Origin of the sequence: Streptomyces sp. NPDC058665 (genome assembly GCF_042714995.1) — a bacterium.
Taxonomy (GTDB): Bacteria; Actinomycetota; Actinomycetes; order Streptomycetales; family Streptomycetaceae; genus Streptomyces.
Map to the genome: position 1 here is coordinate 1 of NZ_JBHXRX010000006.1, position 51,932 is coordinate 51,932.

Genomic DNA, 51,932 nt, shown 5'->3' on the forward strand with positions numbered 1-51,932 from the left:
GCCCCCCGGGGGGCGGGGGGGGTGCGGGGGGGGGGGCGGGGGGTAGGGCCCGGGGGCGGGGGGCGGGGGGGGGCGGGGCGCCCGGGCGCCCGCCCCCGACGGCCGTTCACGGTCGGGTTCGTTATGAAGCGGGTCCCCGCGTCCCCTTACGTACCGGGCGGGTCCGCTCTAGTCTGATCACGCTCGATGGTTACTCACCAGTTAAACAACAAGCCAGTCGCGCAGACATTGCGGGGCCCGGAGGACGTCGTGAGCGACACAAAGACCTTGATCGAGAATCGGCCGCCGTCAGTGGCGACTCTCTTCATTGAGCGCGTGGCGGCCACGCCCGACGCGGAGGCGTACCGCTATCCGGTCCCTCCCGCCACCGGTCAGGGCCCCGACGACTGGAATTCCCTGAGCTGGGGCCAGGCGGCCGTGCGGGTGTACGCGATGGCCGCCGGTCTGATCTCGCTGGGCGTACGGCCCGAGGAGCGTGTCGCGCTCGCCGCCGCCACCCGGGTCGAGTGGATCCTCGCCGACCTCGGTGTGATGTGCGCGGGCGCCGCGACCACGACCGTCTACCCCTCGACGAACGCCGAGGAGTGCGCGTACATCCTCGGCGACTCCGGGAGCCGCGTCCTCATCGCGGAGGACGGCGAGCAGCTCGCCAAGGCGCGCGAGCGCCGGGCCGAGCTCCCGAATCTCGCCCATGTCGTGGTGATCGAGGCGGCGGACGCGAAGCCCGCCGACGGCGACCCGGACGGCTGGGTGCTCTCCCTCGCCGACCTGGAGGAGCTCGGGACGAAGCATCTTCGGGAGCACCCCCAGGCCGTCAAGGAGCGGGTCGGGGAGATCAGGGCCGACCAGCTCGCCACCCTCATCTACACCTCGGGCACCACAGGCCGCCCCAAGGGCGTACGGCTGCCGCACGACAACTGGTCGTACATGGCGAAGGCCACCGCGGGCACCGGGCTCATGAACAAGGACGACATCCAGTACCTGTGGCTGCCGCTGGCGCACGTCTTCGGCAAGGTGCTGACCTCCGGCCAGATCGAGGTCGGTCATGTCACCGCTGTCGACGGCCGCGTCGACAAGATCATCGAGAATCTGCCGGTGGTGCGCCCGACCTACATGGCGGCGGTGCCCCGCATCTTCGAGAAGGTCTACAACGGGGTCGCGGCCAAGGCGCGCGCCGGCGGCGGCGCGAAGTACAAGATCTTCCAGTGGGCCGCGGAGGTCTCGCGCGAGTACGCCAAGGTCAGCCAGGACAACTTCCGGCACACCGGCACCGCTTCGGCGCCCTTCGGTCTGCGCGCCAAGCACTCCGTCGCCGACAGGCTCGTCTACGCCAAGCTCCGCGAGGCGTTCGGTGGCCGGCTGCGCGCCGCGATCTCCGGATCAGCCGCCCTCGCTCCCGACATCGGCTTCTTCTTCTCCGGCGCCGGAATCCACATCCTGGAGGGTTACGGCCTCACCGAGTCCAGCGCCGCCAGCTTCGTCAACCCGGGCGAGGCCTACCGCACGGGCACCGTCGGCAAGCCGCTGCCCGGCTGCGAGGTCCGTATCGCCGACGACGGCGAGATCATGCTGCGCGGTCCCGGCATCATGGACGGCTACCACGGGCTGCCCGAGAAGACCGTCGAAGTCCTCGAATCCGACGGCTGGTTCCACACCGGCGACATCGGTGAGCTGTCGGTCGACGGCTACCTGCGGATCACCGACCGCAAGAAGGACCTGATCAAGACATCGGGGGGCAAGTACATCGCACCGGCCGAGGTCGAGGGCCAGTTCAAGGCGGTGTGCCCGTACGTCTCGAACATCCTGGTGCACGGCGCCGACCGGAACTTCTGCACCGCGCTCATCTCGCTGGACGAACCGGCCCTGCTCGGCTGGGCGGCTGAGAACGGTATGGAGGGCGTCCCGTACGCCGACGTCGTCGCCTCACCGAAGACGCGCGAGCTCATCGAGGGCTATGTGAAGGAGCTCAACGAGGGCCTTCAGCGCTGGCAGACGATCAGGAAGTTCCGGCTGCTGCCGCGCGACCTGGACATCGAGCACGGCGAGCTCACCCCGAGTCTGAAGCTCAAGCGGCCGGTCGTGGAGCGGGAGTACAAGTACCTGCTGGACGAGATGTACGAGGGCGCGCGGGAGGCGTAGAGGCGCATACGCGTCGTACATGAGTGCGCGGGCGGGGGCCGGCGGCCGGGATCTACGGCTGAAGGCTCCGTCCGCGGCGTAATTCCCGCAGTATGTTGTCGAGCCCGGCCACATGGTCGCGCAGCGCGGCCAGTTCGCCGGGGCCGCCGTCGTGACCGACCGGGCCCTCGTCGCCGAGCATCGACCCGATCGCGGCGAGCCGGTGGCCCATCTCCGCGAGCCGTGCGTGGTCCTGGGCCTGGAGGGCTTCCAACTGGCGGTTCTTGCGGTGCAGTTCGAGGAAGACCGTCACCTTGGCGCGCAGTACCCAGGGGTCGAACGGCTTCGGGATGAAGTCCGCAGCCCCGGTCGCGTAGCCGCGGAACGTGAATCCGCTGTCGGTGTCGCTCCCGGTCAGGAAGATGATCGGGACGTCCTTCGCCTGGTCCAGCCGCTTGATGCCGGCGGCGGTGTCGAAGCCGTCCATGCCCGGCATCCGTACGTCCAGCAGGACCAGCGCGAACCGCTCGCGACGCAGGGCCCGCATCGCCTCCTCGCCCGAACGGGCGCGTACCAGTGGGACGTTGAGGGATGTCAGAACGGCTTCGAGTGCGAGAAGATTCTCCTCCATGTCGTCGACGAGGAGGATCCCCGCGCGGTCCGCGACAGGGGTGTCAGTGACTGGCTCGGTGGGTATCAGGGTGCTCATCGTAGGTGGCGTCCGAATAGGTAATGGCCGGGATTGGGGGATCCTGATGCGTAGTGTGTCGGGGGTACGGCGGCCGGGAAGTGGCCTCTGAGCTCTGTCCTTCGCTCATTTCTTCGCCCGCTTCTTCGCCCGTTTCGATGACTCGACGCGTATGGGCACGCTCAGTCTGTCACTCTGTCGGGGTCGTAAGCGGCGCATCGAAAGAAAGAACCAGGAGCCGCACGTGGTGCCTATAGGGGACCGTCGGGACCCGAAAGATCCGGAAGTGCCGCCTCCGAATCGGAGTCGGGCGTTCCGTAACGACGAGCGACGCACGGCACGCACCAGCCTGCCGGGCAACCCGCTCGCACCGTCCGCCGCGCGCCGGTTCGTGCGCGCGGCGCTCGCCGAGTGGACGAGCCTCGGGCTGCTCACCGCCTGCGCCCTCTGCCAGGGCGACGCGCAGTGCCCACCGGGTGAGCACGGCTCCGACGTGCTGGCCGACGACGCGGTGCTGATCGTCGACGAACTGGTCACCAACGCCGTCGTGCACGCGGGCACCAATATCGAACTGCTCTGCCGTCTGGAAGCGCCGGGGGAGCCGGGGGCCGAGCCACCCGACGCGGCGCCCGGTCCTGACGGCGCGCCCGTCCCGCCGCCCGAGCCGGACGCGGACGCCGAGCCGGAGTCCGCCGCCCTCGTCATCGAGGTGTCCGACCACCACCCCGCCCGCTCCGTACGCAGCGACGCGCACGGCCCGGCGGGCGGCGGCGCCCCCGACTACGGCCGGGGCCTCCAGCTCATCGCCGCCCTCGCGGAACGCTGGGGCATCACGTACCGCACCGGCCTCAAGACCGTCTGGGCCCGGCTCCCGCTCGACGGGGCGGCCACCGGGGCCGCATCCGGCACCGGCACGGCCGCCGGAACCGACGGAGTCGTCGGCGAACCCGCCCTGCGCCGCGGGCTGCGCGCCGCCGAGATCCTGGCCGCCGCACCGCACGGTATGCCGCGCGAGGACCCCGACTGGATCAGCCGGGGCGCCCTCTCCTTCCTCGCCGAAGCCTCCGACCTGCTCGCGGGCCAGCTCGACGAGGACCTGGTCGCCGCGCTCGCCGGCCAACTGCTCGTGCCCCGGCTCGCCGACTGGTGCGCGATCTGGCTCGACGGCGAGGGCGAAGGGCACGGCAGAGCGGGCACACCGCGGCTCGCCCGCGTCTGGCACGCCGACGAGTCCCGCATCGAGTCGCTGCGCGCCCTCCTGGAGAAGGAGCCGCCGCGGCTGCTCGACCCGCAGCGCGGAGAGGACGGCGAGGGCGGCGGCACCGGCGGGCGTAACGTTCCTGTGCCCGTTCCCTGGCCCGGCTCGGGCCAGACCGGCGCGCACGACGGCGCGGCCGTCGCGTGTCGGCTCGTCGCCAACGGCCGCCCCCTCGGCACCCTCGTCCTCGGGCGGCGTCGGCTCGCCCGGATGCCCGACGAAGTGATCGCGCTCATCGAGGACTTCGCCCGCCGCGTCGCCCTCGCGATCGGCGCCGCACGCCGCTACACCCGGCAGGCCACCATCAGCCGCGTCCTGCAACGAAGCCTGCTGCCCAGCCAGGTCGCCCGGATTCCCGGCGTCGAGAGCCACCTCGTGTACGAGCCCGCCGACGACGGCGTGGTCGGCGGCGACTTCTACGACGTCTTCCCCGCCCCGCCCGGCGGACGCTGGTGCTTCATGCTCGGCGACGTCCAGGGCAGCGGCCCCGAGGCGGCCGTCGTCACCGGTCTCGCCCGGCCCTGGCTGCGGCTCCTAGCCCGCGAGGGATACGGCGTCGGTGAGGTCCTCGACCGGCTCAACCGGCTCCTGCTCGACGACGCGATGGAAGCCGCCGAAGCCGCCGCGCTGATGGTCGCCGTCGCGGGCGGGCAGGACCTTACGGGCGGCGACGGAGCCCTCCCCGGGCTCAGCGATCTCGGCCCGCTCAGTGACATGGGCGACATCCGTGATATCGGCGACATCGAGCAGAGCGCCGGGGACGGCGGGCGCGGCGGCGGGCTCGCCGACGGCGGCCAGTCGCGTTTCCTCTCCCTCCTCTACGGCGAACTCGCGCCGCTCCCCGGCACCGGCGGCGGTGCCCGCTGCACCCTCGCGAGCGCCGGCCACCCGCTGCCGCTGCTGCTGAAGCCCGACGGGACGGTGAGCGTGGCGGCGGAGCCGCAACTGCTCCTCGGGGTCGACGAGAACGTCGCGTACGAGAGCCTCAGCTTCGACCTGGAGTCGGGGGACACGCTCCTGTGCGTCACCGACGGCGTCACCGAGCGCCGCTCGGGGCGGCTGCTCCTGGACGACGACGACGGTCTCGCCGTGATCCTGGCGGGCTGCACGGGGCTGAACGCGCAGGGTGTCGCCGAACGGATTCGACGTGCCGTGCACGACTTCGACCCGAGTCCGCCGTCGGACGATCTGGCGATGCTGGTGCTGCGCGCGGAGTAGTCCCCGCGTCCGGCGGGGACACCGCCGCGGTGCGGGACACTGGGGGCATGCCTTCCGCTCTGCCCGACGGTGACCCCATGCCCGAGTCCGGCGCGCTGCCCGCGCACGCCCTGGAGGGTGCGGCGGACCGGCCGCTCGGCTTCTATCTGCACGTGCCGTACTGCGCCACCCGCTGCGGCTACTGCGACTTCAACACCTACACCGCGACGGAGCTGCGCGGCTCGGGCGGCGTCCTGGCGTCCCGCGACAACTACGCCGACACCCTGACCGACGAGATCCGGCTCGCCCGCAAGGTCCTCGGCGACGACTCCCGGCCCGTCCGCACCGTCTTCGTCGGCGGCGGTACGCCCACGCTGCTCGCCGCGTCCGACCTCGTACGGATGCTGGGCGCCGTACGCGACGAGTTCGGCCTCGCGGACGACGCCGAGGTCACCACCGAGGCGAACCCGGAGTCCGTCGACCCCGCGTACCTCGCGGAGCTGCGCGAGGGCGGCTTCAACCGGATCTCCTTCGGTATGCAGAGCGCGAAGCCGCACGTGCTCCAGGTCCTCGACCGCACGCACACCCCCGGCCGGCCCGAGGCGTGCGTCGCGGAGGCCCACGCGGCCGGGTTCGACCATGTGAACCTCGACCTGATCTACGGCACGCCCGGGGAGACCGACGACGACTGGCGCGAGTCGCTGGCGGCGGCGGTGGGGGCGGGGCCCGACCATGTGTCGGCGTACGCGCTCATCGTCGAGGAGGGCACGGGGCTCGCCCGCCGGATCCGCCGGGGCGAGATCCCCATGACCGACGACGACGAGCACGCGGACCGGTACCTGATCGCGGACGAGACGCTGGCGGCGGCCGGGTTCTCCTGGTACGAGGTCTCCAACTGGGCCACCACGCCGGCCGGGCGCTGCCTGCACAACGAGCTGTACTGGCGCGGGGCGGACTGGTGGGGCGCGGGTCCCGGCGCCCACAGCCACGTGGGCGGGGTCCGGTGGTGGAACGTGAAGCACCCGGGGGCGTACGCGGCGGCGCTGGCGGAGGGGCGGTCGCCGGGGGCGGGCCGGGAACTCCTCACGGCGGAGGACCGGCGCGTGGAGCGCATCCTGCTGGAGCTGCGGCTGTCGGAGGGCGTGGAGCTGTCCCTGCTGCGGCCTGCGGGGCTGGCGGCTGCGGGGCGGGCGCTGGGCGAGGGGCTGCTGTCGGCGGGGCCGTACGGGGAGGGACGGGCGGTGCTGACGCTGCGGGGGCGGTTGCTGGCGGACGCGGTGGTGCGGGATCTGGTGGATTGAGGGGTGTGCCGTCCGGCGGTTCGCGGGGTTGTCGGGTTGCGGTTGTCGGCTGACGGGCGGGGGTCGGGGCCTCCGGAGGGGTATGTCCGGACGGCGTGATTTACGGCGCGTGCCCCGTTCGTTGGACCCGATGTGCCCTTGTTGTTCACGCGACACAAATCAGCCTGAGTGTCCGAACACACCCCTCCTGCACCCCCGCCCCCCCTCGGGCCGTCGCGTGGCGCTGTTCAACCGGCCCGCACCGCCGACCCCGCCGGAGGCGGCCCCCGACCCGTAACCGCTACTCGCGTGGTGGGTCCGTCACGAAGTCGATCAGCTCCTCCACCCGGGCCAGCAGCGCCGGTTCCAGGTCGCGGTAGGAGCGGACCGAGGACAGGATTCGCTGCCACGCCGCACCGGTGTTTTCCGGCCAGCCCAGGGACCGGCACACTCCCGTCTTCCAGTCCTGGCCGCGCGGAATCGTCGGCCAGGCCGCGATGCCCACCGAGGACGGCTTCACCGCCTCCCAGACGTCGATGTACGGGTGCCCCACGACCAGTACGTCGTCCCCGGTGACCTGCTCCGCCAGGCGGGACTCCTTGGAGCCGGGCACCAGGTGGTCCACCAGGACGCCGAGCCGCGCGTCAGGTGCCGGGGCGAACTCCGCGACGATCGCCGGGAGGTCGTCGATGCCCTCCAGATACTCCACGACCACGCCCTCTATACGGAGGTCGTCGCCCCAGACCCGCTCGACCAGTTCCGCGTCGTGCCTCCCCTCCACGTAGATACGCCCGGCACGGGCCACCCGCGCCCGCGCGCCGGGGACGGCGACCGAGCCGGAGGCCGTGCGGGTGGGCCGGGCCGGGGCGCCGGCGGTGGGCCGGACCAGGGTGACGGTCCGGCCTTCGAGCAGGAACCCGCGCGCCACCAGCGGGAACACCCGGTGCTTGCCGAAGCGGTCCTCCAGGGTGACCGTCGGCCCCTCCGCCGTCTTCTCGCAGCGGATCACCGCGCCGCAGAAGCCCGTCGACACCTCCTCGACCACCAGATCCGGCTCGGCGGGCACCTCCGGCACCGGCTTCGAGCGCTTCCAGGGCGGGGTCAGATCGGGGCTGTAGCTGCGCATCCCCAGACGATATCCGGGCTCACGCCGTGCCGAAACGTGCGGCGAGCGCGCCCCGCTGGGCCCGTACGAACGCCGCGTCGACGGCCGCGCCGTGGCCGGGAACGTACACCGCGTCCTCGCCGCCCAGCGCCAGCAGCCGGTCGATGGCGGCAGGCCAGCGGGAGGGGATCGCGTCGTCGCCCGCCTGGGGTTCGCCCGACTCCTCGACCAGGTCGCCGCAGAAGACGATCTCCCGGTCGCCCGGGACGAGCAGGGCCAGATCGTGCCCGGAGTGCCCGGGGCCGACATTGGCGAGAAGTACCTGTCGCCCGCCGAGATCGAGGGTCCACTCGCCCGATACGGGATGGTCCGGCACCACCAGTACGTCCACCGCCGTCGCGGCTTCGGAGGCGGGTACGCCGTGCCGTACGGCCGTGGCGCGCAGGCCCTCCCGGTCGCGGAGGAGCACCTCGCCCAGGCCGACCGCCCCGTAGACCTCCGCCCCCGAGAAGGCCGCCGTGCCCAGGACGTGGTCGAAGTGGGGGTGACTGAGCGCGATATGGGTGACGCGCCTGCCGCACAGCGCCTGCGCCTGCGCGCGGATCTCCGCGCCCTCACGGAGCGTCGAGCCCGTGTCGTACAGAAGGACGGCTTCCGCGCCCACGACAAGCCCGACCGTCGCATCCCAGCCAGGCAGCCGCCGTCTGCCGACCCCCGGAGCCAGTCGTTCCCAGCCGTGCTCTTCCCAACGGACGTCCATACGGCGACGCTATCGGTGGGGCCAGGGCGTGTCTTTTGGATCAGGCCGGATCAGGGAGCGGGGGCTGGTGCGTGCGGTCGCAAGGCGGAGGAGGGAGACATGGCGGAGCCATGGCGACCGACGACAACGCGGCGGGCGTGCGTGCCAGGGACCGCGAGCCCGGCAAGATCCAAAAGACACGCCCTGGCGGTGCCGCGCGGTAGCGTGACCGGTCGGCCTTGCTAGGGGCGTACCTCACGGCCGTACACTGGCCCGGGGAATGCTGGCACTCCCGCGCATCGAGTGCCAAGCCGGATCCGAGGAACCAGAGCTGGAGGTGTGCGCGATGCTGAGCGAACGCAGGCTTGAGGTGCTGCGCGCCATCGTCCAGGACTATGTCGGCACCGAGGAGCCCGTCGGCTCCAAGGCGCTCACCGAGCGGCACAAGCTCGGTGTCTCCCCGGCCACCGTCCGTAACGACATGGCGGTGCTGGAGGACGAGGGCTTCATCGCCCAGCCCCACACCAGCGCGGGGCGTATTCCGACGGACAAGGGCTACCGGCTCTTCGTCGACCGGCTGGCGGGCGTCAAGCCGCTGTCGGCGCCGGAGCGCAGGGCCATCCAGAACTTTCTCGACAGCGCCGTCGATCTGGACGACGTGGTGGGCCGCACGGTGCGGCTGCTCGCGCAGCTGACCCGGCAGGTCGCGGTCGTGCAGTACCCCTCGCTGACCCGCTCGACGGTGCGGCATGTGGAACTGCTCTCGCTGGCCCCCGCGCGACTGATGCTGGTTCTGATCACCGACACCGGCCGGGTCGAACAGCGCATGATCGACTGTCCGGTGCCGTTCGGCGACACGTCGCTGGCGGACCTGCGGGCCCGGCTCAACGCCCGGGTGGTGGGACGCCGGTTCTCCGACGTGCCGCTGCTGGTGCAGGAGCTGCCCGACTCCTTCGACCTGGAGGACCGGGGCACGGTGTCCACGGTCCTCGCGACGCTTCTGGAGACGCTGGTCGAGGAGACCGAGGAGCGGCTGATGATCGGCGGCACCGCCAATCTGACGCGCTTCGGGCACGACTTCCCTCTGACAATCCGGCCTGTGCTGGAGGCACTTGAGGAGCAGGTCGTGCTCCTCAGGCTCCTCGGCGAGGCCGAGGACTCAGGCATGACCGTACGAATCGGGCACGAGAACGCCCATGAGGGCCTCAACTCCACGTCCGTCGTCGCGGTCGGCTACGGTTCGGGCGACGAGGCAGTCGCCAAACTCGGCGTGGTCGGACCGACCCGCATGGACTACCCCGGAACGATGGGAGCGGTACGCGCAGTGGCACGTTACGTCGGACAGATCCTGGCGGAGTCGTAAGTGGCCACGGACTACTACGCCGTACTCGGCGTACGCCGCGACGCATCACAGGACGAGATCAAGAAGGCATTCCGCAGGCTCGCCCGCGAGCTGCACCCGGATGTCAATCCCGATCCGAAGACGCAGGAGCGGTTCAAGGAGATCAACGCCGCGTACGAGGTGTTGTCGGACCCGCAGAAGAAGCAGGTCTACGACCTCGGCGGCGACCCGCTCTCGCAGGCGGGCGCCGGCGCCGGTGGCTTCGGGGCTGGTGGCTTCGGCAACTTCTCGGACATCATGGACGCGTTCTTCGGGACGTCGCAGCAGCGTGGGCCGAGGTCGCGGACGCGGCGCGGCCAGGACGCGATGATCCGGCTGGAGATCGACCTCAACGAGGCCGCCTTCGGCACGACGAAGGACATCCAGGTCGACACGGCGGTCGTCTGTACGACCTGCTCGGGCGAGGGCGCCGCACCCGGCACCTCCGCGCAGACCTGTGACATGTGCCGCGGTCGCGGCGAGGTCTCACAGGTCACGCGGTCCTTCCTGGGCCAGGTCATGACCTCGCGGCCGTGCCCGCAGTGCCAGGGCTTCGGTACGGTCGTGCCGACCCCCTGCCCCGAGTGCGCGGGCGACGGCCGTATCCGCTCGCGCCGCACGCTCACGGTCAAGATCCCCGCGGGCGTCGACAACGGCACCCGTATCCAGCTCTCGGGTGAGGGCGAGGTCGGACCGGGTGGCGGTCCGGCGGGCGATCTGTACGTCGAGATCCATGAACTGCCGCACGCGGTGTTCCAGCGCCGCGGCGACGATCTGCACTGCACGGTCACCATCCCGATGACCGCGGCGTCCCTGGGCACCCAGTGCCCGCTGGAGACGCTGGACGGGGTCGAGGACATCGACGTACGGCCGGGCACCCAGTCGGGCCAGTCGATCCCGCTCCACGGCCGTGGCATCACGCATCTGCGGGGCGGTGGCCGGGGCGATCTGATCGTCCATGTCGAGGTCATGACCCCGGCGAAACTCGACCCGGAGCAGGAGCGGTTGCTGCGGGAGCTGGCGAAGCTCAGGGGCGAGGAACGGCCCACCGGCCAGTTCCAACCGGGACAGCAGGGCCTCTTCTCCCGGCTGAAGGACGCGTTCAACGGTCGTTAGACCGTCCCCCGGGCCGTCGGAGGGCCTGCTCAGGGCCCCTCCGGCGGCCGAGGACCAACCGGCACCAGGGCTCCACGGCCGACATGGCACCATGCGTGCATGTCCTCCGTGTTGACCGATCTCTGCCGGTATCCGATCGTGCAGGCGCCCATGGCCGGCGGCGCGTCCGGCCCGCAGCTGGTCGCGGCCGTCGGGAACGCCGGCGGACTCGGATTCCTCGCCGCCGGTTACAAGACCGCCGACGGGATGTACGAAGAGGTCAAGCAGCTCCGGGGGCTCGGCTCGGCCCCGTTCGGGATCAATCTGTTCATGCCGCAGCCGCACCACGACGACCACGCGGCCGTGGAGCTCTACCGCGAACAGCTGGCCGGTGAGGCGACCTGGTACGAGACCCCGCTCGGCGACCCCGACGCGGGCGGCGACGACGGGTACGAGGCCAAGCTCGCGATACTGCTCGACGATCCCGTCCCCGTCGTGTCGTTCACCTTCGGCTGCCCCACGCCCACCACCCTCGACGCGTTCACCCGCGTCGGCACCCTCACCGTCGTCACGGTGACCACGCCCGAGGAGGCCCAGACCGCCCAGTGGTCGGGCGCCGACGTCGTCTGCGTCCAGGGCATCGAGGCGGGCGGCCATCAGGGCACGCACCGCGACGACCCCGCCACCGACGGCGCGGGCATCGGGCTGCTGTCGCTCGTGACGCAGGTACGGGAGTCCGTACGGCTCCCGGTCATCGCGGCCGGCGGGCTCATGCGCGGCGGCCAGATCGCCGCCGTACTGGCCGCGGGCGCCGACGCCGCGCAGTTCGGCACCGCCTTCCTCGTCTGCCCCGAGTCCGGCGCCCACGCGCTCCACAAGCAGGCCATGACCAACCCGCTGTTCACCCGCACCGAACTCACCCGCGCCTTCTCCGGCCGGCCCGCGCGCGGTCTCGTCAACCGCTTCATGCGCGAACACGGCCCGTACGCCCCGCCCGCGTACCCGGAGGTGCACCACCTGACCACCGGACTGCGCAAGGCCGCCGCCAAGGTCGGCGACCCCCAGGGCATGGCCCTGTGGGCCGGCCAGGGCCACCGGATGGCCCGCGCTCTGCCCGCCGGGCAGCTCGTCGAGGTCCTCGCCGACGAACTCGAAGCCACCCGCGCCTCGTTGACCCTGGGAAACGCCTCATGACCGCACCTGTCTTCGTCGTCGACACCGCCGTCGCCCTGCGGCCGGGCACGGTCACGCTGGACGGCCCCGAGGGCCGCCACGCCGTCTCCGTAAGGAGGCTGCGCGCCGGGGAGGAGGTGGTCCTCACGGACGGCGCGGGCACCGGCGCGCACGGGACGGTCGAGGCCGTCCACGGCAAGGACCGGCTGGACGTCGCGGTCACCGGCGTACGGATCGAGGACGAGCCCCGGCCCCGTATCACCGTCGTCCAGGCGCTGCCCAAGGGCGACCGCGGCGAGGTGTCCGTCGAGACGATGACCGAGACCGGCGTCGACGCGATCGTGCCCTGGCAGGCAGCGCGCTGCATCACGCAGTGGAGGGGCGAGCGGGGCGCCAAGTCCCTGGCGAAATGGCGCGCGACCGCGCGCGAGGCGGGCAAGCAGTCCCGCAGGCTCCGCTTCCCGGACGTCGCGGAGGCGATGACCTCCAAAGAGGTCGCGGCGCTGCTGGCGGGGGCCGACTTCGCCGCCGTCCTGCACGAGGAGGGGAGTGAGCCCCTGGCCACCGCCGAACTCCCCGCCGCCGGGAGCATCGTGCTCGTCGTCGGACCCGAGGGCGGCGTCTCCCCGGACGAACTGGCGCTCTTCGCGGACGCCGGGGCCGCCCCGTACCGGCTCGGCCCCACCGTGCTGCGCACCTCCACCGCCGGCACGGCCGCGTGCGCGCTGCTGCTGGCCCGTACGGGCCGCTGGTCCTGACCGGGGGTCACGCTCCGGGGGCGGATAGCATGCCTCCGTACGGAAGTGACCAGGGGCGACCGGCCGACCGATGAGGAGACCCGGACCATGGCGGGAGAACGACAGGCCGACTGCCTGTTCTGCAAGATCGTCGCCGGGGAGGTGCCGGCCACCGTCGTACGCGAGACGGACACCACCGTGGCCTTCAGGGACATCAACCCGCAGGCCCCCACGCATGTTCTGGTGATCCCCAAGGTCCACTACCCGGACGTGGCCACGCTCGCCGCCGCCGAGCCGCAGATCACCGCCGACATCCTGCGCGAGTCCGCCGAGGTCGCCGCCGAGGACAAGACCGTGGGCAGCGGCTACCGGATCGTCTTCAACACCGGCAGCGGCGCCGGTCAGACCGTCTTCCACGCGCACGCCCATGTCCTGGGTGGCCGTGGCCTCAACTGGCCCCCCGGGTAGGCCCCCACCTTGTCCGTACGAGAACTCGTCGTCCTCGGCACCGCCAGCCAGGTCCCCACCCGGCACCGCAACCACAACGGCTATCTGCTGCGCTGGGACGGCGAAGGCATCCTCTTCGACCCCGGGGACGGCACCCAGCGCCAGATGTCGCGCGCCGGAGTCGCGGCGTACGACATCAACCGGATCTGCGTCACGCACTTCCACGGCGACCACTCGCTCGGCCTCGCCGGGGTGATCCAGCGCATCAACCTGGACCGCGTCCCGCACGAGGTCACCGCCCACTACCCGGCGAGCGGACACGTCTTCTTCAGGAGGCTGCGGTACGCGACGGCGTACCGCGAGACCGTCGGGGTCACCGAGGCGCCCGTCGACGCCGACGGCGTCCTCGCCAGCACCGGCTCGTACACCCTCCGGGCGCACAAGCTCTCGCACCCCGTCGAGTCCTACGGCTACCGGATCACCGAGCCCGACGGGCGCAGGATGCTCCCCGAACGTCTCGCCGCGCACGGCATCAAGGGGCCCGACGTGGGGCGTCTCCAGCGGGACGGGGAGCTGTGCGGGGTCACGCTCGCCGATGTGAGCGAGGAGCGCAGGGGCCAGCGTTTCGCGTTCGTCATGGACACCCGGCTCTGCGACGGGGTGTACGCGCTGGCCGACGGCTGCGACATGCTGGTCATCGAGTCCACGTTCCTCGACGAGGACGGTCAACTGGCCGAGGAACGCGGGCATCTGACCGCCGGTCAGGCGGGCGCGGTGGCGCGGGAGGCGGGCGTACGGCATCTCGTGCTGACGCACTTCTCGCAGCGCTACTCCGACCCCGCGGAGTTCGAGCGGCAGGCCAGGGTGGCCGGTTACGAGGGCGAGCTGACCGTCGCGGCGGACCTCGTACGCGTACCGCTGCCCAAGCGCTCCGGCTGACCGCCGCGGCCCGCGCCCCGGCCCCGGCCGACGGCGGCCCCCACGGCCTGCCCTCGCGCCGACTGTCAGTGCCATCGGGCACACTGTCCGGATCCGTACGCCGATCCGGGAGCGCGACCGTGACCCCAACCGAAGGAACGCCGCAGCGGCACACCGCAGATGTCGACCCGCTGGGCGCCCTGCGGGCCCCGGACGACCCCGACTGCGACGTCTACCTGACGGGCACGGTCTTCCTCGACATCATCTTCACCGGCCTCGCCAGCGCCCCCGTGCGCGGCACCGAGTCCTGGGCCAGGGGCATGGGTTCGAGCCCCGGCGGCATCGCCAACATGGCCAGCGCGCTGGCCCGGCTGGGGCTGCGCACGTCGCTCGCCGCGGCCTTCGGCGACGACCACTACGGGGAGTACTGCTGGGACGCCCTGGAGCAGGGCGAGGGCATCGACCTTTCCCGCTCCCGCACGGTCCCCGGCTGGCACTCGCCGGTCACCGTCTCCATGGCGTACGAGGGCGAGCGCACGATGGTCTCGCACGGTCACGAGGCGCCGCCGCCGGAGGGCGCCCTGCCCGAGTGCCCGCCACGCGCGCGTGCCGCCGTCGCCGCGCTCACACCGGGCCGCGGCGACGGGTGGATCGCCCGCGCCGCCGGGCATGGGGCGCGGGTCTTCGCCGACGTGGGGTGGGACGACACCGGCCGCTGGGACCTGGCGGGCCTGCCCGACCTGGCGCACTGCGAGGCGTTTCTGCCCAACGCCGAGGAGGCGATGCGCTACACCCGCACCGACTGCCCGAAGGCCGCCGCGCGGGCGCTCGCCGAGGTGGTGCCGCTGGTGGTGGTGACCCTGGGCGCCGAGGGGGCGTACGCGGTGGACAGCGCCGCCGGCACGACCGCCGAGGTGCCTGCCATCGATGTGGAGGCGCTCGATCCGACGGGCGCGGGGGACGTGTTCGTGGCCGGGTTCGTCACCGGCACCCTCGCCGGCTGGCCGCTCGCCGACCGGCTCGCCTTCTCCGGGCTCACGGCCGCGCTGTCGGTCCAGGAGTTCGGCGGATCGCTGTCGGCGCCCGGCTGGGCGGAGGTGGCCGCGTGGTGGCAGTCCGTACAAGAACTGCCGGACCAGGATCCCGCTGCGCTGCGCCGGTACGCCTTCCTGAAGGGCCTGCTGCCCGCGCCGACCCGGCCGTGGCCGCTGCGCAGAGCGGTGCCCACGATCGGCTTCGGACGCTCGGCCTGACGGGGCCATCGGCCCCCCGCGCGGGGCCCCGCGTCAAAAGCCCCCTGTAAAAGCCCTTCGGCCTTGTCAGTGGGGAGTCGTACGCTGGTACCCAGAGGTTGTCGAGCGGCGAGAACCCTGCAACGGGAGGTATGTGCAGGCCACAGTGCCGGCCCATGACTCAGACACCCACAGCCCCTACCGCGCCCGGTCAGGCGCGAGCCCACTTCACCATCCCCGCCAAGCACCCGATGGTGACGATCCTGGGTTCCGGTGACTCGCTGTTGCGCGTGATCGAGAAGGCGTTCCCGGCCGCCGACATCCATGTCCGGGGCAATCAGATCAGCGCCGTGGGCGACGCGGCCGAGGTCGCGCTGATCCAGAGCCTGTTCGACGAGATGATGCTGGTGCTCCGCACCGGTCAGCCGATGACGGAGGACGCAGTGGAACGCTCGATCGCCATGCTCAGGGCGAGCGAGAACGGCGGCGCGGACGGACCCGAGACCCCCGCCGAAGTTCTCACTCAGAACATCGTCTCCAGCCGTGGCCGCACGATCCGCCCCAAGACGCTCAACCAGAAGCGCTATGTGGACGCGATCGACAAGCACACGATCGTCTTCGGCATCGGCCCGGCGGGCACCGGCAAGACCTATCTCGCCATGGCCAAGGCCGTCCAGGCCCTCCAGTCCAAGCAGGTCACCAGGATCATCCTGACCAGGCCCGCGGTGGAGGCGGGGGAGCGGCTCGGCTTCCTGCCCGGCACGCTGTACGAGAAGATCGACCCGTATCTGCGCCCGCTCTACGACGCGCTGCACGACATGCTCGACCCCGACTCGATCCCGCGGCTGATGGCCGCGGGCACGATCGAGGTCGCGCCCCTGGCGTACATGCGGGGCCGGACGCTCAACGACGCGTTCATCATCCTCGACGAGGCGCAGAACACCAGCTCACAGCAGATGAAGATGTTCCTGACGAGGCTCGGCTTCGACTCGAAGATCGTCATCACGGGCGATGTCACCCAGGTCGACCTTCCCGGCGGTACGAAGAGCGGGCTGCGCCAGGTCCAGGACATCCTCCACGATGTCGATGACGTGCACTTCTCCCGTCTCACCTCCGACGACGTCGTCCGGCACAAGCTCGTCGGCCGTATCGTCGACGCCTACGAGCAGTACGACAGCCGCAACGGCAACGAACAGCACAGCTGAGCCGGCGCCTCGCGGCACTACCCGGGAGAGTCACACCGCACCATGTCGATCGACGTCAACAACGAGTCAGGGACCGAGGTCGACGAGCAGGCGATCCTCGGGGCCGCCCGCTACACGCTGACCCGGATGCGTATCCATCCCCTCTCCGAGCTCTCGGTGATCGTGGTGGACTCCGCGGCCATGGAGCAGCTGCACATGCAGTGGATGGACCTCCCGGGTCCGACCGATGTCATGTCCTTCCCGATGGACGAGCTGCGTCCGCCGGTGAAGGACGACGAGGAGCCCCCGCAGGGGCTCCTCGGTGACGTCGTGCTCTGCCCGGAGGTCGCGAAGACCCAGGGCGAGGAAGCGCCGACGCGGCACTCCATGGACGAGGAGCTCCAACTCCTCACCGTCCACGGGGTGCTGCACCTCCTCGGGTACGACCACGAGGAGCCCGACGAGAAAGCCGAGATGTTCGGTCTCCAGGCGGCCATCGTGGACGGCTGGCGGGCCGAGCAGGGCCTGACCGGTCCCTCTCCCGCACCGACCGTCTCGTGATCACGCAACTGATCATCGGGGCGGTCGCGCTGGTCGTCGTCGCCTGGCTGGCGGCGTGCGCGGAGGCGGGGCTCGCCCGTGTCTCCAGCTTCCGGGCCGCCGAGGCGGAGCGCTCCGGGCGGCGCGGCGCCGACCGGCTGGCGCAGGTCGCGGCCGACCCGACGCGGTATCTGAACGTGGCGCTGCTGGTGCGCGTCGCGTGCGAGATGGCGGCCGGGGTGCTGGTCACCTACGTCAGCCTGGAGGAGTTCGAGGACACCTGGGCCGCGCTGCTCGTGGCGATCGGCGTGATGGTCCTCGTGTCGTACGTCGCGGTGGGCGTCTCACCGCGCACCATCGGCCGCCAGCACCCGCTGAACACGGCGACCGTCGCCGCGTACGTACTGCTGCCGCTGGCCAGGGTCATGGGGCCGATCCCGCAGCTGCTGATCCTCCTCGGCAACGCGCTCACGCCCGGCAAGGGCTTCCGCAAGGGACCGTTCGCGAGCGAGGCGGAGCTGCGCTCGATGGTGGACCTCGCCGAGCAGGAGTCGCTTATCGAGGACGAGGAGCGCCGGATGGTGCACTCGGTCTTCGAGCTGGGGGACACGCTGGTGCGGGAGGTGATGGTGCCGCGTACGGACCTGGTCTGCATCGAGCGCTACAAGACGATTCGCCAGGCGCTGACGCTGGCGCTGCGCTCCGGCTTCTCCCGGATCCCGGTCACGGGGGAGAACGAGGACGACATCGTCGGCATCGTCTATCTCAAGGACCTCGTCAGGAAGACGCACATCAACCGCGATTCCGAGGCCGATCTGGTCTCCACGGCGATGCGCGCGGCGGCGTTCGTGCCCGACACGAAGAACGCGGGCGATCTGCTGCGCGAGATGCAGCAGGAGCGCAACCATGTCGCCGTCGTCATCGACGAGTACGGCGGCACGGCCGGCATCGTGACGATCGAGGACATCCTGGAGGAGATCGTCGGCGAGATCACGGACGAGTACGACCGTGAGCTGCCGCCGGTCGAGGAGACCGGCACCGACTCCTACCGGGTCACGGCCCGGCTGGACATCGGCGATCTCGGGGAGCTGTACGGGCTCGACGAGTTCGACGACGAGGACGTGGAGACGGTCGGCGGGCTGCTCGCGAAGGCGCTCGGCCGGGTGCCGATCGCCGGTGCCAGCGCGCTGGTCGAGCTGCCCGACGGCCGTACGCTGCGGCTGACGGCGGAGTCCCCGGCGGGCCGGCGGAACAAGATCGTGACGGTGCTCGCGGAGCCGGCGGACAAGGCGGCGTCGCGATGAGCGCGGCCGGGGGCGGTGGGCCGTCGCGGGACGGACTCCGGGACGAACTGAGGTCGTTCTGCCTGGAGTTCAACGCGGTGACGGAGGAGTTCCCCTTCAACCCGGAGACATCGGTCTTCAAGGTGGTGGGGAAGGTGTTCGCGCTCACCGCCCTGGACGCCGAGCCGTTGAAGGTCTCGCTCAAGTGCGATCCGGACGAGGCGATCCGGCTGCGGGCGGCCCATCCGGAGATCGTCCCCGGATGGCACCTCAACAAGCGGCACTGGAACACGGTCACGGTCCCCGGGCTGCCCACGCGGATGGTGCGCGAGCTGATCGAGGACAGTTACGACCTGGTGGTGGCCGGTCTGCCGAAGGCGGAGCGTCTTCGGCTGGACCGGCCGTAACAGGCGTGAGGGCGTGACGGCGTAACGGGGGTCGCGCGCGGGTCAGTTGCCCGGCCGCAGCCGGCGGCGTACCTGCCGCCGGACGGCCGGGCCGATCCGCAGCGGCGAGCCGTTCTCCAGATCGGCGAGCCGCCGCTCCATGGCGCCGAGCTTCTTCTGGAGCTCGTTGTTCTTCTTGGTGAGCACCTCGATACGGCGGTCGGTGACGTTGTGGCGCTCGTGCAGCCGGCTGAAGCGGTAGCGCAGCGCCCCGTCGTCGCTGCCGTCCCAGACGCCGAGTGAGGGCGGCAGGTCGAGCGCGCCGAGCCGCAGGTCGAAGGCGGCGCCGCCGTCGCCGTGCGTGAACGTGTTCTCCAGACCGTTCTTGTCGAGGAAGGTGACGAAGCGGTCGAAGCGTTCCTTGTGGCCGTTCAGCATCTCGCTGTAATCGGCCTGTTCGTACAGGTCCCGCGGGTGGACGTCGGCGGGGGTGGCGCTGAGCATCCGGTGCGGGATGCCGAAGTAGCGGCAGAGTTCCAGGGTCCGGGAGTCGTGCACGAGGACGACGCTGGGGGTGCCGGCGAGCAAGGGGGCGATGTTGCCGTGGATACGGGTGCCGTAGACGAAGTCGTACGTCGCCAGCTCGTCCATCCAGGTACGGGGATCCAGCGGGACCCTGACCCGGTTCTGCTCGAACAGCGGGTGGGTCAGCCGCCGGGGGAAGCGGGTCTTGGGGCCGGTGACGGCTGAGGTGTCGCCCCAGAAGAGGATTTCGGCGTCGGCGAGGTTCTGCGCGTAGTACCTCAGATGCGGGAAGCGTTCCAGCGCGTGGCGGGCCATGCCCTCCATGTCGCCGACGGCTGTCGCGCCGGGGGACATGTTGATCGCTATCCGGGAGTGGGCGTCGATCACGCCCGGGTCCCGGGGGGTCGGGAAGGTGTCGCCGTGCAGGAACATCGACGGGCACCCGATGACCTCGACGTGCTGCTTGAAGCCGAGCCGCTCCAGGTAGGCGGCGGTCAGCTCACCGCGCACCCCGATGGAGGCGGATCTCTCCAGGACGGCCTTGACGAACCTCTTCACCGAGGACTCGATGGGCGCGAGCCGGGTGGTGTCGTAGTCCTCGGACGCCTGGGCGCCGACGCCCACGACGACGACGGGGATAATCAACTGCTCGATGAGAGCGGAGAGTTTGTCCAGCGCGCCCTTGAAGGAGGGCCGGAAGGCGTTGGCGAGCGGCACGACGAAGACGTCGTACTGCTCATTGATCTGCCGCGCCCGCTCCGCCGTCGGGACGGTGCTGAGCCCGTTGGACGTGATCTCGGTCCGCTCGGTGAGCAGGATCTTGTGCGCGGCGTCGCTGAAGAGCAGGTTCCCGGAGTTGGTCCCGATCAGGTCCTTCTGGAGGAACTCCTGCTGACTGGCTACGTGGAACGGGCTCTTACCTGAGCGTATGAGTATGCGCTTCATGACCTTCTTCCTCTGCTCGGACCACCTGCCCGGGAGCCCGGCAAAGCGCGCGCTCTCCCCCTGACGGCACTGCTGCTGGTCAGCAGACCTGGCCGCGTGGAACGGGACGATACCCGAGATCAAAAGCTAGAAGACATGCCTAATTCATGCTTTGTTGGGACGCCGTTCATGTGATCTACGGCTCCCGCATCATGCCCCGAACGCGCCGGTTCACGCTCCGTCAGGCGTGCGGTGCGCTCTGTGTGCCGAGCGGTGCTCCACCCGGCGATCCGGAGGGGGATCCCTTCCGCCCGTCCGGCCGGACCCGCTCTCTATGCTCGGCGTATGACGACGCAGAGCACCGACATCGATCCCGAGGATCGCAAGATCATTACGTTGGCCCGCAGCGCCCGCGCGCGGAACGGGGTGCCCGAAGGGGCGGCCGTACGGGACGAGACCGGGCGGACCTATGTCGCGGGGAGCGTCGATCTGGACTCCCTGAAGCTCAGCGCGCTGCGCACCGCCGTCGCCATGGCCGTCGCGAGTGGGGCCACCTCGCTGGAGGCCGCCGCGGTCGTCACGGAGGCTTCGGGGATCGGGGACGAGGACCGGGCCGCCGTACGTGATCTCGGCGGGCCGGGTACGCCGGTGCTCCTCGCCGCTCCTGACGGGACCGTGCGGCTGACCGTCGACGCCGGCTGAGGTGTCCGGAGGGCCCGCCTCCGGGCCGACTGGTCGGCGGGGGCGGGGCGATCGGGGAGAATGGGCGCCATGAGCGCTCGTATCCCTTCGTCTCCCGAGACGTCCGCCGAACCGTCCGAAGCCCCCCACCGGGCCGGTTTCGCCTGTTTCGTCGGTCGCCCCAACGCGGGCAAGTCCACCCTCACGAACGCTCTGGTCGGCCAGAAGGTGGCGATCACCTCCAGCCGGCCGCAGACCACGCGCCACACGGTGCGCGGCATCGTGCACCGGCCCGACGCGCAGCTGATCCTGGTCGACACCCCGGGTCTCCACAAGCCGCGCACGCTGCTCGGCGAGCGGCTGAACGATGTCGTACGGACCACCTGGGCCGAGGTCGACGTCATCGGTTTCTGCGTGCCCGCCGACCAGAAGCTCGGCCCCGGCGACCGCTTCATCGTCAAGGAGCTCGCCGGGATCAGAAAGACGCCGAAGGTCGCGCTCGTCACCAAGACCGACCTGGTCGACTCCCGCGTCCTGGCCGAGCAGCTGATCGCGATCGACCAGCTCGGCAAGGAGCTGGGCTTCGAGTGGGCGGAGATCATCCCCGTCTCGGCCGTCGGCGGCGACCAGGTGGAGCTCGTCGCCGACCTGCTGGTCCCGCTGCTGCCGCAGAGCCCGCCGCTCTACCCGGAGGGCGACCTCACCGACGAGCCCGAGATGGTCATGGTGGCCGAGCTGATCCGCGAGGCCGCGCTCGAAGGCGTACGGGACGAGCTGCCGCACTCGATCGCGGTCGTTGTCGAGGAGATGCTGCCGCGCGAGGACCGGCCGGCCGACAAGCCGCTGCTGGACATCCACGCGAACGTCTACATCGAGCGGCCGAGCCAGAAGGGGATCATCATCGGCCCCAAGGGCAAGCGCCTCAAGGAGGTCGGGACCAAGTCCCGCAAGCACATCGAGGCGCTGCTGGGCACGCCGGTCTTCCTCGACCTGCACGTCAAGGTCGCCAAGGACTGGCAGCGCGACCCGAAGCAACTGCGCAAGCTGGGCTTCTAGGTCCTGTCCGCCGCAGAAGCCCTTGCGAGTCTCCGGAATGGGGCTTTCGAGTAGTTTTGGACCGAACCCCCGGTGATCCCGCATACTGATACGGGCCCGCGCGGACCACCCGGCTCAGCTACGCTGCGGAGCATCATGCGTTTCGGGCTGCTTCTCCTTAGCTGCCGCGGCGAGGGTCTGTAGTCGTAGGCCGACCCCCTCCCCGCGGAGTCTGGTGATGCGGTTTTCCCGCCCCGTCGGCCGTCCCAGCGGACACACGAGGAGCCCTACGCAATGTCTGAGCGCACTTCCGAGCGCGGGTCCGGTCCCGCCGCCGGACCGGCCGTCGGCCGTCCCACCCCCCTCACCAACGCCACGCACACCCAGCGCCCGTCCGGGATGCCGATCCACAAGTACGGCCGCTACGAGGCCGTGGACATCCCCGACCGCACCTGGCCGGACAACCGCGTCACCCAGGCGCCCCGCTGGCTCTCCACCGACCTGCGCGACGGCAACCAGGCCCTGATCGATCCCATGTCGCCCGCGCGCAAGCGCGAGATGTTCGACCTGCTGGTACGCATGGGCTACAAGGAGATCGAGGTCGGCTTCCCGTCATCCGGCGAGACCGACTTCGCCTTCGTACGGTCGATCATCGAAGAGGGCGCCGTCCCCGAGGACGTGACGATCTCCGTCCTGACGCAGGCCAGGGAAGAGCTGATCGAGCGCACGGTGCAGTCGCTGGTCGGCGCCCACCGCGCCACCGTCCACCTCTACAACGCCACCGCCCCCACCTTCCGCCGCGTCGTCTTCCGGGGCACCCGCGAGCAGGTCAGGCAGATCGCCGTCGACGGTACGCGGCTGGTCTCCGAGTACGCCGAGAAGATCCTGGGCCCGGAGACCGTCTTCGGCTACCAGTACAGCCCGGAGATCTTCACCGACACCGAGCTGGACTTCGCCCTGGAGGTCTGCGAGGGCGTCATGGACATCTGGCAGCCCGAGGAGGGCCGCGAGATCATTCTCAATCTGCCGGCCACCGTCGAGCGGTCCACGCCCTCCACGCACGCCGACCGCTTCGAGTGGATGTCGCGGAACCTGTCCCGCCGCGAGTACGTGTGCCTCTCCGTCCACCCGCACAACGACCGCGGGACGGCCGTCGCCGCCGCCGAGCTGGCGCTCATGGCCGGGGCTGACCGGATCGAGGGCTGTCTGTTCGGCCAGGGTGAGCGCACCGGCAACGTCGACCTGGTGACCCTGGGCATGAACCTGTTCTCCCAGGGCATTGACCCGCAGATCGACTTCTCGCAGATCGACGAGATCCGCCGCACCAGCGAGTACTGCAACCAGATGGAGATCCACCCGCGCCACCCCTACGCGGGCGACCTCGTCTACACCGCCTTCTCCGGCTCCCACCAGGACGCCATCAAGAAGGGCTTCGACGCCATGGAGGCCGATGCCGCCGCCCAGGGAAAGACGGTCGACGGCATCGAATGGGCCGTGCCGTATCTGCCGATCGACCCCAAGGACGTGGGCCGCTCGTACGAGGCGGTCATCCGGGTCAACTCCCAGTCCGGCAAGGGCGGCATCGCGTACGTCCTGAAGAACGACCACAAGCTGGACCTGCCGCGCCGGATGCAGATCGAGTTCTCGCGGATCATCCAGGCGAAGACCGACAGCGAGGGCGGCGAGGTCACCCCTGGCGCGATCTGGTCGATCTTCCAGGACGAGTACCTGCCCAACGCGGAGGAGCCCGGGGCCCGTTGGGGCCGGATCCAGCTGCGTTCCGGCCAGACCACGACCGAGAAGGACGGCACGGACACCCTCACCGTCGAGGCGGTCGTGGACGGCGTGGAGACCGTGCTGACCGGCACCGGCAACGGACCGATTTCGGCCTTCTTCGCCGCGCTGGCCGCCGTCGGGGTCGACGCCCGGCTGCTGGACTACTCGGAGCACACCATGAGCGAGGGCGCGAGCGCGCAGGCCGCCTCGTACATCGAGTGTGCCATCGACGGAAAGGTGCTGTGGGGTATCGGCATTGACGCCAACACCACGCGCGCCTCGCTGAAGGCAGTCGTCTCCGCGGTCAATCGCGCACCGCGCTGACCTGAGCGTTCACGAGCCCCGTCCACCGATCGCGGTGGGCGGGGTTCGGCCATGTCGTGGCGACCTGACGCCGAGGTAATGACGCCGCATCGTTGCTGTGGTTAACATCACGTCAATGCGGCAAAGTTGCCGAAGCGTTACGGAGGTGCGCGACGTGCTGCCAGGCCAGGGACCGAACGGCAGGAGACTGCGCGTCTGCGGCGTCACGACCGCCTGGAACACCATCGGGGACGGGGAGTTCTTCTGCCCCGACTGCGGGGGCGACCGCAACTACCGCCGACGCACCGGCCGTCGCCGCTTCGCCGTCCTCGGTGTGCCGCTGGTGCCGCGCGGCTCCGCCGGCCCGGTGATCGAATGCGCCGCCTGCCACGGCCACTTCGGCACCGACATCCTCGACCACCCCACCACCGTCCGTTTCTCGGCGATGCTCCGCGACGCGGTGCACACGGTGGCGCTCGCCGTCCTCGCCGCGGGCGGCACCTCCTCCCGTACGGTCCGGGAGACCGCCGTCGGCACGGTCAGGGCCGCCGGGATCGAGGACTGCACCGAGGAGCAGCTCACGGACCTCGTGGACGCGCTGGCCGCCGACACCGGGCGCTTCCTGCTCGACCCGGGCCCCTGCGGGGCGGCGCTCGCCATCGAGCTGCACGAGGCGCTGGAGCCGCTGGCCCCGCACCTCGCCGCCGCCGGCCGGGAGTCGATCCTGCTCCAGGCCGCCCGGATCGCCCTCGCGGACGGGCCGTACAGCGCGGGCGAGCGCGATGTGCTCTCCACCGTCGGCGGGGCGCTCCAGTTGTGCGCGGACGACACGGCCCGGCTGCTCGAATCGGCCCGTACGCCCTCCCCCTGAGGCCGCCTGCTTCCCGGGCGGTACTCCCCGGGGAGTAGCGGCGCGCCCCCGTCACCCCCGGCAGTAACCCCCATCTCGCCCTCACGCGCGACGAATCCGCCCCTTCCCGGCCCGAGGCTGAGACCAGACTCTGACCGGCTGTGCAGAAGGGGGCCCGCGATGGGGGCCGAGAACAAACGCAGACGTCTGCTGCCCTGGGCGGTGGTCGGGCTGTGGGTGATCGTGATCGCGGTGGCCGCCATGTTCGCCGGGAAACTTCCCGGCGTGCAGCGCGACGAGGCCGTCGACTACCTCCCGGCGAGCGCCGACTCCACCCATGTGGAGAAGGTCCGGCAGGAGCTGCCCGGCGGGGAGACGACCGATCTGATCGTCGTCTACCACCGCGACGGCGGGCTGACCGCCGCCGACCGGGAGGTCGCCGGCGAGCAGTTGGCGCGGGTCGCCTCCGGACACGAGCTCACCTCCCCGCCCAAGGGCATCCCGTCCGAGGACGGCACGACCCTGATGTACCCGATCGCGAGCGCCGCTCCGGAGCGGCCGGGCGCGGACAAGGAGGAGGCGCGGAAGGCCTTCGTCGATGAGGTACGGGCCGTCGCCACGACCGCCACCGGCGGGAGCGGCGCGGGCGGCGGCGGCAGCGGAAGCGACGGACTCGACATCGAGGTCGGCGGAGCCGGCGCGCTCCAGATCGACATGGAGTCCGTCTTCGAGTCCATCGACGGCACCCTGATGATCGCGACCGTGCTGGTCGTCGCGTTCCTGCTGATCCTCACCTACCGCAGCCCGTTCCTGTGGATCGTGCCGCTGCTCGTCGTGGGCGTCGCCGCGATCAGCTCGCGGGCCGTCGTCTACGGCCTGGTGCAGGGCTTCGACATCACCGTCACCAGCCAGAGCGCGGCGATCATGACCGTGCTCGTGTTCGGCGCGGGCACCGACTACGCGCTGCTGCTCGTCTCCCGCTACCGCGAGGAGCTGCGCCGCGTACCCCACCCGTACGACGCGATGCGCATCGCGCTGCGCAACTGCGGCCCCGCCGTCGTCGCCTCGTCCGGCACCGTGGCGGCCGGTCTCCTCTGTCTCCTGGTCGCCGACCTCAACAGCAGCAGCGGCATGGGGCCGATCGCCGCCATCGGCGTCGTGTGCGCGCTCGTCGCGATGCTCACGCTGCTGCCCGCCGTCCTGGTGCTGCTCGGCCGCCGCGTCTTCTGGCCGCTGATCCCCGTCCACGGCAGCGAGGTCAAGCAGCGCCGCTCCTTCTTCGCGGCCATGGGCACATCGGCGTCCCGCAGGCCGGTCGCCGTACTGGGCACCGGACTCGTGCTGCTCGGCGCCCTCGCCGTCGGCATCCTGAACCTGCCCGGCACCCTGAAGCAGGACGACAGCTTCATCGACCGGCCCGAGTCCGTCACCGCCATGCAGCGTCTGACCGAGGCGTACCCGGAGCAGAGCGCCCAGCCCATCAGCGTCATGGCGCCGGCCGGCCGGGCCGACGCGGCGCTGGAGAGAGCCCGTACGGTGCCGGGCGTCGCCGACGCCGAACGGGGCCGCAGCGGCAACGGCTGGACCGAGATCGCTGTCTTCGCGAAGGACGCGCCCGAGTCGGCGGGCGAGACCGCCACCATCGAACGGCTGCGGTCCACCCTCGACGACGGGATCTACGTCGGCGGCCCCAGCGCGCGGCAGCTCGACCTCGCCGACACCAGCGCGAGCGACCGGCTGTCTGTCATCCCGCTCGTCATCATCGCCGTTCTGCTGATCCTCGTCGCCCTGCTGCGCAGCCTCGTGGCACCTCTGATGCTGGTGGTCGCCGTCGTGGTCGTCTGGGGCGCGGCCATGGGCATCGGCGGGCTGGTCTTCGAGCCCCTGCTGGGCTTCGGCGGGACCGATCCGGGGCTTCCGCTGCTCTCGTTCGTCTTCCTCGTCGCCCTCGGCGTCGACTACGGCATCTTCCTGATGCACCGGATGCGCGAGGAGGCGCTGAAGGGGGCCGAGCCCGAGCAGGCCGCGCTGAGCGCGCTGCGCAGCACGGGCGGTGTGATCGCCTCGGCGGGCGTCGTGCTCGCCGCGACGTTCGCCGTCCTGGCCTCCCTGCCACTGGTGCAACTCGCGGAGATGGGCATTCTCGTCGCCGTGGGCGTCCTGCTGGACACCTTCCTGGTGCGCACGTATCTGGTGACGAGCGCGAGCGTGCTGCTCGGCCGCAAGGTGTGGTGGCCGGGGGCGCTGTCCAAACCGCCGGCGGCGCCACCGTCCGACGGGGAACGGGTGGACCGCGAGCGGGAGCCGGTCGGTACCGGCGCCTGAGCGGCGGCGGCCGTGAAGTGACCGGTGCGGTACGGCTCCTGGGGCGTGTTTGAGAAGTAGCGTCGTCCGCCCGCAAGGGCGGGGCCTACGGCGTCTGGTGCGTGCGATCGCAAGGCGGAGGATCAGCCTCGTACTGGACGTACTTGGATGACTCCGACAACACCGCGAGCGTGCGTGCCAGGCGTCGTAGGCCAGACGGGACTTCTAAAGCACGCCCTGGGGGGCCGTACCGCACCGGAGCGCGACGAGAGAGGATGAACCCCGTGTCAGACACCCCCGCCAGAGGACGGCGCACCGAACGCTTCTTCGCGGTGCTCAACCGCGACCCGCTCGACGCACCGCACCGGATGCGCACCGACGTGGTGGTCAGCGCGGTCGTCGGTGCGCTGGGCGCCGTGCTCGCCTCCGTCGTGCCCGACGACGGCCTGGCCCTGGACGCCCTCGGCTGGGCGATCCTCGCCTTCGTCTCCGCCGCCCTGGCCTGGCGGCGGCGCCACCCGGTGGCCGTCCTGCTGGTGATGGTGGCCGTCGTCGTCCCTTACCACGCGATGGACTACTCGCACGCGGCCACCACACCGGCCATGCTGGTCGCCCTCTACACCGTCTCCGTCACCACCCCGCCGCTGCGTGCCGCGCTGATCGGTGTCGGCATGGTCTGTCTCACGCTCACCGTGATGTTCGCCGTCGATGTCGACCTGGGCCTCAAGATGCTCCGGACGTCGGGCTGGATCATCGCGGTCGTCGTCATCGGCATGGACGTACGCGTCTACCGCAAGTACATCGCGGCGGTCGTGGAACGCGCAGAACGAGCGGAGCGGACCCGGGAGGAGGAGGCCGCCCGCCGTGTCGCCGAGGAGCGCCTGCGGATCGCCAGGGACCTGCACGACCTGCTGGCCCACAGCATCACGCTCATCGGTGTCCAGACGTCGGTGGCCTCGCACGTCCTGTCCGTCGACCCGGACCGGCTGGACCGGGCCGCCATCGCCCAGGCGCTCGACGGCATCTCGGACACCTGCCGTGACGCGCGCTCCGAACTGCGCACCACGCTGGAGGTGCTGCGCGCGGGCGGCAAGGGCGAGGAGGAGGGCACCTGGGGAGGCGCCCTGCCCGATCTGGCGGCGCTGTCCGGCCTCGTGGAGTCCGCGCGGACCGCGGGTGCGGAGACGGAGCTCATGGTGCGGGTTGACGGCGTACGGGTGCCACCGGTGGCCGGAGCGGCGGCCTACCGGATCGTGCAGGAATCGCTCACCAACGCGGTACGGCACGCGGGCCCCGCCCCACGGGTGCGCGTCCGGGTCGAGACGTGCGACGGGGCCCTGCACGTCACCGTGACCGACAACGGGGGCACTCCCGGCGGCAAGGCGGCGACCGTCGACCCCGGCTACGGCATCGTCGGCATGCGCGAGCGGGCCCGCAGCGTCGGGGGCACCCTCGAAGCGGGGCCGTACGACGGCGGGTTCCGGGTCTCCGCGCTGCTGCCGCTGCGGGGCCGGGGCGAGGACGCCACAGAGGACGCCGCGGAGAACGCCCCGGCCGAGGGCACGGGCGGTCCGGCGCACACGGGCCTGCCCGCCGGGCCCGCCGGACGACGGGAGTCGCTCGCGTGAGCATGATCCGTGTACTGCTCGCCGACGACCAGCGCCTCGTCCGGGCCTCCTTCGCGATGCTCGTCGAGTCCGCCCCGGACATGGAGGTCGTGGGCCAGGCCGGCACCGGCAGGGAAGCCGTCGAACTGGCCCGCTCCGCGCGCGCCGACCTCGTCGTCATGGACATCCGGATGCCCGACACCGACGGCATCGAGGCGACCCGGCTGATCGCGTCCGACGACGACCTCGCCGGTGTCAAGGTGCTGGTCCTCACCACGTACGACACCGACGAGCACGTCGTGGAGGCGCTGCGCGCGGGCGCGTCCGGCTTCCTCGTCAAGGACATCAGACCGGCCGAACTCCTCGCCGCCATCAGGACGGTGGCGGCCGGCGACTCCCTGCTGTCCCCGGGCCCGACGGCGCGCCTGATCGCCCGGGTGCTCAGCGCCCGCAGCCGGGTGCCGGAGATGCTGAGCGCCGGCGGCCCCGACTGTCTGTCGGCCCGTGAGCGGCAGGTGCTCGCGCTTGTCGCACGCGGCCTCACCAACACGGAGATCGCGGAGTCGCTCGGCCTCAGCCCGCTGACCGCCAAGACGCATGTGAGCCGCATCATGGGCAAGCTCCGGGCCCGGGACCGGGCACAACTGGTGATCATCGCCTACGAGTCGGGCCTGGTGACGCCCCGGGACGACCGGACGCCCGCCGCCGACGGCTGACGGCATCCCGGCGGCGCCCGCGCGGGGAGAACCGGGGCGGCCCGAGCCGAACGACAGGCCCTGGACCGGCCCGCCCTCCCCGTGCGGGAGAATGGCGCCATGAGCCTGTTCCGCGACGACGGCATCGTGCTGCGCACCCAGAAGCTGGGTGAGGCGGACCGCATCATCACGTTCCTCACCCGGGGCCACGGCCGCGTCCGGGCCGTCGCGCGCGGAGTCCGCCGTACGAAGTCCAAGTTCGGCGCCAGACTCGAACCCTTCTCCCATGTCGACGTGCAGTTCTTCGCACGCGGCAGCGAACTCGTCGGACGCGGCCTGCCGCTCTGTACGCAGAGCGAGACCATCGCCCCGTACGGCGGCGCCATCGTCACCGACTACCCCCGCTACACGGCCGGTACGGCCATGCTGGAGACCGCCGAGCGGTTCACCGACCACGAGGGCGAACCGGCGGTCCAGCAGTATCTGCTCCTCGTCGGCGGGCTGCGCACGCTCTCGCGAGGGGAGCACGCCCCGCATCTGATCCTCGACGCCTTCCTGCTGCGCTCCCTCGCGGTCAACGGTTACGCGCCGAGCTTCGAGGACTGCGCGAAGTGCGGTCTCGACGGACCGAACCGGTTCTTCTCGGTCGCGGCCGGCGGCGTCATATGCGCCGAGTGCCGGGTGCCCGGCAGCGTCGTACCCTCGCCGGAGGCGGTCGGTCTGCTCAGCGCGCTGCTGACCGGCGACTGGGGGACGGCGGACGCGTGCGAGGCTCGTCATGTCCGGGAGGGCAGCGGGCTGGTGTCCGCGTATCTGCACTGGCATCTGGAGCGCGGTCTGCGCTCACTCAGATATGTAGAGAAGAATTAGGAGACACGAGCGCATGGCACGACGCGGAATCCTGGGCCGGCCCCGCCGCGAGTACAAGGTCCCCGAGCCGCACCCCTCCGGTGCGGTCCCGCCGAAGATCCCCGGCGAGCTGGTCCCCAAGCATGTCGCGTGCGTGATGGACGGCAACGGCCGCTGGGCCAAGGAGCGCGGTCTGCCGCGCACCGAGGGCCACAAGGTCGGCGAGGGCGTTGTGCTGGACGTGCTCAAGGGCTGTCTGGAGATGGGCGTCAAGAACCTGTCCCTGTACGCCTTCTCCACCGAGAACTGGAAGCGCACGCCCGACGAGGTGCGCTTCCTCATGAACTTCAACCGCGATGTCATCCGGCGCCGCCGCGACGAGATGAACGAACTCGGCATCCGGATCCGCTGGGTCGGCCGGATGCCCAAGATGTGGAAGTCGGTCGTCCAGGAGCTCCAGGTGGCACAGGAGCAGACCGTCGACAACGACGCCATGACGCTCTACTTCTGTGTCAACTACGGGGGCCGCGCTGAGATCGCGGACGCGGCGCGGGCGCTCGCGGCGGACGTGGCGGCGGGCAAGCTCGACCCGTCCAAGGTCAACGAGAAGACCTTCGCGAAATATCTGTACTACCCGGACATGCCGGACGTGGATCTCTTCCTGCGGCCGAGCGGTGAGCAGCGTACGTCCAACTACCTGATCTGGCAGAGCAGTTACGCCGAGATGGTCTTCCAGGACGTGCTGTGGCCGGACTTCGACCGGCGGGACCTGTGGCGGGCCTGTCTGGAATTCGCCCACCGGGACCGCCGATTCGGCGGTGCGCTGCCCAACGAGCAGGACAAGTCGGGCGAGTTGAGCGAGAAGAACCACCCGGGCGAAGGGGCGTAAGAGCCGTACGGGGCGGGGCGGGGCGGGGCGGCCGGGAGGCCGGCCCGCCCGCACAGGTCACCCGCCGGAAGCGTCCTGACGCGGCGCGTCCCGGCCGGGCGCCGCCGCCCCGGGACCGTTCCCCGAGGCGCACTCCGCGCAGGTGCCGAAGACCTCCACCGTGTGGGCCACGGCCACGAAGCCGTGCTCGGCCGCGATCGTCTCGGCCCACTGCTCGACGGCCGGTCCCTCGACCTCGACGGCCTTTCCGCACACCCGGCACACCAGATGATGGTGGTGATCACCGGTCGAGCAGCGCCGGTAGACGGACTCCCCGTCGTTCGTGCGGAGCACGTCGACGTCGCCCGCGTCGGCGAGCGACTGGAGCGTGCGGTAGACCGTCGTCAGACCGACCGAGTCACCGCGGTGCTTCAGCATGTCGTGAAGCTCCTGCGCGCTGCGGAACTCGTCCACCTCGTCCAGCGCGGCGGCCACCGCGGCGCGCTGCCGGGTCGATCGGCCGCGTACGGGGGCGGTGCTCGCCCCACCGCCAGGCGCAGTCGTCACGGATGCCTCCCATACCTCGGCCCGGAATCGCTCCATGGGCCCATTCTGCCAGCTCGTGTCAGGCCGTGGCCTCGTCCGAAGGGCCACGCATGGCGGGAACCGGCGGACTCTCCGGCTCCGGCGCCTCCACCTGCCCTCGCGCCCGCCGTCTCGCCAGGGGCGTCGCGAGCACGGTCAGGACGAGGAAGACGCCGATCGCCAGCAGCACGATCGTCGCGCCGGGCGGTACGTCCTGGTAGTACGAGGTGACCGTGCCGGCCAGCGTCACCGCCGTACCGATCACCACCGCCAGCACGAAGGTGACGGCGAACGACCGGGTGATCTGCTGCGCGGCGGCCACCGGCACCACCATGAGCGCGCTGACCAGCAGCAGACCCACCACCCGCATCGCGACGGTGACGGTCACCGCCGCCGTGACGGCGACGAGCAGGTTCAGCGCGCGCACCGGCAGCCCCGTGACCCGCGCGAACTCCTCGTCCTGGCTGACGGCGAACAACTGCCGCCGCAGCCCCACCGTGACCAGCACCACCAGCGCCGCCAGGACCCAGATCGCGTCCAGATCCGCCTCGGAGACGGTGGAGAGCGAGCCGAAGAGATACGAGCTGAGGTTGGCGTTGGAGCCGGTCGGCGAGAGATTGATCAGCAGGACGCCCCCCGCCATACCGCCGTAGAAGAGCATCGCCAGCGCGATGTCGCCGCGCGTGCGCCCGTACGCCCGGATGAGCTCCATCGCGATGGAACCGACGATCGCCACGGCCGTCGCCATCCACACCGGGCTGGTGGAGAGCAGGAAGCCCAGACCGACGCCGGTCATGGCGACATGGCCGATGCCGTCGCCCATCAGGGCCTGGCGCCGCTGGACGAGATAGATGCCGACGGCGGGCGCGATGACGCCGACCAGGACGGCCGCGATCAGGGCCCGCTGCATGAGGGCGGTCTCAAGGATTTCCATGATCAGGTCAGCAGTCCTGTACGGAGGGGCTCGCCGGCCGCGTGCGGATGACAGCCTTGATCGGTCGGAAGCCCGGGGTCGTCACCGGGCGCCGCGTGCCGCCCCACCGCCTTCGGCGGCGGCCCGTCGTGCGTCACACGGCCGTCGCGCAGCACCACCGCTCGGTCGATCAGCGGCTCCAGCGGCCCCAGTTCGTGCAGGACGAGCAGGACGGTCGTCCCGGCCGCCACCTGCTCACGCAGCGTCGCCGCCAGTATCTCCTGGCTGACCAGGTCGACGCCCGCCATCGGCTCGTCCATGATCAGCAGTTCGGGTTCGGCGGCGAGGGCGCGCGCGATGAGCACCCGCTGGTGCTGGCCGCCGGAGAGCGCGCCGACCGCGTCCTTCGCCCGGTCGGCGAGACCGACCAGCTCGATGACGCGCTGGACGGCCGCCCGGTCGGCCTTGGTGGGCCACCGGAGCAGCCCGGTACGGGAGAGCCGCCCCGAGGCCACGACCTCGCGGACGGTGGCGGGAACGCCGCTCGCGGCCGTGGTGCGCTGGGGTACGTAGCCGACACGCGACCAGTCGCCGAAGCGCCGCAGCGGGGTGCCGAAGAGCGTCACCTCGCCGCCGGTGAGCGGGACTTGGCCGATCACGGAGCGTACGGCGGTGGACTTTCCCGAGCCGTTCGCGCCGAGCAGCGCGACGACTTCGCCGCGTCGCAGGGAGAGGTCGATGCCGCGCAGGACCGGGCGGGAGCCGAGGGTGGCGGTCGCGCCGCGCAGCGACAGAACGGTGGGCGCGGGGGCGGGTCCGGCCGCCGGGGCGGTCTTCGGTACGTCCTCCGCCTCCCTTTCGGCGGCGTCCGCCTGCCCGGTCTGCGTCGTTGCCACGTCCCGTACCTCCGTTGCTCCGGTCAGCTGTTTCACTTCGCGCCGAGAGCCTTCTCCAGCGCGGCGAGGTTGGACTTCATGACCTCGATGTAGTCAGCGCCCTTGGACTTCTCGGTGATTCCCTCGATGGGATCCAGGACGTCCGTCCTCAGGCCGCTGTCGGCGGCGACGGTCTTCGCCGTCTTGTCGCTGACCAGCGTTTCGAAGAAGACCGTACCGACCTTGTCCTCGGCCGCGATCGACCGCAGTTCCTTTATCCGCGCCGGGCTGGGCTCGGACTCGGGGGAGAGGCCGGAGATGGACTCCTGCGTGAGGCCGTAGCGCTCGGCGAGATAGCCGAAGGCCGAGTGGGTGGTGATGAAGGTCTTGGTGGAGGTGTCGGCGAGACCCTCCTTGAAGGCGGTGTCGAGGGTGGTGAGCCGCTCGACGAGGGCGGTGGTGTTCTTCCGGTACGCCGCCGCGTTGTCCGGGTCGGCCTTCTCCAGCGAGGTGCCGACTCCCTTGGCGACCTCCGCGTACTTCACGGGGTCGAGCCAGATGTGCGGGTCGGTGCCGGCCTCGCCCTCCTCGCCCTCGTGTTCCTCCCCGGCGTGCTCCTCGCCCGCGTGCTCGTCGCCGTGCTCGTCCCCGTGGTCGTGGCCGACCTCCGAGCCGTGCTTCTCCAGCGTGGTGAGCGAGGCGGCGTCGACGGTGTTCGGCACCCCGGCGGCGGTGATGGCCTCGTCGACGGCGGGCTGGATGCCCTTGAGGAAGAGGATGTAGTCGGCCTCGCCGAGCTGCGCGGCCTGCCGGGTCCCCAGCTCCAGTTCGTGCGGCTCGACGCCGGGCTTGGTGAGCGTGGAGACATCGACGTGGTCCCCGCCTATCTCCTCGGCGAGATACTGCATCGGGTAGAACGACGCCACCACCGCGAGCTTGCCGCCCTTCTTCTCGGCGGCTCCACCGGCGCTGTCGGCCGCGTCGGAGGGGGAGCACGCGGACAGCGCGACCAGGCCGAGGGAGAGCGACCCGGCGAGCGTAGCGGCGGGTATCAGGCGTCGTATGTTCATGACAGTCATTTTCAACAAAAGTGGAAACGATTGTCAACAAGAGGTGGTGAAGGCCACCGCGGGACACCGATTTGATACAGGGGGTGCGCCCGCCGCTAATCTGGGGCATTCGCCGTTCGCCGTCGTAATGAAGAGAGCACCGTGGCCGCCGACAAGATCGACAGCATCGTCAACCTGAGCAAGCGCCGTGGCTTCGTCTACCCGTGCAGCGAGATCTACGGCGGTCAGCGTGCCGCCTGGGACTACGGGCCGCTCGGGGTCGAGCTGAAGGAGAACATCAAACGCCAGTGGTGGCGTTACATGGTCACTTCGCGCGAGGACGTTGTCGGTCTCGACTCCTCGGTGATCCTTGCTCCCGAGGTCTGGGTGGCCTCGGGCCATGTCGCCACGTTCACCGACCCGCTCACCGAGTGCACCTCCTGCCACAAGCGTTACCGCGCGGACCATCTGGAGGAGGCGTACGAGGAGAAGCACGGCAAGCCGCCGGCCAACGGCCTGAACGACATCAACTGCCCCAACTGCGGCAACAAGGGCACCTTCACCGAGCCCAAGTCGTTCTCCGGTCTGCTCTCCACCCACCTCGGCCCCACGCAGGACTCCGGCTCGGTCGCCTATCTGCGCCCCGAGACGGCGCAGGGCATCTTCACCAACTTCGCCCAGGTGCAGCAGACTTCGCGTAAGAAGCCGCCGTTCGGCATCGCGCAGATGGGCAAGTCCTTCCGTAACGAGATCACGCCCGGCAACTTCATCTTCCGCACACGTGAGTTCGAGCAGATGGAGATGGAATTCTTCGTCAAGCCCGGCGAGGACGAGACGTGGCAGGACTACTGGATGGAGCAGCGCTGGAACTGGTACCGGGACCTCGGTCTGCGCGAGGAGAACATGCGCTGGTTCGAGCACCCGAAGGAGAAGCTCTCCCACTACTCCAAGCGCACCGCCGACATCGAGTACCGCTTCAGCTTCGGCGGCTCGGAGTGGGGCGAGCTCGAAGGCGTCGCGAACCGCACGGACTACGACCTCAACGCGCACTCCAAGGCCTCGGGCCATGACCTGTCGTACTTCGACCAGGAGGCAGGTGAGCGCTGGACGCCGTACGTCATCGAGCCCGCCGCCGGTGTCGGCCGCGCGATGCTGGCCTTCCTCCTCGACGCGTACAACGAGGACGAGGCGCCCAACGCGAAGGGTGTGCTGGAGAAGCGCACGGTGATGCGGCTCGACCCGCGTCTGGCGCCGGTGAAGGTCGCGGTGCTGCCGCTGTCGCGCAACCCGCAGCTGTCGCCCAAGGCGAAGGGGCTCTCGGCGGACCTGCGGAAGAACTGGAACATCGAGTTCGACGACGCGGGCGCGATCGGCCGGCGCTACCGCAGGCAGGACGAGATCGGTACGCCGTTCTGCGTCACGGTCGACTTCGACACCCTCGACGACGACGCGGTGACGGTGCGCGAGCGCGACACCATGAAGCAGGAGCGCGTCTCGCTGAGCCAGATCCAGGGTTACCTGGGTGAGCGGCTGCTCGGCTGCTGATTACGGTCGTGGCTCGAAGCCCCCGGTTCCGTGACGGAGCCGGGGGCTTCGTCGCACACTGCTCTGTGGCCGCATTCGTCAACAGGAGGCACTCATGCCGCCCACGACCAGCAGCAAAGTAAGCCGATGGGACCAGCACGGCCGGGAGCATGTCGTCCATGTCCGGAAGGCGGGCATCCAGCGGGCGTTGACCTGCGACACCTGCGGCTGGAAGAAGAACGCGCAGTTCCTGCCGTGGCTCAAGGCGGAGGAACATCTCGGCGAGGCGCACCAGGCGACGGTGGATCCGACGGTGACCGGCACCGGCTGAGTACGGCCGCGAGGTCCCTGCCGGGGGCGGTGCCGGACGAGCGCCGGGCGCGTGCCTGGCGCGTGCCGGGCCGGGAAAATGAGGTGACGGGTGCCACCCGCCCGGTGGTAGCGTCTCGGGCATGTTCTTCCAGATCTACGAGTGAGGACGCGGCGGTCACGGTCCGCCTCTCACCAGACGCATCCGCAGATCACTTCGCCTTCACCAATTCGGGAGAACCCGTGGCAAAAAGCCGGAACAACCTTCTCGGCGTGGGCGGACAGCGCAAGAAGCTGTCCCGCGCCGACCAGCAGGGCAACGGCCCCACCAGGAACGCCGACCGCAAGGTCGCCGAGGACAAGAAGCAGGAGCTCGTGCGCAAGATGCGCGAGCGGGCGACCGGTACGCAGTCCGAGGACGACACCGAGAACGCCGGCGACGCGACCGCAGCCACCGGCTCGACGGACACGGCGGGCGCGGGCGACACGGCCCAGTCCTGACCCGCACGGCATGACGACGGCCCCGATCACTTCGGTGATCGGGGCCGTTCGCCGTGTGCTCACTTCACCTCGCGCGGCAGCCGCAGGCTCAGCACCCCCGTCAGGACGATCGCGGCCAACTGCACCAGCAGCGTCACCGTCAGGGCCGTTACCATCCCCGAACTCTCCGTCAGGCTCAGGAAGAGCGAGCCGAGCGTCGCGACGCCGAGCGCCAGCGCGGACTGCTGGGTCGTGATCATCACGCCACCGCCCACACCCGCGCGCTCCGGCGGTACCTCGGAGAGCACGATCCGGTAGATGACGGGCAGTTGGAGCCCCTGGCCGAATCCCGCGATCGCGGTCCCCGGCAGCAGCGCGAGCGCATCACGCCCGAGCAGGTCAGCCTGCCGCGCGGCAGCCGCCGCCGCACCCCCGGTCTGCGCCGCGAGGAGGTCGCGCACCTGTCCGCGGTCGGTGTCACCTGGTACACGTGGCTGGAGCAGGCCCGCGACATCCAGGTGTCCGCCCAGGTGATCGACGCGCTGGCCAGGGCGCTGCTCATGGACCCCAGCGAGCGCGCCCATCTGTTCGCGCTGGCGGGCGCCGTCGACCCGGCTCCCGGGACGTCGTGCCCCACCATCACCCCCGCCGTGCGGCTGATGCTGGAGCGGCTGGACCCGTTCCCGTCCTGCGTACAGAACGGGCGCTACGACATCCTGGCCTGCAACCGCACGTACAGCTCGATGCTCTGCGACCTCGACGCGCTGCCGCCCGAGGACCGCAACTGCCTCTGGCTCGCCTTCACCAACGAGCAGTGGCAGTCCTCCCTCGGCAACCGCGCGGAGACCGTCCGGCTGATGGCGGCCCGCTTCCGCGCCGACATGGCGGAGCACCTGGCCGAGCCCGCCTGGAAGACGCTGCTCGCCCGACTGCGGGCGGCGTCGCCCGAGTTCTGCGAGATCTGGGAGCGGCACGAGGTCGTGGCTGTCGGGTCCAAGACGAAGAGGTTCGTCAACGCGAGCGTGGGCGAGCTGAGCCTCCAGCACACCAACCTCTGGCTGAGCCCGAGCAACGGCAGCCGTCTGGTCTCCTACGTCCCCGCCGACGACCAGTCCCGTGCGCGCCTGGAGCGGCTTCACGGGCTGACGCTCGCCCGCGTCTGACCGGGGCGACCAGCTCAGTTCCCGGTGTCCGGCGAGCCGGGCACCGATGCCGGCTCCAGCCGTGCGGCGTTGCGGCGCGCCGTACCCCGCGCCCACTGCCCGCTGGTCACGGCGCCGACCACCAGCACGCCCAGACCGAGCCCGGTGATGATCCACCACGCGGGCCGGCTCGCGGCGACGAAGCCCGCCTCGTCGATCATGCCGCGCTCCGTGGGCGAGGCGGCGCCCGCCGCCAGCACCGCCCCGATGACCGCGACGCCCAGCGTCTGCCCGATCTGTCTGCTCGTCGACGCGACAGCGGCGGCCACCCCGGACTGGGCCAGCGGCATCCCGGCCACCGCCGTGTTGGTGATCGGGGCGTTCACCATGCCGAAGCCGATGCCGAACAGCACGTATCCGGTGAACAGCGACCACAGCCGCGTCTCCGCCTCGAAGGCCGCGAACAGCAGCCCGCTCGCCGCGAGGGCCGTGCCCGCGATCAGCAGCGGGACGCGCGCCCCGTACGAGCCGACGAGCCGGCCCGACAGCGGCGCGCAGACGAAGGCCAGCGCCGCTATCGGCAGGATGTGGAGACCGGCGTCCAGCGCGGAGAGATCCCGGACGTTCTGGAGGTAGAGCGTGTTCATGAACAGGAAGCCGCCGAGGGCGGAGAACGCGCACACGGCGATGACCGTCGCCCCGCTGAACGGCGCGCTGCGGAAGAAGCGCAGATCGATCAGTGGCTCGGCGCGCCTCGGCTCGTACAGCAGCAGCCCGGTCAGCGCGCACACCGCGAGGCCGAGGAAGGTCAGGATCAGCGGGGACGTCCAGCCGGCCGTCGGGGCCTCGATGATCGAGTACGTCAGCGCGCCGAGGGTGATCATGACCAGCAACTGACCGAACGGGTCGGGGCGGCGCGGCTTGGCGGCGCGCGACTCGGGGACGTACCGCCAGGTCAGCAGGAACGCCGCGAGCCCGATCGGCAGATTGATCAGAAAGATCGCGCGCCAGCTCACCGTCTCCACCAGCAGCCCGCCGATCAGTGGCCCGGCCGCCATCGAGATACCGACGACCCCGCCCCAGATCCCGATCGCGCGGGCCCGTTCCCGGGGGTCGGTGAAGGTGTTGGTGACGATCGACAGCGCGACCGGGTTGAGCATCGAGCCGCCGATAGCCTGGATCGCCCGGAACGCGACCAGCGTCTCCAGGGTCGGCGCGAGCGAGCAGAGCAGTGAGCCGAGTGTGAAGATCACCAGCCCGGTCTTGAAGACCCGCCGTCTGCCGATGCGGTCGGCGGTCGAGCCCGCGAGCATCAGCAGGGAGGCGATGACCAGGGTGTACGCGTCGAGGGTCCACTGGAGGCCGGCGACCGTGGTGTGCAGTTCCCGCTGCATCGAGGGCAGCGCGACGTTGAGCACGGTGTTGTCGAGGCTGACGATCAGCAGACTCATACAGCAGGTCCCCAGGATCACCTTGCGGCGGCGGGGACCGAACTCCGCCACGGAATCGTGGGACTGCTTCGACCAGGACGTGGGACGGGATACCGGCATGGTCTGATGGTAAGTCCGGTGCCCGGCGGCCTCTCGGCCACCATGCGCGACAATGGACGGATGACCGCTCCGCTCGCCCCGTCCCCCGCACCGCCCCGCGCGCCCGCCACCGGCCCGCTTCCCGCTGGTCCGCTCGCCGTCGGCCCGTACACGGTGCGCCCGCCCGTGGTGCTCGCACCGATGGCCGGGATCACCAACGCGCCGTTCCGGACGCTGTGCCGGGAGTTCTCGGGCGGCAAAGGGCTGTTCGTCAGCGAGATGATCACCACGCGGGCCCTGGTCGAGCGCAACGAGAAGACGATGCAGCTCATCCGCTTCGACGCGACGGAGACACCGCGCTCGATCCAGCTGTACGGCGTCGACCCGGTCACCGTCGGCAAGGCCGTCCGCATGATCGCGGACGAGGGCCTGGCCGACCACATCGACCTCAACTTCGGCTGTCCCGTCCCCAAGGTCACCCGCAAGGGCGGCGGTTCGGCCCTCCCGTACAAGCGGCCCCTGCTGCGCGCGATCCTGCACGAGGCGGTGTCCAACGCCGGCGGCCTGCCGGTCACCATGAAGATGCGCAAGGGCATCGACGACGGCCATCTCACCTATCTGGACGCGGGCCGTATCGCCGTGGAGGAGGGTGTGACGGCGATCGCCCTGCACGGCAGGACGGCCGCCCAGCACTACGGCGGCAGCGCCGACTGGGACGCCATCGCCCGCCTCAAGGAGCATGTCCCCGAGATCCCCGTCCTCGGCAACGGCGACATCTGGTCGGCGGACGACGCCCTGCGGATGGTCCGCGAGACCGGCTGCGACGGTGTGGTCGTGGGCCGCGGCTGTCTCGGCCGGCCGTGGATCTTCGGCGATCTGGTGGCGGCCTTCGAGGGTACGGGGGATGTCGCCAGGCCAGCGCTCCGTGAGGTGGCCGGCGTTATGCGGCGGCACGCGGAGCTGCTGGGGGAGTGGATCGGGGACGAGGCGCGCGGGGTGATCGACTTCCGTAAGCACGTGGCCTGGTATCTGAAGGGCTTCTCGGTCGGCTCCGAGCTGCGCAGGAAGCTGGCCATCACCTCGTCCCTCGCCGAACTGGACGCGCTGCTGGGCGAGTTGGACCTGGACCAGCCATGGCCGGACGGCGCCGACGGGCCACGCGGGCGGACGTCGGGCAACAACCGGGTGGTCCTGCCGGACGGTTGGCTGAAGGACCCGTACGACCGCGCGGGCATCGGCGCGGAAGCGGAGCTGGACACCTCAGGCGGCTGACACCCGGCAGGTGCCGCACAGACCCAAGGGGGGATCGGGAATCCCTGGATCACTGGTGCCTTCATCCGCGTTCCGGCCAGGACGAGAGTTGTCCCCATGAACGAGAACCTGAACGAGAACCGGAACACGATCGCCCTGGTCACCGGCGGGAACCGCGGCCTCGGCCGCGCCACCGCGCTCGCCCTCGCCGAGGCCGGCACCGACGTGATCCTCACCTACCGGTCCAACAAGGACGAGGCCGCCTCCGTCGTCGACGCGGTCACGGCACTTGGCCGTACGGCCGTCGCCCTCGAACTGGACACGACCGCTTTCGACGCCTTCCCCGCTTTCACCACCTCCGTACGGGACGCCCTGCGCACCACCTGGGACCGCGACACCTTCGACTTCCTGGTGAACAACGCGGGCGTCGCGGCGGTCACCCCGGTCGGCGAGACGCCCGTCGAGGCGTTCGACCTGCTGGTCGATGTCCACTTCAAGGGTGTCTTCTTCCTCACCCAGACACTGCTGCCACTGATCGCGGACGGCGGACGCATCGTGAACCTCTCCACCGGACTGACCCGGTTCGTGAGCGAGGGCTGGTCGGTGTACGCGGCGGCGAAGAGCGCCGTCGAGACATACACGAAGTACCTGGCGAAGGAGCTCGGCCCGCGCCGTATCACGGTCAACGCGGTCGCTCCCGGCCCGATCGGGACCGACTTCGGCGGCGGCGCGATGCGGGACGACGAGGGGCTGCGCGCCGTCCTCGCGGGGCAGGCGGCGCTCGGGCGTGTCGGTGCCCCCGAGGACATCGGCGGCGTGATCGCCTCGCTGCTGTCGCCGGGCACGGGCTGGATCACGGCGCAGCGCGTCGAGGCGTCGGGCGGCACACTGCTCTGAGCGCGCGCGGCCCGGCAGGTCCGCTTGCACGGGGCCGGGCCGGCCCCCATTCCCTCTGAAGGAAACGGAGACCTCTCGTGGACCGGGCACAACTCGCGGATTTCCTGCGCACCCGCCGCGAAGCGCTTCAGCCCGAGGACGTCGGGCTGCCGCGCGGTCCGCGTCGCCGCACCCGTGGCCTGCGCCGCGAAGAGGTCGCCGCGCTGAGCGGCATGTCCACCGACTACTACAGCCGGCTGGAACAGCGGCGCGGACCGCAGCCCTCCGAGCCGATGCTCGCGGCCATCGCGCGCGGCTTGCATCTGTCCCTGGACGAGCGCGATCATCTGTTCCGTACGGCGGGACACAACACCCCCAGCCGGGGGCCGGGGGGCGACCACGTCAATCCGGGCATCATGCGGATCCTGGACCGCCTGGACGACACCCCCGCTCAGGTCGTCGGCGCACTCGGCGAGACGCTGGTGCAGACCCGCCTCGCTGTCGCGCTGCTGGGCAAGGAGACCGAGTTCACCGGTCTGGAGCGCAGCCAGGTCTACCGCTGGTTCACCGACCCCCGCACCCGCGTGATCTACCCCGAGCCGGACCACGCCCTCCATGGCCGGGTCCTCACCTCCCAACTGCGCACCGCCTACTCCCGCCATGGCCCCGGTTCGCGCGCGGGCGAGATCGTCGAGGCGCTGCTGGGGAGGAGTGAGGAGTTCGCCGGAGTGTGGAGCACGCACGAGATCGGTGTACGGCGCGACGACGACATCAAGCGCATCCACCACCCCGACCTCGGCGTACTCGAACTGCACTGCCAGGTCCTCTACGAACCCGACCAGTCCCAGGCCCTGTTGGTGTTCACGGCCACGCCCGGCACGGAGAGCCACGAGAAGCTCCAGCTCCTGCCGGTGCTGGGGGACAGACAGCCGTACGTCTGAGGCCGGTTCACGGGTTCTGGAGGCTGATCAGCGGCCGGCGACCCCCGGGGCCGCGTGCCGCTCCAAGGGCGCCGCGGCGGCCGAGTTGGAGACGCTGAACGCGACCGTGCCCGCGCGGTAGCGGTCGTCGGTCCACTCGATGGGGCGGCCCGCCGCCGTGTACGTGAGATAGCGCTGGCGCAGCAGCGGGCTGCCCCGGCGGACCCGCAGCAGTCTGGCGTCCTCGCTGCCCGCCGCGAGCGCGTCGATCAGATGCTCGCCGTAGTGGGCGACTATGCCCGCGTCCGCCGCGATGCTGTCCATGATCGACACACAGTCCTCGGGCAGGGCCCGGACGGCGGGGGCCACCCAGTCCGTGTAGGCGGTGCGCTCCACCAGGACCGGTTCGCCGTCGAGGTGGCGCAGCCGCAGGACGTCGAGGACCTCGCTGCCGGGGGTGATGCCCAGGCGTGCCGTCTCCTCGGCGGTGGCCGGCCGGGTCGTACGCGTCAGGATGCGGCTGGCGACCTCGCTGCCCATCGCCCGTGCCCACTGCGCGAAGCTGTTGAGCTGCTGGAAGCTGTGCCGCCGCTCCTGGCGCAGAACGACGCGGCGCGCCCCCTGGCGTGAGCCGATCAGTCCCTCGGACGCGAGCAGCCCCACCGCCTGGCGGACCGTGCCGCGCGAGGCGGACCAGTGGGCCGCCAGATCGCTCTCGGAGGGCAGGCGCGCGCCGATCGGGTACTCACCGTCGAGGATCGACTGCCGCAGCGCCTCCGCGATCTCCAGATAGCGCGAACTCGCGGAATTCCCCACGCCGTTGCTCCCCCCAGGTCGACCGGTGTCGTCCGGTGTCGGTCCTGCCGTCATGCCGTGTGCCGTCCTGCCGTCGCGCCCCGTCGTGCCTGTCGTTCGGTCCGGTCGGTCAGCCGGTCCGGCTGTGCGCACGTATGCCTGTACGCGGTTGCCTTCCAGGCACCGTACCCGCTCCCGCGCCGTTGCCCGCCACCCGACCGGATTCCCCTGCGGATCGGGTGCTTTGTGGGCGTTTTTGTCTTCCACGGGCTGTGCCGGGACGGCCATCGGCCGTTCATCCACCGGTCATCCGCGCCGGGCGAACTGATCCCGGCTTGTATGAACAAGTTGAGCCATTGCTCATACCCTCATCGCTTCCGGGAGTCCCCGCGTGACCCGTATACGCATGCGCGCCAACGGCCGGCTCGTCGCCGCCCTGGCGCTCGGTACCGCCGCACTCACCACCCTCACCGCCTGCGGTGCGAAGTCCGACACGTCCGCCGACGCCGACACGGCCGGCGGTGTGAAGGCCGGCGCAGCCGTGTCCGTCTCGGACTTCGGTGGTATGGACGCCCTCGTCGCCGCGGCCGAGAAGGAGGGCACGCTCAACGCGATCGCCCTGCCGCCGGACTGGGCGAACTACGGCGAGATCATCAAGTCCTTCGAGGCCGAGTACAAGGTCAAGGTGGAGGTCGAGACGCCGGACGCCGCGAGCGCCGACGAGATCAACGCCATCAAGTCCCGCAAGGGGCAGGACCGCGCCCCCGACGTCGTCGACCTCGGCATCCCCTTCGACCGCAGCGGCGCCGCCGAAGGGCTCTTCGCCCCGTACAAGGTGACGTCCTTCGACAAGATCCCCACGGCCCAGAAGGACCCGAACGGCCTCTGGTACAACGACTACGGCGGGTACATCTCGATCGGCTGCGACGCCTCGCGCATCAAGACCTGCCCCACCACCTTCGCGGATCTCCTCAAGCCCGAGTACAAGGGCAAGGTCGCGCTCAACGGCAACCCGAACAAGTCCGGTTCGGCCTTCGGCGGTGTGTACGCGGCGTCGCTCGCCAACAAGGGCGCCTTCACTGACATCCAGCCCGGCATCGACTACTTCGGCAAGCTGAAGAAGAGCGGCAACTTCATCCCCGTCGAGTCCACCCCGGCCACGGTCCAGAAGGGCGAGACGCCCATCTCGATCGACTGGGACTACCTGAACGCCGGCTACGCCGACCAGTTCAAGGGCAAGGGCGTCGACTGGCAGGTCGCCGTACCGACCGACGGTGTGTACGCCCAGTACTACTCGCAGGCGATCAACAAGGACGCGCCGCACCCGGCCGCCGCCCGCCTGTGGATGGAGTACCTGTACAGCACCGAGGGCCAGAACCTCTTCCTGAAGGGGTACGCCAGGCCCGTACTGCTGCCCTCGATGACCGAGGACGGCTCCGTCGACAAGACCTTCGTCACCAAGCTGCCCGAGGTCGACGGCGACCCGGCGTTCCCCGAGGCGGCCGACCTCGACAGCGTCAAGGCCGTACTCGCCGAGAACTGGGACAAGGCCGTCTCCTGATGGCAGTCACCTCCCCGCCCGCTCCGGGCACCGCCGACGGCACCCGCCGTCGGCGGTCCGGGCCCCGGCCGCACGGCACGCGGTCGCGGGCGCCCCGGCCACGCGCCTGGCTCGGCGCCCTGCCGCTGCTCGCCTTCGCCGGCGTCTGCTTCGGACTCCCCGTCGCCGCCGTCGTGTACGGCGCCTTCACCACCAAGGACGCGGTCTCCGGCGCCACTTCGGCCACCGGCGCCAACGTCTCCACCTCCCTCCAGGGGCCCTACCTCACCTCCCTCACCGGCAGCGTCGAACTGTCCGCGCTGACCGCCCTGATCGGCACCGTCCTCGGGGTGCTTATCGCCCAGGCCGTCGTCACCTCACGGCGGGGCGCGCTGCGCGAGTCCGTCCTCACCGCGTCCGGGGTACTCGCCAACTTCGGCGGCGTGCCCCTGGCGTTCGCCTTCGTGGCGACCCTCGGCATCTCCGGTGTCGTCACCCAGCTCGCGCACCTCGACGCGGCCGGCTGGAATCTGTACTCCTTCACCGGACTCACCGTGATCTACCTCTACTTCCTGGTCCCGCTGATGGTGCTGGTCAGCGTCCCCGCGTTGGACGGCCTGCGCCCGCAGTGGCGGGAGGCGGCGCAGAACGCCGGGGCCACGGACGCGCAATTCTGGCGCCATGTGGGACTGCCGGTCCTGTTCCCCACCCTGCTCGGCGGGTTCGTGCTCCTCTTCGGCAGCGCGTTCGCCGCGTACGCGACCGCCGCCGCGCTCGTCGGCGGATCCGTGCCGCTGGTCACCCTGAAGATCGCCGCGGCGCTCTCCGGGAACGTGCAGGTCGGGCAGGAGAACGTGGCGCTCGCGCTGAGCCTCGACATGATCGTGATCGCCGGTGTGGTGATGGCGGTCTATCTGCCCCTCCAGCGACGGAGCACCCGATGGCTGCACTGACCCCGACGGCGTCCGCGACCTCGCCGGCGGCTCAGCCTCCCAAGGAGGTGACGCCGGCCGCGTCCTCCGTACGAAGGAGGCGCCGCCCGCGCGTCTGGCGCGGGGCCGTACTGGTCCTGGCCGGGATCTACTTCGTCGTACCGCTCCTCGCGTCGTTCGTCTTCACCGTGCACACGCCGGGCCAGGGCGTGTCCTTCGACGCGTACACCGGGATCCTGTCGGCGGAGGGGTTCGCGGACAGCCTGCTGCTCTCGCTGGGGCTCGCGGCCTGCACCATCGCCCTGTCCCTGCTGCTGGCCGTGCCCGCGCTCGTCGCCGTACGGCTCGGGGCGCCCCGGCTCGGGCCCGTCGTGGAGATCGTCTGCATGCTGCCGCTGGTGGTGCCGCCGATCGCACTGGTCAGCGGGATCACCACGGTGCTGGGCTGGGGACCGGAGTATCTGTCCACGACGCCGCTCTACCAGACCTTCATCGCCGTCCAGAACGAGTCGTTCCCGCTCGTGCTGGTGATCGCCTACACCGTGCTCGCGCTGCCCTTCGTGTACCGGTCGCTCGACGCGGGCCTCCGCGCGGTCGACGTCCCGACGCTCGTGGAGGCCGCGCGCAACTGCGGTGCGAGCATGCCGTACGTGATCCTGCGGGTCGTCCTGCCCAATCTGCGCTCGTCGCTCGCGGGGGCCTCGTTCCTCACCCTGGCGCTGGTCCTCGGCGAGTACACGATCGCCGCGCTCCTCGGCTACCAGCCCTTCGCGGTCTGGATCGTCACCATCTCCGGCTCGCAGGCCCAGACGTCGGTCGCGGTGTCGCTGCTCAGCCTGCTGATCGCGTGGGCGCTGCTGATGGTCCTGTCCCGCGCGGGAGCGCGCGCCGCCGCCGGAGCCACCAACCCGGCCCCGGGCGCCCCGACTTCCCTCTCCGGCAAGGAGTAACCCCACCCATGTCAGCCACCACCACGCTGCCCGGCGGCGCCACCGGTCCTGGCCAGGACCAGGAGGCCGCCGCCCCCGGCGCGCTCGTCGAATTCCGCGGACTGCGCCGGGAGTTCGGCCCCACCATCGCCCTCGACGGTCTCGACCTGACCGCCCGCCCCGGCGAACTCCTCGCCCTGCTCGGCCCCTCCGGCTGCGGCAAGACCACCGCCCTGAGGGTGCTCGCGGGCTTCGAGCACCCCGACGCCGGCGACGTGCTCGTGGACGGCGAGGACATCACACGCGTCCCGGCCAACCGCCGCGACGCGGGCATGGTGTTCCAGTCGTACAGCCTCTTCCCGCACCTCAACGCCCGCGACAACGTGGCCTTCGGCCTGCGCGTACGCAAGGTGTCCGCCACCGAGCGGCGCGAGCGCGCGGCCGAACTGCTCGGCCTCGTCGGCCTTCCCGAGCACGGCGACCGCTTCCCGCACCAGATGTCCGGCGGCCAGCAGCAACGGGTCGCGCTGGCCCGCGCACTCGCGCTGCGCCCCCGTGTCCTGCTGCTCGACGAGCCGCTGTCGGCGCTCGACGCCAAGGTCAGGCTCTCGCTGCGCGAGGAGATCCGCCGGCTCCAGCTCTCGCTCGGCATCACCACCATCTTCGTCACGCACGACCAGGAGGAGGCGCTGTCGATGGCCGACCGGGTCGCCGTCCTCAACGCGGGCCGCCTGGAGCAGTGCGCGCCGCCCGCCGAGCTGTACGAGCGGCCCGCGACCGCGTTCGTCGCCGAGTTCGTCGGCACGATGAACCGGCTGGCGGGCCGGCTCACCGACGGCGGACGGGTCGCGGTGGCCGGAGTCACCCTGCCGGTGGACGGCGAGATCCCGCCGGGCCCGACCGTGGAGGTGCTCATCCGGCCCGAGAACGTGACGGCGACCGCGGACGAGCGGGGGACGGCCACGGTCGTCTCCGCGTCGTTCTTCGGGTCCGTGACGCGCGTGCTGCTCGACCTGCCCGGCGGCGGCTCGGTGAAGGCCGACGTGCCGTCACGGGACGCGAGGGCGCTGGCACCGGGTGTACGCGCCACGGTCCGGCCCGCGGACCGCCCCGTGCTGGTCGTGCCCAGCGCGACCGGGACGGCCGCGTGAGCGGCCCGGACGGCCAACGGGTACGCACTCCCGCCGCCGTGCTCTTCGACATGGACGGCACCCTCGTGGACACCGAGACGCTGTGGTGGGAGGCGGCGGCCGAGGTCGCCGACGGCCTCGGCCACCGTCTCTCGGACGCCGACGCGCCCGAGGTCGTGGGCCGTGCCGTCGCCGACACCGCCGCCCATCTCGTACGGGTGACGGGCGCGCCCCGCCCGGACGCGGTCGCCGCCGATCTCACCGGATCCTTCCTCCGGCGTGTGGAGGCGGGCGCGCCCCCGCGCCCCGGAGCCTGCCGGCTGCTGGCCGCGCTCGAACAGGCGGGCGTGCCCTTCGCGTTGGTCAGCGCCTCACCGCGCAGCGTGGTCGACTCGGTCGTCGCGGGCTCCCTGGCCGATGTCGGCTTCGCCTTCACGCTGTCGGCCGACGACACCGTACGGACCAAGCCGTACCCGGATCCCTACCGGGCCGCGGCCGAGCGCTTCGGTGCCGCGACGGGCGCGTGTGTGGCCGTGGAGGACTCGCCGGACGGCACGGCGTCCGCCGAGGCCGCCGGGTGCCCCGTTCTCGTCGTCCCCTCGCTCCTGCCGGTGGCGCCGGGGGAGGGCCGGTACTTCGCGAGCAGCCTGGAGGACGTGGATCCGGCGGTGCTGGAGGGCGTGATTCTCGCCACGTCTGATAGATCCTTCGCTCAGACGAGCGGTTGAGGTGCGACTGCACTTCCGGAAGGGGTGGCACTGCGTGCCACCCCTTCCGCGTTCGAGAGGTGAACTCAGAAGTCGCAATCCCAGCTCAGATGAGCGCGTTCTCCCATGCAAAGGTCATGCCCGGTTCGAGGCGTGAAGGGGGGAGGGATCGGCGATCCCCCGTTATCCGCATTGGATCCAGTGGCGGACGGGTGGTTGCGGCCGTATGACGGACAAGTGGACATGTCCAGGCACCTTCGATCTGGGTATGTTCCTCGCCGTCAGGGCAGCCAGCGCCTCCCGGAGGAGTCGAGATCCGTGTCGAGAAGCAAAGACACCCACGCAGCGACAGACACCGCCCCGCAGGACCAGAAGTTCGTCTACGACTTCACCGAGGGCAACAAGGATCTCAAGGGCCTGCTCGGCGGCAAGGGCGCCAACCTCGCCGAGATGACCAACCTCGGCCTGCCCGTCCCTCCGGGCTTCACGATCACCAGCGAGGCGTGCAAGGTCTACCTCGAAACCGGCGCCGAGCCGCCCGCCCTGCGCGCGGAGGTCAGCCGGCATCTCGATGCCCTCGAAGGCACGATGGGCAAGAAGCTCGGCCAGTCCGACGACCCGCTGCTCGTCTCCGTACGGTCCGGCGCGAAGTTCTCCATGCCCGGGATGATGGACACGGTCCTCAACATCGGCCTCTCGGACAAGTCCGTCGCCGGTCTCGCCAAACAGTCCGGCGACGAGCGCTTCGCCTGGGACTCCTACCGGCGGCTCATCCAGATGTTCGGCAAGACCGTCCTCGGTGTCGACGGCGACCACTTCGAGGAGGCGCTGGAGGAGGCCAAGCGGGCGAAGAAGGCCGCCACCGACATCGACCTCGACGCCGGCGATCTGAAGAAGCTGGTCAAGCAGTTCAAGAAGATCGTCGCGCGCGACGCGGGCCGCGACTTCCCGCAGGACCCGCGTGAGCAGATGGATCTCGCCATCTGCTCCGTCTTCGAGTCCTGGAACACCGACCGCGCCAAACTCTACCGCCGCCAGGAGCGCATCCCCGGCGACCTCGGCACCGCCGTCAACATCTGCTCCATGGTCTTCGGCAACCTCGGCCCGGACTCCGGCACCGGTGTCGCCTTCACCCGCGACCCGGCCTCCGGCCACCAGGGGGTGTACGGCGACTACCTCCAGAACGCGCAGGGTGAGGACGTCGTCGCCGGTATCCGCAACACCGTGCCGCTCGCCGATCTGGAGACCATCGACAAGAGGTCGTACGACCGGCTGCTACAGATCATGGAGATCCTGGAGACGCACTACCGGGACCTCTGCGACATCGAATTCACCATCGAGCGCGGCGAGTTGTGGATGCTCCAGACCCGTGTCGGCAAGCGCACCGCCGGCGCCGCCTTCCGGATCGCGACCCAGCTCGTCGACCAGGGCCTGATCGACGAGGCGGAGGCCCTCCAGCGCGTCAACGGGGCGCAGCTGGCCCAGCTGATGTTCCCGCGCTTCGACGACGATGGAGCCCGCGGCGGGAAGGGGCCCGACCTGCTGGGGCGCGGGATCGCCGCGTCGCCCGGGGCGGCCGTCGGCAAGGCCGTCTTCGACTCGTACACCGCGGTCAAGTGGTCGCGCTCCGGCGAGAAGGTCATCCTCATCCGCCGTGAGACCAACCCCGACGACCTGGACGGCATGCTCGCCGCCGAGGGCATCCTGACCTCGCGCGGCGGCAAGACCTCGCACGCCGCCGTGGTCGCCCGGGGGATGGGCAAGACGTGTGTCTGCGGCGCGGAGGAGCTGGAGGTCGACACCAAGCGGCGCCGGATGACCGCCGGCAGGACCGTCATCGAGGAGGGCGACGTCGTCTCCGTCGACGGCTCGACCGGCAAGGTCTACCTCGGCGAGGTGCCGGTCGTCCCCTCGCCGGTGGTCGAGTACTTCGAGGGCCGGATGCACGCGGGCGCCGACGACGCCGACGAACTGGTCGAGGCCGTGCACCGGATGATGGCGTACGCCGACCGCCGCCGCCGGCTGCGGGTGCGCGCCAACGCCGACAACACCGAGGACGCGCTGCGGGCCCGCCGCTTCGGCGCGCAGGGCATCGGATTGTGCCGTACGGAGCACATGTTCCTCGGTGAACGCCGGTCCATGGTCGAGAAGCTGATCCTCGCGGACACCGACGACGAGCGCGAGCAGGCCCTCAAGAACCTGCTGCCGCTCCAGCGGAAGGACTTCGTCGAGCTGTTCGAGGCGATGGACGGACTGCCCGTCACCGTACGGCTGCTGGACCCGCCGCTGCATGAATTCCTGCCCGACATCACGGAGTTGTCGGTACGGGTCGCACTCGCCGAGGCCCGTAAGGACCACAACGAGAACGACCTGCGGCTGCTCCAGGCCGTGCACAAACTGCACGAGCAGAACCCGATGCTCGGACTGCGCGGCGTACGGCTCGGCCTGGTCATCCCGGGACTGTTCGCGATGCAGGTGCGGGCCATCGCCGAGGCGGCGGCCGAGCGCAAGCGCGCCAACGGCGACCCGCGCGCCGAGATCATGATCCCGCTCGTCGGCACGGTGCAGGAGCTGGAGATCGTCCGTGACGAGGCCGAGCAGGTCATCGCCGAGGTACGGCACACCAGCGGCGCCGATCTCAGGCTGGCGCTCGGCACGATGATCGAACTCCCGCGCGCCGCGCTGACGGCCGGTCAGATCGCCGAGGCCGCCGAGTTCTTCTCCTTCGGTACGAACGACCTCACCCAGACCGTGTGGGGCTTCTCCCGTGACGACGTCGAGGCGAGCTTCTTCACCGCCTACCTGGAGAAGGGCATCTTCGGGGTCTCCCCGTTCGAGACCATCGACAGGGACGGCGTCGGCGCGCTCGTGCGCGACGCGAGCGAGGCCGGCCGCAGGACGCGGCCCGATCTGAAGCTGGGCATCTGCGGTGAGCACGGGGGCGACCCCGAGTCGGTGCACTTTTTCCACGAGGTGGGCCTGGACTACGTGTCCTGCTCGCCGTTCCGGATCCCCGTGGCGCGTCTGGAGGCCGGGCGGGCGGCGGCGATGTCGGACGGCTCCGGCAACTCACGCTGAGCGGGCGCGGCGTATTCGCCGCCACCGGACGACGCGCGCGGGTATCGCCCCGCGCCGAATGGAAATCGCTTTCCCCCGCTCTTCCCGAAAGGGATAGGGCCGGTACCGAAACACATCGGGGTGGGGGGGGGGGGGGGGGGCCCCCCCCCGCCCCCCCCCCAGACGGGGGGGGGGGGGGGGGCGCGGGCGC

General features: G+C 70.9%; 46 protein-coding genes and 1 pseudogene. 36 read left to right on the forward strand and 11 right to left on the reverse strand.

Annotated features, from left to right (window positions below):
* Positions 1–249 precede the first annotated feature (249 nt).
* On the forward strand, positions 250–2,139 hold the full coding sequence (locus ACFWV8_RS05070; protein ID WP_384198082.1) for an AMP-dependent synthetase/ligase: 1,890 nt from the start codon (positions 250–252) through the stop codon (positions 2,137–2,139).
* A gap of 52 nt (positions 2,140–2,191) precedes the next feature.
* Here the strand turns inward: ACFWV8_RS05070 and ACFWV8_RS05075 are convergent, their stop codons facing one another.
* Positions 2,192–2,827 (reverse strand): two-component system response regulator, encoded by a 636-nt coding sequence (locus ACFWV8_RS05075; protein ID WP_384198084.1) that lies wholly within the window; start codon positions 2,825–2,827, stop codon positions 2,192–2,194.
* A gap of 265 nt (positions 2,828–3,092) precedes the next feature.
* On the opposite strand from ACFWV8_RS05075, the gene ACFWV8_RS05080 reads away from it, so the two are divergent.
* Together ACFWV8_RS05080 and hemW are read left to right on the forward strand one after the other, a co-directional pair.
* Complete coding sequence (locus ACFWV8_RS05080) at positions 3,093–5,282, forward strand: SpoIIE family protein phosphatase (protein ID WP_384198086.1); 2,190 nt, start codon at positions 3,093–3,095, stop codon at positions 5,280–5,282.
* 47 nt (positions 5,283–5,329) lie between these two features.
* Positions 5,330–6,562: a radical SAM family heme chaperone HemW gene (hemW, locus tag ACFWV8_RS05085; protein WP_384198088.1), complete on the forward strand. Its 1,233-nt coding sequence runs from the start codon at positions 5,330–5,332 to the stop codon at positions 6,560–6,562.
* Positions 6,563–6,842: 280 nt separating this feature from the next.
* Here hemW and ACFWV8_RS05090 read toward each other — a convergent pair whose 3' ends face one another.
* Positions 6,843–7,667, reverse strand: coding sequence for a DUF3097 domain-containing protein (locus tag ACFWV8_RS05090; protein ID WP_384198090.1), 825 nt, complete (start codon positions 7,665–7,667; stop codon positions 6,843–6,845).
* Positions 7,668–7,686: 19 nt separating this feature from the next.
* Positions 7,687–8,406: an MBL fold metallo-hydrolase gene (locus tag ACFWV8_RS05095; protein ID WP_384198092.1), complete on the reverse strand. Its 720-nt coding sequence runs from the start codon at positions 8,404–8,406 to the stop codon at positions 7,687–7,689.
* 325 nt (positions 8,407–8,731) lie between these two features.
* Here ACFWV8_RS05095 and hrcA point away from each other — a divergent pair, with 325 nt between their 5' ends.
* The 11 genes from hrcA (at position 8,732) to ACFWV8_RS05150 (ending at position 18,782) form a co-directional block, all read left to right on the forward strand.
* The gene (gene hrcA, locus ACFWV8_RS05100; RefSeq protein ID WP_329392450.1) at positions 8,732–9,748 is read left to right on the forward strand and encodes a heat-inducible transcriptional repressor HrcA; all 1,017 of its coding nucleotides are present in this window, start codon (positions 8,732–8,734) and stop codon (positions 9,746–9,748) included.
* A complete protein-coding gene (dnaJ, locus tag ACFWV8_RS05105) occupies positions 9,749–10,882 on the forward strand; it encodes a molecular chaperone DnaJ (RefSeq protein ID WP_384198094.1) in 1,134 nt (377 codons plus the stop codon).
* A 99-nt stretch (positions 10,883–10,981) separates the two neighbouring features.
* Positions 10,982–12,055 carry a nitronate monooxygenase gene (locus ACFWV8_RS05110; RefSeq protein ID WP_384198096.1) on the forward strand — a complete coding sequence of 358 codons (1,074 nt, stop codon included), beginning with the start codon at positions 10,982–10,984 and terminating at the stop codon, positions 12,053–12,055.
* Positions 12,052–12,792: a 16S rRNA (uracil(1498)-N(3))-methyltransferase gene (locus ACFWV8_RS05115; protein WP_384198098.1), complete on the forward strand. Its 741-nt coding sequence runs from the start codon at positions 12,052–12,054 to the stop codon at positions 12,790–12,792. Before ACFWV8_RS05110 ends, ACFWV8_RS05115 begins: the two co-directional genes overlap by 4 nt.
* An 87-nt stretch (positions 12,793–12,879) precedes the next feature.
* Complete coding sequence (locus ACFWV8_RS05120; RefSeq protein ID WP_329387861.1) at positions 12,880–13,239, forward strand: histidine triad nucleotide-binding protein; 360 nt, start codon at positions 12,880–12,882, stop codon at positions 13,237–13,239.
* A 9-nt stretch (positions 13,240–13,248) separates the two neighbouring features.
* A complete protein-coding gene (locus tag ACFWV8_RS05125; RefSeq protein WP_384198100.1) occupies positions 13,249–14,157 on the forward strand; it encodes a ribonuclease Z in 909 nt (302 codons plus the stop codon).
* Between the two features lie 119 nt (positions 14,158–14,276).
* Positions 14,277–15,389: a carbohydrate kinase family protein gene (locus tag ACFWV8_RS05130; RefSeq protein WP_384198102.1), complete on the forward strand. Its 1,113-nt coding sequence runs from the start codon at positions 14,277–14,279 to the stop codon at positions 15,387–15,389.
* Positions 15,390–15,544: 155 nt separating this feature from the next.
* A complete protein-coding gene (locus ACFWV8_RS05135) occupies positions 15,545–16,573 on the forward strand; it encodes a PhoH family protein (RefSeq protein ID WP_329387867.1) in 1,029 nt (342 codons plus the stop codon).
* A gap of 42 nt (positions 16,574–16,615) precedes the next feature.
* Positions 16,616–17,113 (forward strand): rRNA maturation RNase YbeY, encoded by a 498-nt coding sequence (gene ybeY / locus ACFWV8_RS05140; protein WP_329387869.1) that lies wholly within the window; start codon positions 16,616–16,618, stop codon positions 17,111–17,113.
* Positions 17,110–18,396, forward strand: a complete 1,287-nt coding sequence (locus tag ACFWV8_RS05145; RefSeq protein WP_384198104.1) for a hemolysin family protein — start codon at positions 17,110–17,112, stop codon at positions 18,394–18,396. Before ybeY ends, ACFWV8_RS05145 begins: the two co-directional genes overlap by 4 nt.
* Positions 18,393–18,782, forward strand: coding sequence for an MmcQ/YjbR family DNA-binding protein (locus tag ACFWV8_RS05150; protein WP_384198106.1), 390 nt, complete (start codon positions 18,393–18,395; stop codon positions 18,780–18,782). The genes ACFWV8_RS05145 and ACFWV8_RS05150 overlap by 4 nt, the downstream gene beginning before the upstream one ends.
* 42 nt (positions 18,783–18,824) lie before the next feature.
* Here ACFWV8_RS05150 and ACFWV8_RS05155 read toward each other — a convergent pair whose 3' ends face one another.
* Positions 18,825–20,231, reverse strand: a complete 1,407-nt coding sequence (locus tag ACFWV8_RS05155; protein WP_384198108.1) for a polysaccharide pyruvyl transferase family protein — start codon at positions 20,229–20,231, stop codon at positions 18,825–18,827.
* Positions 20,232–20,555: 324 nt separating this feature from the next.
* On the opposite strand from ACFWV8_RS05155, the gene ACFWV8_RS05160 reads away from it, so the two are divergent.
* From ACFWV8_RS05160 to ACFWV8_RS05200, 9 genes are all read left to right on the forward strand, one after another.
* Positions 20,556–20,912: a cytidine deaminase gene (locus ACFWV8_RS05160; RefSeq protein ID WP_384198110.1), complete on the forward strand. Its 357-nt coding sequence runs from the start codon at positions 20,556–20,558 to the stop codon at positions 20,910–20,912.
* 60 nt (positions 20,913–20,972) lie between these two features.
* Positions 20,973–21,947: a GTPase Era gene (gene era, locus ACFWV8_RS05165; RefSeq protein WP_384198111.1), complete on the forward strand. Its 975-nt coding sequence runs from the start codon at positions 20,973–20,975 to the stop codon at positions 21,945–21,947.
* A 273-nt stretch (positions 21,948–22,220) separates the two neighbouring features.
* Positions 22,221–24,026, forward strand: coding sequence for a 2-isopropylmalate synthase (leuA, locus tag ACFWV8_RS05170; protein ID WP_384198113.1), 1,806 nt, complete (start codon positions 22,221–22,223; stop codon positions 24,024–24,026).
* A 154-nt stretch (positions 24,027–24,180) separates the two neighbouring features.
* On the forward strand, positions 24,181–24,876 hold the full coding sequence (locus ACFWV8_RS05175; protein WP_384198115.1) for a TerB family tellurite resistance protein: 696 nt from the start codon (positions 24,181–24,183) through the stop codon (positions 24,874–24,876).
* Positions 24,877–25,035: 159 nt separating this feature from the next.
* Positions 25,036–27,180 carry an MMPL family transporter gene (locus tag ACFWV8_RS05180; protein WP_384198117.1) on the forward strand — a complete coding sequence of 715 codons (2,145 nt, stop codon included), beginning with the start codon at positions 25,036–25,038 and terminating at the stop codon, positions 27,178–27,180.
* A 254-nt stretch (positions 27,181–27,434) separates the two neighbouring features.
* Entirely contained in the window at positions 27,435–28,787 is a 1,353-nt protein-coding gene (locus tag ACFWV8_RS05185; protein ID WP_384198119.1) for a sensor histidine kinase, read from the forward strand.
* A 2-nt stretch (positions 28,788–28,789) separates the two neighbouring features.
* A complete protein-coding gene (locus ACFWV8_RS05190) occupies positions 28,790–29,482 on the forward strand; it encodes a response regulator (protein WP_384198373.1) in 693 nt (230 codons plus the stop codon).
* A gap of 99 nt (positions 29,483–29,581) precedes the next feature.
* Positions 29,582–30,331, forward strand: a complete 750-nt coding sequence (gene recO / locus ACFWV8_RS05195; protein WP_329387894.1) for a DNA repair protein RecO — start codon at positions 29,582–29,584, stop codon at positions 30,329–30,331.
* Positions 30,332–30,344: 13 nt separating this feature from the next.
* Positions 30,345–31,199, forward strand: coding sequence for an isoprenyl transferase (locus ACFWV8_RS05200; RefSeq protein WP_329387897.1), 855 nt, complete (start codon positions 30,345–30,347; stop codon positions 31,197–31,199).
* A 57-nt stretch (positions 31,200–31,256) separates the two neighbouring features.
* Here the strand turns inward: ACFWV8_RS05200 and ACFWV8_RS05205 are convergent, their stop codons facing one another.
* From ACFWV8_RS05205 to ACFWV8_RS05220, 4 genes are all read right to left on the reverse strand, one after another.
* The gene (locus ACFWV8_RS05205; protein WP_329387899.1) at positions 31,257–31,745 is read right to left on the reverse strand and encodes a Fur family transcriptional regulator; all 489 of its coding nucleotides are present in this window, start codon (positions 31,743–31,745) and stop codon (positions 31,257–31,259) included.
* 58 nt (positions 31,746–31,803) lie between these two features.
* Positions 31,804–32,697: a metal ABC transporter permease gene (locus tag ACFWV8_RS05210; protein WP_384198121.1), complete on the reverse strand. Its 894-nt coding sequence runs from the start codon at positions 32,695–32,697 to the stop codon at positions 31,804–31,806.
* Between the two features lie 2 nt (positions 32,698–32,699).
* Complete coding sequence (locus tag ACFWV8_RS05215) at positions 32,700–33,470, reverse strand: metal ABC transporter ATP-binding protein (RefSeq protein WP_384198375.1); 771 nt, start codon at positions 33,468–33,470, stop codon at positions 32,700–32,702.
* 134 nt (positions 33,471–33,604) lie between these two features.
* Positions 33,605–34,621 (reverse strand): metal ABC transporter substrate-binding protein, encoded by a 1,017-nt coding sequence (locus tag ACFWV8_RS05220; protein ID WP_384198123.1) that lies wholly within the window; start codon positions 34,619–34,621, stop codon positions 33,605–33,607.
* A gap of 141 nt (positions 34,622–34,762) precedes the next feature.
* On the opposite strand from ACFWV8_RS05220, the gene ACFWV8_RS05225 reads away from it, so the two are divergent.
* The 3 genes from ACFWV8_RS05225 to ACFWV8_RS05235 all read left to right on the forward strand — a co-directional run bounded on the left by ACFWV8_RS05225 (position 34,763) and on the right by ACFWV8_RS05235 (position 36,934).
* Positions 34,763–36,145, forward strand: coding sequence for a glycine--tRNA ligase (locus ACFWV8_RS05225; protein WP_329387906.1), 1,383 nt, complete (start codon positions 34,763–34,765; stop codon positions 36,143–36,145).
* A 94-nt stretch (positions 36,146–36,239) separates the two neighbouring features.
* Positions 36,240–36,455: a hypothetical protein gene (locus ACFWV8_RS05230; protein WP_384198125.1), complete on the forward strand. Its 216-nt coding sequence runs from the start codon at positions 36,240–36,242 to the stop codon at positions 36,453–36,455.
* Positions 36,456–36,676: 221 nt separating this feature from the next.
* Positions 36,677–36,934 carry a DUF6243 family protein gene (locus ACFWV8_RS05235; protein WP_384198127.1) on the forward strand — a complete coding sequence of 86 codons (258 nt, stop codon included), beginning with the start codon at positions 36,677–36,679 and terminating at the stop codon, positions 36,932–36,934.
* Positions 36,935–36,993: 59 nt separating this feature from the next.
* Here ACFWV8_RS05235 and ACFWV8_RS05240 read toward each other — a convergent pair.
* A pseudogene (locus ACFWV8_RS05240) lies at positions 36,994–37,290 on the reverse strand (MFS transporter); the annotation flags it as partial.
* On the opposite strand from ACFWV8_RS05240, the gene ACFWV8_RS05245 reads away from it, so the two are divergent.
* Positions 37,243–38,076 carry a helix-turn-helix transcriptional regulator gene (locus tag ACFWV8_RS05245; RefSeq protein ID WP_384198129.1) on the forward strand — a complete coding sequence of 278 codons (834 nt, stop codon included), beginning with the start codon at positions 37,243–37,245 and terminating at the stop codon, positions 38,074–38,076. The pseudogene ACFWV8_RS05240 and the gene ACFWV8_RS05245 sit on opposite strands and share 48 nt — an antisense overlap.
* 14 nt (positions 38,077–38,090) lie before the next feature.
* Here ACFWV8_RS05245 and ACFWV8_RS05250 read toward each other — a convergent pair whose 3' ends face one another.
* On the reverse strand, positions 38,091–39,605 hold the full coding sequence (locus ACFWV8_RS05250; RefSeq protein ID WP_384198131.1) for an MFS transporter: 1,515 nt from the start codon (positions 39,603–39,605) through the stop codon (positions 38,091–38,093).
* A 42-nt stretch (positions 39,606–39,647) separates the two neighbouring features.
* Here ACFWV8_RS05250 and dusB point away from each other — a divergent pair, with 42 nt between their 5' ends.
* From dusB to ACFWV8_RS05265, 3 genes are all read left to right on the forward strand, one after another.
* Positions 39,648–40,856 carry a tRNA dihydrouridine synthase DusB gene (dusB, locus tag ACFWV8_RS05255; RefSeq protein WP_384198377.1) on the forward strand — a complete coding sequence of 403 codons (1,209 nt, stop codon included), beginning with the start codon at positions 39,648–39,650 and terminating at the stop codon, positions 40,854–40,856.
* Positions 40,857–40,952: 96 nt separating this feature from the next.
* Positions 40,953–41,732 carry an SDR family NAD(P)-dependent oxidoreductase gene (locus ACFWV8_RS05260; protein ID WP_384198133.1) on the forward strand — a complete coding sequence of 260 codons (780 nt, stop codon included), beginning with the start codon at positions 40,953–40,955 and terminating at the stop codon, positions 41,730–41,732.
* A gap of 77 nt (positions 41,733–41,809) precedes the next feature.
* A complete protein-coding gene (locus tag ACFWV8_RS05265; protein WP_384198135.1) occupies positions 41,810–42,652 on the forward strand; it encodes a helix-turn-helix transcriptional regulator in 843 nt (280 codons plus the stop codon).
* Positions 42,653–42,679: 27 nt separating this feature from the next.
* Here the strand turns inward: ACFWV8_RS05265 and ACFWV8_RS05270 are convergent, their stop codons facing one another.
* Positions 42,680–43,447, reverse strand: a complete 768-nt coding sequence (locus ACFWV8_RS05270; protein WP_384198137.1) for a GntR family transcriptional regulator — start codon at positions 43,445–43,447, stop codon at positions 42,680–42,682.
* A gap of 385 nt (positions 43,448–43,832) precedes the next feature.
* On the opposite strand from ACFWV8_RS05270, the gene ACFWV8_RS05275 reads away from it, so the two are divergent.
* From ACFWV8_RS05275 to ppdK, 6 genes are all read left to right on the forward strand, one after another.
* A complete protein-coding gene (locus ACFWV8_RS05275) occupies positions 43,833–44,987 on the forward strand; it encodes an ABC transporter substrate-binding protein (RefSeq protein ID WP_384198378.1) in 1,155 nt (384 codons plus the stop codon).
* Positions 44,987–45,919 carry an ABC transporter permease gene (locus ACFWV8_RS05280; protein WP_384198139.1) on the forward strand — a complete coding sequence of 311 codons (933 nt, stop codon included), beginning with the start codon at positions 44,987–44,989 and terminating at the stop codon, positions 45,917–45,919. The genes ACFWV8_RS05275 and ACFWV8_RS05280 overlap by 1 nt, the downstream gene beginning before the upstream one ends.
* Complete coding sequence (locus ACFWV8_RS05285; protein WP_384198141.1) at positions 45,907–46,848, forward strand: ABC transporter permease; 942 nt, start codon at positions 45,907–45,909, stop codon at positions 46,846–46,848. Before ACFWV8_RS05280 ends, ACFWV8_RS05285 begins: the two co-directional genes overlap by 13 nt.
* Before the next feature lie 8 nt (positions 46,849–46,856).
* The gene (locus ACFWV8_RS05290) at positions 46,857–47,978 is read left to right on the forward strand and encodes an ABC transporter ATP-binding protein (protein ID WP_384198143.1); all 1,122 of its coding nucleotides are present in this window, start codon (positions 46,857–46,859) and stop codon (positions 47,976–47,978) included.
* Positions 47,975–48,685 carry an HAD family hydrolase gene (locus ACFWV8_RS05295; RefSeq protein WP_384198145.1) on the forward strand — a complete coding sequence of 237 codons (711 nt, stop codon included), beginning with the start codon at positions 47,975–47,977 and terminating at the stop codon, positions 48,683–48,685. Before ACFWV8_RS05290 ends, ACFWV8_RS05295 begins: the two co-directional genes overlap by 4 nt.
* Before the next feature lie 297 nt (positions 48,686–48,982).
* Entirely contained in the window at positions 48,983–51,742 is a 2,760-nt protein-coding gene (gene ppdK / locus ACFWV8_RS05300) for a pyruvate, phosphate dikinase (protein ID WP_384198147.1), read from the forward strand.
* The last annotated feature ends 190 nt before the right edge of the window (positions 51,743–51,932 follow it).

Coding starts and splice junctions, on each gene's coding strand:
- dusB (WP_384198377.1), top strand. CDS start 39,648: ATGCGCGACAATGGACGGATGACCGCTCCGCTCGCCCCGTCCCCCGCA.
- ACFWV8_RS05110 (WP_384198096.1), top strand. CDS start 10,982: ATGTCCTCCGTGTTGACCGATCTCTGCCGGTATCCGATCGTGCAGGCG.
- ACFWV8_RS05135 (WP_329387867.1), top strand. CDS start 15,545: ATGACTCAGACACCCACAGCCCCTACCGCGCCCGGTCAGGCGCGAGCC.
- ACFWV8_RS05260 (WP_384198133.1), top strand. CDS start 40,953: ATGAACGAGAACCTGAACGAGAACCGGAACACGATCGCCCTGGTCACC.
- hemW (WP_384198088.1), top strand. CDS start 5,330: ATGCCTTCCGCTCTGCCCGACGGTGACCCCATGCCCGAGTCCGGCGCG.
- ACFWV8_RS05075 (WP_384198084.1), bottom strand. CDS start 2,827: ATGAGCACCCTGATACCCACCGAGCCAGTCACTGACACCCCTGTCGCG.
- ACFWV8_RS05160 (WP_384198110.1), top strand. CDS start 20,556: ATGACGACGCAGAGCACCGACATCGATCCCGAGGATCGCAAGATCATT.
- ACFWV8_RS05250 (WP_384198131.1), bottom strand. CDS start 39,605: ATGCCGGTATCCCGTCCCACGTCCTGGTCGAAGCAGTCCCACGATTCC.
- ACFWV8_RS05120 (WP_329387861.1), top strand. CDS start 12,880: ATGGCGGGAGAACGACAGGCCGACTGCCTGTTCTGCAAGATCGTCGCC.
- ACFWV8_RS05200 (WP_329387897.1), top strand. CDS start 30,345: ATGGCACGACGCGGAATCCTGGGCCGGCCCCGCCGCGAGTACAAGGTC.
- recO (WP_329387894.1), top strand. CDS start 29,582: ATGAGCCTGTTCCGCGACGACGGCATCGTGCTGCGCACCCAGAAGCTG.
- ACFWV8_RS05210 (WP_384198121.1), bottom strand. CDS start 32,697: ATGGAAATCCTTGAGACCGCCCTCATGCAGCGGGCCCTGATCGCGGCC.
- hrcA (WP_329392450.1), top strand. CDS start 8,732: ATGCTGAGCGAACGCAGGCTTGAGGTGCTGCGCGCCATCGTCCAGGAC.
- ACFWV8_RS05285 (WP_384198141.1), top strand. CDS start 45,907: ATGGCTGCACTGACCCCGACGGCGTCCGCGACCTCGCCGGCGGCTCAG.
- ACFWV8_RS05150 (WP_384198106.1), top strand. CDS start 18,393: ATGAGCGCGGCCGGGGGCGGTGGGCCGTCGCGGGACGGACTCCGGGAC.
- ACFWV8_RS05280 (WP_384198139.1), top strand. CDS start 44,987: ATGGCAGTCACCTCCCCGCCCGCTCCGGGCACCGCCGACGGCACCCGC.
- ACFWV8_RS05115 (WP_384198098.1), top strand. CDS start 12,052: ATGACCGCACCTGTCTTCGTCGTCGACACCGCCGTCGCCCTGCGGCCG.
- ACFWV8_RS05180 (WP_384198117.1), top strand. CDS start 25,036: ATGGGGGCCGAGAACAAACGCAGACGTCTGCTGCCCTGGGCGGTGGTC.
- ybeY (WP_329387869.1), top strand. CDS start 16,616: ATGTCGATCGACGTCAACAACGAGTCAGGGACCGAGGTCGACGAGCAG.
- ACFWV8_RS05155 (WP_384198108.1), bottom strand. CDS start 20,231: ATGAAGCGCATACTCATACGCTCAGGTAAGAGCCCGTTCCACGTAGCC.
- ACFWV8_RS05090 (WP_384198090.1), bottom strand. CDS start 7,667: ATGCGCAGCTACAGCCCCGATCTGACCCCGCCCTGGAAGCGCTCGAAG.
- ACFWV8_RS05275 (WP_384198378.1), top strand. CDS start 43,833: ATGCGCGCCAACGGCCGGCTCGTCGCCGCCCTGGCGCTCGGTACCGCC.
- ACFWV8_RS05220 (WP_384198123.1), bottom strand. CDS start 34,621: ATGAACATACGACGCCTGATACCCGCCGCTACGCTCGCCGGGTCGCTC.
- leuA (WP_384198113.1), top strand. CDS start 22,221: ATGTCTGAGCGCACTTCCGAGCGCGGGTCCGGTCCCGCCGCCGGACCG.
- era (WP_384198111.1), top strand. CDS start 20,973: ATGGGCGCCATGAGCGCTCGTATCCCTTCGTCTCCCGAGACGTCCGCC.
- ACFWV8_RS05230 (WP_384198125.1), top strand. CDS start 36,240: ATGCCGCCCACGACCAGCAGCAAAGTAAGCCGATGGGACCAGCACGGC.
- ACFWV8_RS05190 (WP_384198373.1), top strand. CDS start 28,790: ATGATCCGTGTACTGCTCGCCGACGACCAGCGCCTCGTCCGGGCCTCC.
- ACFWV8_RS05290 (WP_384198143.1), top strand. CDS start 46,857: ATGTCAGCCACCACCACGCTGCCCGGCGGCGCCACCGGTCCTGGCCAG.
- ACFWV8_RS05185 (WP_384198119.1), top strand. CDS start 27,435: ATGAACCCCGTGTCAGACACCCCCGCCAGAGGACGGCGCACCGAACGC.
- ACFWV8_RS05095 (WP_384198092.1), bottom strand. CDS start 8,406: ATGGACGTCCGTTGGGAAGAGCACGGCTGGGAACGACTGGCTCCGGGG.